49 protein-coding genes and 1 tRNA gene (2 of these 50 running past the window's edge) are annotated in these 57,671 nt (G+C 64.8%); 32 read left to right on the top strand and 18 right to left on the bottom strand.

What is annotated here, in order from left to right:
- The 3 genes from KF838_15390 to KF838_15380 form a co-directional block, all read left to right on the top strand.
- Positions 1 to 70: the 3' end of a transposase gene (locus tag KF838_15390; GenBank protein QYK48161.1), read on the top strand. The gene continues 779 nt to the left of window position 1, outside the view; 70 of the gene's 849 nt are visible here — the last part of the coding sequence; its start codon lies beyond the left edge, outside the window; its stop codon occupies positions 68 to 70.
- A 286-nt stretch (positions 71 to 356) separates the two neighbouring features.
- Positions 357 to 533, top strand: a complete 177-nt coding sequence (locus KF838_15385) for a hypothetical protein (protein QYK48160.1) — start codon at positions 357 to 359, stop codon at positions 531 to 533.
- 161 nt (positions 534 to 694) lie between these two features.
- Entirely contained in the window at positions 695 to 1,417 is a 723-nt protein-coding gene (locus KF838_15380) for a hypothetical protein (protein ID QYK48159.1), read from the top strand.
- A gap of 96 nt (positions 1,418 to 1,513) precedes the next feature.
- Here KF838_15380 and KF838_15375 read toward each other — a convergent pair whose 3' ends face one another.
- Complete coding sequence (locus KF838_15375) at positions 1,514 to 2,287, bottom strand: hypothetical protein (GenBank protein QYK48158.1); 774 nt, start codon at positions 2,285 to 2,287, stop codon at positions 1,514 to 1,516.
- 217 nt (positions 2,288 to 2,504) lie between these two features.
- Between KF838_15375 and KF838_15370 the strand changes: the two genes are divergently transcribed.
- From KF838_15370 to upp, 5 genes are all read left to right on the top strand, one after another.
- The gene (locus tag KF838_15370; GenBank protein ID QYK48157.1) at positions 2,505 to 2,855 is read left to right on the top strand and encodes a hypothetical protein; all 351 of its coding nucleotides are present in this window, start codon (positions 2,505 to 2,507) and stop codon (positions 2,853 to 2,855) included.
- A 63-nt stretch (positions 2,856 to 2,918) separates the two neighbouring features.
- Positions 2,919 to 3,431, top strand: a complete 513-nt coding sequence (locus KF838_15365; GenBank protein ID QYK48156.1) for an STAS domain-containing protein — start codon at positions 2,919 to 2,921, stop codon at positions 3,429 to 3,431.
- Between the two features lie 291 nt (positions 3,432 to 3,722).
- Positions 3,723 to 3,793 (top strand) — tRNA-Gln (locus tag KF838_15360).
- Between the two features lie 140 nt (positions 3,794 to 3,933).
- The gene (locus KF838_15355; protein QYK48155.1) at positions 3,934 to 4,374 is read left to right on the top strand and encodes a hypothetical protein; all 441 of its coding nucleotides are present in this window, start codon (positions 3,934 to 3,936) and stop codon (positions 4,372 to 4,374) included.
- Positions 4,375 to 4,444: 70 nt separating this feature from the next.
- Complete coding sequence (upp, locus tag KF838_15350) at positions 4,445 to 5,026, top strand: uracil phosphoribosyltransferase (protein ID QYK49845.1); 582 nt, start codon at positions 4,445 to 4,447, stop codon at positions 5,024 to 5,026.
- 24 nt (positions 5,027 to 5,050) lie between these two features.
- Here upp and KF838_15345 read toward each other — a convergent pair whose 3' ends face one another.
- Together KF838_15345 and KF838_15340 are read right to left on the bottom strand one after the other, a co-directional pair.
- Positions 5,051 to 6,196 carry a response regulator gene (locus KF838_15345; protein ID QYK48154.1) on the bottom strand — a complete coding sequence of 382 codons (1,146 nt, stop codon included), beginning with the start codon at positions 6,194 to 6,196 and terminating at the stop codon, positions 5,051 to 5,053.
- 93 nt (positions 6,197 to 6,289) lie between these two features.
- Positions 6,290 to 6,838, bottom strand: a complete 549-nt coding sequence (locus KF838_15340) for a hypothetical protein (protein QYK48153.1) — start codon at positions 6,836 to 6,838, stop codon at positions 6,290 to 6,292.
- A 257-nt stretch (positions 6,839 to 7,095) separates the two neighbouring features.
- On the opposite strand from KF838_15340, the gene KF838_15335 reads away from it, so the two are divergent.
- From KF838_15335 to KF838_15320, 4 genes are all read left to right on the top strand, one after another.
- A complete protein-coding gene (locus KF838_15335; protein QYK48152.1) occupies positions 7,096 to 7,929 on the top strand; it encodes a carbonic anhydrase in 834 nt (277 codons plus the stop codon).
- Positions 7,930 to 8,186: 257 nt separating this feature from the next.
- The gene (locus KF838_15330; protein QYK48151.1) at positions 8,187 to 9,254 is read left to right on the top strand and encodes a hypothetical protein; all 1,068 of its coding nucleotides are present in this window, start codon (positions 8,187 to 8,189) and stop codon (positions 9,252 to 9,254) included.
- 117 nt (positions 9,255 to 9,371) lie between these two features.
- Complete coding sequence (locus tag KF838_15325; GenBank protein ID QYK48150.1) at positions 9,372 to 10,505, top strand: PA0069 family radical SAM protein; 1,134 nt, start codon at positions 9,372 to 9,374, stop codon at positions 10,503 to 10,505.
- Positions 10,506 to 10,697: 192 nt separating this feature from the next.
- Complete coding sequence (locus KF838_15320) at positions 10,698 to 11,039, top strand: RNA-binding protein (GenBank protein ID QYK48149.1); 342 nt, start codon at positions 10,698 to 10,700, stop codon at positions 11,037 to 11,039.
- Between the two features lie 354 nt (positions 11,040 to 11,393).
- Here the strand turns inward: KF838_15320 and KF838_15315 are convergent, their stop codons facing one another.
- Complete coding sequence (locus tag KF838_15315) at positions 11,394 to 13,286, bottom strand: ABC-F family ATP-binding cassette domain-containing protein (protein QYK48148.1); 1,893 nt, start codon at positions 13,284 to 13,286, stop codon at positions 11,394 to 11,396.
- Positions 13,287 to 13,616: 330 nt separating this feature from the next.
- Here KF838_15315 and KF838_15310 point away from each other — a divergent pair, with 330 nt between their 5' ends.
- From KF838_15310 to KF838_15300, 3 genes are all read left to right on the top strand, one after another.
- Positions 13,617 to 14,222, top strand: a complete 606-nt coding sequence (locus KF838_15310; protein QYK48147.1) for a sigma-70 family RNA polymerase sigma factor — start codon at positions 13,617 to 13,619, stop codon at positions 14,220 to 14,222.
- Entirely contained in the window at positions 14,219 to 16,732 is a 2,514-nt protein-coding gene (locus KF838_15305) for a serine/threonine protein kinase (GenBank protein QYK48146.1), read from the top strand. The genes KF838_15310 and KF838_15305 overlap by 4 nt, the downstream gene beginning before the upstream one ends.
- Before the next feature lie 220 nt (positions 16,733 to 16,952).
- On the top strand, positions 16,953 to 17,966 hold the full coding sequence (locus tag KF838_15300; GenBank protein ID QYK48145.1) for a choice-of-anchor A family protein: 1,014 nt from the start codon (positions 16,953 to 16,955) through the stop codon (positions 17,964 to 17,966).
- Between the two features lie 133 nt (positions 17,967 to 18,099).
- Here KF838_15300 and KF838_15295 read toward each other — a convergent pair whose 3' ends face one another.
- Entirely contained in the window at positions 18,100 to 20,934 is a 2,835-nt protein-coding gene (locus KF838_15295) for an insulinase family protein (protein QYK48144.1), read from the bottom strand.
- A 162-nt stretch (positions 20,935 to 21,096) separates the two neighbouring features.
- Between KF838_15295 and KF838_15290 the strand changes: the two genes are divergently transcribed.
- From KF838_15290 to KF838_15280, 3 genes are all read left to right on the top strand, one after another.
- Complete coding sequence (locus KF838_15290; GenBank protein QYK48143.1) at positions 21,097 to 22,308, top strand: cellulase family glycosylhydrolase; 1,212 nt, start codon at positions 21,097 to 21,099, stop codon at positions 22,306 to 22,308.
- Between the two features lie 118 nt (positions 22,309 to 22,426).
- Entirely contained in the window at positions 22,427 to 23,482 is a 1,056-nt protein-coding gene (locus KF838_15285) for an NAD(P)-dependent alcohol dehydrogenase (GenBank protein ID QYK48142.1), read from the top strand.
- Between the two features lie 9 nt (positions 23,483 to 23,491).
- A complete protein-coding gene (locus KF838_15280) occupies positions 23,492 to 23,992 on the top strand; it encodes a GNAT family N-acetyltransferase (protein ID QYK48141.1) in 501 nt (166 codons plus the stop codon).
- A gap of 165 nt (positions 23,993 to 24,157) precedes the next feature.
- On the opposite strand, the gene KF838_15275 is transcribed toward KF838_15280, so the two are convergent.
- Entirely contained in the window at positions 24,158 to 24,799 is a 642-nt protein-coding gene (locus KF838_15275) for a hypothetical protein (protein QYK48140.1), read from the bottom strand.
- A gap of 230 nt (positions 24,800 to 25,029) precedes the next feature.
- Positions 25,030 to 25,587, bottom strand: coding sequence for a GNAT family N-acetyltransferase (locus KF838_15270; GenBank protein ID QYK48139.1), 558 nt, complete (start codon positions 25,585 to 25,587; stop codon positions 25,030 to 25,032).
- Between the two features lie 140 nt (positions 25,588 to 25,727).
- On the opposite strand from KF838_15270, the gene KF838_15265 reads away from it, so the two are divergent.
- Complete coding sequence (locus KF838_15265) at positions 25,728 to 26,768, top strand: aldo/keto reductase (protein ID QYK48138.1); 1,041 nt, start codon at positions 25,728 to 25,730, stop codon at positions 26,766 to 26,768.
- A 131-nt stretch (positions 26,769 to 26,899) separates the two neighbouring features.
- Here KF838_15265 and KF838_15260 read toward each other — a convergent pair whose 3' ends face one another.
- The 5 genes from KF838_15260 to KF838_15240 all read right to left on the bottom strand — a co-directional run bounded on the left by KF838_15260 (position 26,900) and on the right by KF838_15240 (position 34,051).
- A complete protein-coding gene (locus KF838_15260; protein QYK48137.1) occupies positions 26,900 to 27,514 on the bottom strand; it encodes a hypothetical protein in 615 nt (204 codons plus the stop codon).
- 226 nt (positions 27,515 to 27,740) lie between these two features.
- The gene (locus KF838_15255; GenBank protein QYK48136.1) at positions 27,741 to 29,261 is read right to left on the bottom strand and encodes an SAM-dependent DNA methyltransferase; all 1,521 of its coding nucleotides are present in this window, start codon (positions 29,259 to 29,261) and stop codon (positions 27,741 to 27,743) included.
- Between the two features lie 223 nt (positions 29,262 to 29,484).
- A complete protein-coding gene (locus KF838_15250) occupies positions 29,485 to 29,940 on the bottom strand; it encodes a hypothetical protein (protein ID QYK48135.1) in 456 nt (151 codons plus the stop codon).
- A gap of 30 nt (positions 29,941 to 29,970) precedes the next feature.
- Positions 29,971 to 31,845, bottom strand: a complete 1,875-nt coding sequence (locus tag KF838_15245; GenBank protein QYK48134.1) for a glutamine--tRNA ligase/YqeY domain fusion protein — start codon at positions 31,843 to 31,845, stop codon at positions 29,971 to 29,973.
- Between the two features lie 106 nt (positions 31,846 to 31,951).
- Positions 31,952 to 34,051, bottom strand: a complete 2,100-nt coding sequence (locus KF838_15240; protein QYK48133.1) for a cation-translocating P-type ATPase — start codon at positions 34,049 to 34,051, stop codon at positions 31,952 to 31,954.
- 288 nt (positions 34,052 to 34,339) lie between these two features.
- Here KF838_15240 and KF838_15235 point away from each other — a divergent pair, with 288 nt between their 5' ends.
- The 6 genes from KF838_15235 to KF838_15210 all read left to right on the top strand — a co-directional run bounded on the left by KF838_15235 (position 34,340) and on the right by KF838_15210 (position 39,966).
- Positions 34,340 to 34,783, top strand: a complete 444-nt coding sequence (locus KF838_15235; GenBank protein ID QYK48132.1) for a hypothetical protein — start codon at positions 34,340 to 34,342, stop codon at positions 34,781 to 34,783.
- A gap of 1 nt (position 34,784) precedes the next feature.
- Positions 34,785 to 35,030 (top strand): helix-turn-helix transcriptional regulator, encoded by a 246-nt coding sequence (locus KF838_15230; GenBank protein ID QYK48131.1) that lies wholly within the window; start codon positions 34,785 to 34,787, stop codon positions 35,028 to 35,030.
- A gap of 47 nt (positions 35,031 to 35,077) precedes the next feature.
- Entirely contained in the window at positions 35,078 to 36,157 is a 1,080-nt protein-coding gene (locus KF838_15225; protein ID QYK48130.1) for an NAD(P)H-dependent glycerol-3-phosphate dehydrogenase, read from the top strand.
- A 6-nt stretch (positions 36,158 to 36,163) separates the two neighbouring features.
- Complete coding sequence (locus KF838_15220; GenBank protein ID QYK48129.1) at positions 36,164 to 37,327, top strand: glycosyltransferase family 9 protein; 1,164 nt, start codon at positions 36,164 to 36,166, stop codon at positions 37,325 to 37,327.
- An 87-nt stretch (positions 37,328 to 37,414) separates the two neighbouring features.
- Positions 37,415 to 39,091 (top strand): Asp-tRNA(Asn)/Glu-tRNA(Gln) amidotransferase subunit GatB, encoded by a 1,677-nt coding sequence (gatB, locus tag KF838_15215; protein ID QYK48128.1) that lies wholly within the window; start codon positions 37,415 to 37,417, stop codon positions 39,089 to 39,091.
- Positions 39,092 to 39,393: 302 nt separating this feature from the next.
- The gene (locus KF838_15210) at positions 39,394 to 39,966 is read left to right on the top strand and encodes an NAD(P)H-dependent oxidoreductase (protein ID QYK48127.1); all 573 of its coding nucleotides are present in this window, start codon (positions 39,394 to 39,396) and stop codon (positions 39,964 to 39,966) included.
- Between the two features lie 216 nt (positions 39,967 to 40,182).
- Here KF838_15210 and KF838_15205 read toward each other — a convergent pair whose 3' ends face one another.
- Both KF838_15205 and KF838_15200 read right to left on the bottom strand, forming a co-directional pair.
- Positions 40,183 to 41,484, bottom strand: a complete 1,302-nt coding sequence (locus tag KF838_15205; protein QYK48126.1) for an RtcB family protein — start codon at positions 41,482 to 41,484, stop codon at positions 40,183 to 40,185.
- 30 nt (positions 41,485 to 41,514) lie between these two features.
- Complete coding sequence (locus KF838_15200; GenBank protein ID QYK48125.1) at positions 41,515 to 42,024, bottom strand: hypothetical protein; 510 nt, start codon at positions 42,022 to 42,024, stop codon at positions 41,515 to 41,517.
- A 115-nt stretch (positions 42,025 to 42,139) separates the two neighbouring features.
- Between KF838_15200 and KF838_15195 the strand changes: the two genes are divergently transcribed.
- On the top strand, positions 42,140 to 43,681 hold the full coding sequence (locus KF838_15195; protein QYK48124.1) for a SpoVR family protein: 1,542 nt from the start codon (positions 42,140 to 42,142) through the stop codon (positions 43,679 to 43,681).
- A gap of 457 nt (positions 43,682 to 44,138) precedes the next feature.
- Here the strand turns inward: KF838_15195 and KF838_15190 are convergent, their stop codons facing one another.
- From KF838_15190 to KF838_15180, 3 genes are all read right to left on the bottom strand, one after another.
- Positions 44,139 to 44,696, bottom strand: coding sequence for a transposase (locus tag KF838_15190; GenBank protein ID QYK48123.1), 558 nt, complete (start codon positions 44,694 to 44,696; stop codon positions 44,139 to 44,141).
- The gene (locus KF838_15185) at positions 44,683 to 45,567 is read right to left on the bottom strand and encodes a hypothetical protein (protein QYK48122.1); all 885 of its coding nucleotides are present in this window, start codon (positions 45,565 to 45,567) and stop codon (positions 44,683 to 44,685) included. Before KF838_15185 ends, KF838_15190 begins: the two co-directional genes overlap by 14 nt.
- Positions 45,568 to 46,018: 451 nt before the next feature.
- Positions 46,019 to 47,296 carry a hypothetical protein gene (locus KF838_15180; protein ID QYK48121.1) on the bottom strand — a complete coding sequence of 426 codons (1,278 nt, stop codon included), beginning with the start codon at positions 47,294 to 47,296 and terminating at the stop codon, positions 46,019 to 46,021.
- Positions 47,297 to 47,758: 462 nt separating this feature from the next.
- Between KF838_15180 and KF838_15175 the strand changes: the two genes are divergently transcribed.
- Both KF838_15175 and KF838_15170 read left to right on the top strand, forming a co-directional pair.
- On the top strand, positions 47,759 to 48,466 hold the full coding sequence (locus KF838_15175) for a response regulator (GenBank protein ID QYK48120.1): 708 nt from the start codon (positions 47,759 to 47,761) through the stop codon (positions 48,464 to 48,466).
- A 58-nt stretch (positions 48,467 to 48,524) separates the two neighbouring features.
- Positions 48,525 to 50,012, top strand: a complete 1,488-nt coding sequence (locus tag KF838_15170) for a hypothetical protein (protein ID QYK48119.1) — start codon at positions 48,525 to 48,527, stop codon at positions 50,010 to 50,012.
- Here KF838_15170 and KF838_15165 read toward each other — a convergent pair.
- The gene (locus KF838_15165; protein QYK48118.1) at positions 50,002 to 50,442 is read right to left on the bottom strand and encodes a hypothetical protein; all 441 of its coding nucleotides are present in this window, start codon (positions 50,440 to 50,442) and stop codon (positions 50,002 to 50,004) included. The genes KF838_15170 and KF838_15165 overlap by 11 nt on opposite strands.
- A gap of 176 nt (positions 50,443 to 50,618) precedes the next feature.
- Between KF838_15165 and KF838_15160 the strand changes: the two genes are divergently transcribed.
- The 4 genes from KF838_15160 to KF838_15145 form a co-directional block, all read left to right on the top strand.
- Positions 50,619 to 51,602 carry a PhoH family protein gene (locus KF838_15160; protein QYK48117.1) on the top strand — a complete coding sequence of 328 codons (984 nt, stop codon included), beginning with the start codon at positions 50,619 to 50,621 and terminating at the stop codon, positions 51,600 to 51,602.
- On the top strand, positions 51,599 to 54,031 hold the full coding sequence (locus KF838_15155; protein QYK48116.1) for an HDIG domain-containing protein: 2,433 nt from the start codon (positions 51,599 to 51,601) through the stop codon (positions 54,029 to 54,031). Before KF838_15160 ends, KF838_15155 begins: the two co-directional genes overlap by 4 nt.
- 328 nt (positions 54,032 to 54,359) lie before the next feature.
- Positions 54,360 to 57,317: a DNA translocase FtsK gene (locus KF838_15150; GenBank protein QYK48115.1), complete on the top strand. Its 2,958-nt coding sequence runs from the start codon at positions 54,360 to 54,362 to the stop codon at positions 57,315 to 57,317.
- 245 nt (positions 57,318 to 57,562) lie between these two features.
- Positions 57,563 to 57,671, top strand: the 5' end (the start) of a protein-coding gene (locus tag KF838_15145; GenBank protein ID QYK48114.1) for a hypothetical protein. The gene runs 3,635 nt beyond the window's last position; the window shows 109 of its 3,744 coding nt (coding positions 1-109); its start codon is at positions 57,563 to 57,565; its stop codon lies beyond the right edge, outside the window.

Raw genomic sequence — 57,671 nt, 5'->3', positions numbered from 1 at the left:
CGAGCGGGTCCGTCGATGGATCCAAGCCATCATCATCCTTGATCGACACACACAGGCAATGAAGCGATGACGCAAAAAGCTCGCAAGCCCGGGGTTCTTTGTTTCGCCGCCGCGGCTGCCCGATGCAAGCACTCGCCCCCGCCTCCCACCACCCCCCCACTCACTCCCCGAGCCACACTCCCACCCCAATCTTCATCCGAGAATCCGGTAATTCACTGGCACGACCGGGAATCGTGTGGCATGCTTCCATCAGAGGTTCGGGAGGGGTGAGGGCCTGTTGGCCTCCGGGGTGACTGTCTCCGGGGGCGGGTGGCTGCTGATGCTGCCGGGCTCTGATCCTTCACGATCCTCCGGCGATGCCGCGCGGCCGTGCTGTTCCGTGGGAAGATGGCGGGCTGCTGATGCGGGGAGTGTGTGCGATGGGTGAGGTGCCGGCGTTTGACTCGATGGGTTTCCGCCGCATCGTCGCGGAACTGAGGCGATCCGACGAGTTCAGCGGCAACCAGATCAGTCTCAACTGGAGGACGGGTTGAGATGGTGTCCTCCTTTCTGGTAGATGTCTTTGGTGGCACCGCTCTCCAGAGCGGTGTCTTCTCTCCAACACAACCTGGTCACACATGCGATCGATGTTGAGCCCGGGTCGCTCGCACGCGCCTACGGCTCAACGCCGCTCGGAGAAAGAAGGAGAAAGCCCATGAAGAGCATCATCCACCCGCGAGTCGTCGTCGCACTGCTCCCCGCAATGCTCGCCGCGCTCAACTTCGGAGGAACCGCCATGGCCGACATCACCAAGGTCTATGTGACACCGGAGTACGCTGAGGCCAACTTCGCCGACGGCACGCGCCAGCTCGGCATCTTCACGCCCGTGCTGACGGTGACGCCGCTGCCCGCGTCGGGCGGAGCCGGTGACGAGCAGCCGAATTCACTGGCGTTCTATGCGGAATACACATCGCCGGGCCTGCTTGAGTCCTCGATCAGCGGAAACAATCTGGACAGCTTCCCACCGCCGCCGATCGCGTCTCCCGGGATCTACCTTGATGGTGGACTGAAGATTGAGAATGTGATTCTGAGCGCATCCGGCAACTTCCGCATGCCCGGCTATGACGATGAGTTCGGCACTGTCAGCCCTGCGCAGATCGCTCATGGAACTTTCGGCGACTATCGGCTCGATCAATTCGGCAATGGTGAGTTCGCGTATGTGGCCTATTGCCGCTCGGACAGACGCCAGTTCGGGTATGTCCAGTACGCCTATATCGCGCCCGACAACTGGCGCTTGATCGGGTACGCGTATGGTGGCATCGACGAGCCGGTGACGGTCACGAACCTTGTGCCAGCCCCCGCGGCACTCGGTCTGCTGGGTGCCGGCGTGCTGATCGGCACACGCCGCCGCGAGCGAGAGTGCGCCGCTCGACGTTGAGTGTGCGAGAAACCACCGCCTGACACTCGGGTTTGCCCTTCAGACCCGACTGTTCGCTGCAACATCCGTCAGTATTGGGCCTTCAAGAGCACTTCTTCAAACGCTCGACGTGCCGGGTCTTTCGGCGGTTGTCGCGGACTTGGCGAGCGAGGTGTACGCGCCGAAGCCGAAGGGGACCGTCGTCTTGACGCCGGACTGGTCCTCGCGGGAGGACGCCGCGGCGATCTGGCGCATCAACTGCTCGGAGAGTGAGTGGAATGATCGGATCTCGTGGACGGGGAGTGTGTGGACCTCTCCTTGGGGTGTGCGGATCTGGAAGACGGAGCACTGGACATCTTCGGAGAGTGCGCGTTCGAGCGAAGTCTCTCCGACGCTGCACGCGAAGAGGGGGTAGACATCCGCGATGGCGATGCGGACGCCGAGTTGCGTGATGACGGCCATGCGTCCGTCGAACGGGGGAACGCCGGAGAGGTGGATCCCCTCTTCTTCGGCCTGGGCCTCGATGCGGTCTTCGGATGCTGAGATGCGGGCCTCATCGTCGGTCTCGTCGCCTTCGGCCTCTTCATCTTCCAACTCGTGGTCGGCCGCGCCGATGATGACGGATCGTGCGGCATCTGCGCCGAGCGGGCCTGTGATGGTCGCTCCGGATTGATCGACGGCGGTCTGGGCGCGGACGGCGGCTTCGTCCTTGGCGAGGCGGATCGCCTCGTCGTGCTGGAGTTTCATGACGGAGAGGGACATGAGGATGTCCCGGATCACGTTATTCCAGAAGAGCTCGCGGGCGTCGATGGCGCCGCGCATGCCTTCGAAGGCACGATGGGCCGCGTCGGATGTGGGCCTCTCTGAACCACCCTGTGCTGGTCGCTTCATGTTCTGATCGTATTCAAGGGGGCGTGCGGCCATGAGAGCCGGATCCGGACCTGGCTCGCAAACCCATGCCGGGTCGGTGTTTATCCCCAATGCGGACGTGCGGTTCTCGCCCCAGCCCGCACGATCGGCACGCCTTCCCACCCTTCCCACGCAGGAATGATCGCGACCCGAAGAGGCCCGCAAACCGTGCCGATGGACTCGACGCAGGAGACACCGCATGGCAACCGACGGGCAGGCGTTCAACAAGGTCAAGAGTCTTCTCAATCGGATGGACCGTTCGATCGAGGAGGCACGCGACAAGCGGCTGGGCAAGTCCCACACGGATGGGCCGCTGATCGGGGCCGGCCAGCCGGCTTCGAGCGTGGTTCATGCTCCGTCCTCTGCACATGAGCAGCGCGTCGGCTCGAGCGGCTCGACGCTGATCGGCGCCTCGCCGACGCCCCCGATGACGATCGCAACCCCGAGCCCCGCGGCATCGCCCGAGCCATCCAAGAGCGGTTATGGAAGAGCGAAGCCACTGGCTCGGCCGACATCGCCCGATAACAGCGCACGCCGCTGGGGGACGTGAGAACGCCGCGCTGCATGGCGGAGGAATGTTCCGGATGCGCGGTGATCCGAAGGAGGGGTCTACGTGCTTGGAAAGTTCCTGAGATCCAAGTCCAAGGCGCGCGACATGCACAACTCGCCTGTGCTGTCGGATGAGACGCTGCGCGCCCTGCGCAAGGCCGATGATCTCGGCCATCTTGCCCCGAACTGCGAGCTGGCTCGCTACGACACGCTCGGGCAGGCGCTGATCGCGATCGTGGTCATTCAGACGCTCTCCGGCCCTGATGCCGAACGCCTCGTTGAAGAGGTCGCGGCACGCTTCCGGGGCGATGTTGTCGGACCTGGTGGCACGCCCGCGGGCGCGTCACGCCCGAGGCATCTTGTGCTCGACCTCCAGAACGTGGAGTACATGGACTCGGGGGCCATCGGCTCGCTGGTCTCGCTGCTCACGCAACTGCACAAGTCAGGTGGACGAATCGCGCTCGTCAACACGCACCGAAACGTTCAGTTCCTTTTCAAACTGACGCAGCTCGATCGCCTCTTCCCGATCTGCACGGATGTGCTCAAGGCGATTGAACGCGTTGAGCGCGAGGGTTGAGCGGCAGAGAACGGGCAACTCGATAACAAACACGGACCCGCAAGCAGCGCGCGTAAGTCCAGCATGCACAATGCTCTTGGCTGCGGATGTGTGATCGGTGTAACGCCGCGCGGACCAGAACGGCAGGCGACGGGCACGGCTTTGAGCCATTCATGGTGCGAGAGGGCGACCGCAGTGGCCCGACGCTGGCTCTGTAGAGGGGGTTGCGGGGGCGGGTCGGAGAGGCCATGGGAGCCGGTTTGCCGCGAAGCGTGCGAGGCGTACACTTCACCGACGCGGCGTGCCGCGGATTGGGGATTGGTGTAACGGTAGCACGACTGACTCTGGCTCAGTTAGTCTAGGTTCGAATCCTAGATCCCCAGTTTCTGCCTGATTTCCTGCTGTCTCCCTTTGCTTGGAATGGTTCCACGATCGCTCGGTGCGGCTGGTGTTGCATGCTGTCTGCCCGGTACGGTCGAATCGGGGCGATGGACGCTCTATCATGTTGGCCCCGAGGTGCGACATGGCGAGCATCGTCTACATCCACTGGCACGAGGAAGAGGCGCTTCCCGCTGCGGAGGCGCTTCGGAAGAACGGGCACACGGTCCGTATCCACGCGGACTCGAAGGCGAAGCTGGACTTTGCCGCGATACCCGAGGCCCTGATCGTTTCGCTCGAGCGGCTTCCCTCCCACGGGCGGGAGATCGCCGACTATTTCGCGACGACGAAGAAGTTGATGAACGTCAAGCTCTTCTTCCTCGGCGGGAAGCAGGATGTGGTGGATCTCGCCTGCGATCGGGTGCCCGCGGCTCTGGCGTGTGCGTCGATTGAAGAGCTGATCGAGCACCTGGACGGAATCGAGCCCCCCGCACCGGTTATTCCGGCGAAGGTGAAGGGCCCGCTCTCTCGTGTGACGGCGGCGACGCGTGCGGCAAAGTCCGGACGGCCCAAAGCCGGCGGCTGAGACATCCCCCTTGTCTCCTGAGACCCACCCGAACCTCGTCGTCTTCGATCACCCGCTGATCCAGCACAAGATGGCGTATCTGCGTGATGTGTCGACGAGCCATCGGCCGTTCCGCGCGTTGCTCTACCAGATCGCGGGTCTGATGGTGTTCGAGGTCACGCGCTCATTCCCGACGAGTGTGGCGCGCGTGCAGACTCCTCTGGAGGTGATCGACGCGCGCAGGATCACGGCGAAGATCACGGTTGTGCCCGTGCTCCGCGCGGGGCTGTGCATGGCGGAGGGGATTCTGGAGATGATGCCCGAGGCGCGGGTCGGGCACCTGGGGCTGAGCCGCGATGAAGAGACGCTGCGCCCGGTTGTGTATCTTCGGAAACTCCCCCACGACCTGAACGCGGGTCCTGTGGTGCTTGTGGATCCGATGCTGGCAACGGGCGGGAGCGCGATCCAGGCGCTGACGATACTCAAAGAGGCGGGGGCGACGGACCTGCGGATGATCTGTCTCGTCGCGGCACCGGAGGGTGTCGCTCACCTCGCCAACGCCCACCCTGATGTTCGGATCTATTCGGCCGCGCTGGACCGGCAGCTCAATGAACGCGGGTTCATCCTGCCCGGGCTCGGCGATGCGGGCGACCGTATGTACGGGACGGTGTGAACTGGGCGGGCGACGCGGGGCGGGTTAGACCTCGATGCCGCGCCGTTCCATGATGGCTCTGAGCGAGTCGATGAGCACGCTTCCTGCGATGGGCTTTGTGAGATAGTCGTCGAATCCGGCGTCGATCCCTCGCTGGCGCGCCTCGGTCATGGCATCCGCACTGAGCGCGATGACCAGCCCCTCATACCCTGCGGCCCTGAGGTGCTTGACGGCTTCGATCCCGTCCATCTCGGGCATCTGCACGTCGAGGATCACGGCGTCGAACGCTCGGTGCCTGCGCCACGCGTCGAGGGCGCGCTCGAGCGCGGCCTGGCCGTCGGCGACGACCTCCACCACAGCGCCCGCCTTGGTCAGGTGGTGTCCGAAGAGTCTGCGATTGTCCGGCGCATCGTCCGCGAGAAGGAGGCGGCCGCTCAGCGTTGGCTTGCGCGGGATGGAGGGATCCGGCGTGCCGGAGTCGGTCATGCTGGGGCTGTCGGGCTCGACCAGCGAGGACATCGCGACATCACCCGGGTTGATCCGCAGGGTGAAGGTGCTGCCCTCGCCGGGCTTGCTCTCGACTTCGACGCCCCCGCCGAGCAGTTCGGCGATGCGCCTCGTGATCGAGAGCCCGAGCCCTGTGCCTCCGAAGCGTCGGGTCGTTGAATCGTCGGCCTGAACGAAGGGTGCGAAGAGTCGATCGACCTGCTCGCGGGTGAGTCCGATGCCGGTGTCTGTGACGCGCACGACAAGCTGTTGCTGAGCGTCGCGCTGCTCCATGCTGACGCGGACGGTGACGCCGCCCCGCTCGGTGAACTTCACGGCGTTCGAGACGAGGTTGATGATGGCTTGGCGAAGGCGGGTGGGATCCGTGGAGATGCGATCCGGGAGCGCGGTTTCCTGCACGTGCTCAACGGTGATGCCCCGCTCTCTGGCGCGGGGCTTGTAGAGACCCACCACGTCCATGATGCAGTCGAGGGGCGAGCACTCGACGCGCTCGACCGTCATCTTTCCGGCTTCGAGCTTCGAGAGGTCGAGGATGTCGTTGATGACGGCGACCAGGTGCTCGCCGTGTCGATTGATTGTGCGGACACACTCGGTCCGCTGCGCAGGGGACGCATCCGGAGATCCCAGGAGCTCCGCAAAGCCCAGGATCGCCGTCATGGGCGTCCGGATCTCGTGGCTGATCATCGCGAGGAAGCGGGTTTTCGCCTCGTTCGCGGCGATGGCCGTCTGCCGCGCCTGTTCGAGCTCGTGGGTCCGCTCGACGACTTGTCGTTCCAGCTATTTGTTCCGCTCTTCGATCGCCTCTGCGAGCTGTCGCTGGAGGCGCCGGGCGGAGAAGGAGACGCTCAGGTCCCCCAGATTCCTGATGAATCTCAGGCACCAGATGTTGAGGATCAGCAGGAAGGCCGCCAGCAGCCGGTATGCGGGCCAGACGAACATCAGGAGCGACATCGCGTAGCCGCAGATGGCGCACCAGAGGAAAATGTTCGCAAGATCCATGAGCTTGCGGTTGCGGTCGGCGGGCGCCTCGCTGAGGTATCCCTTCAGCCAGAAGATGAAGATGCGCAGATATGCAGCGATCACGCCCCCCGTGAGCAGCACGAGCGCGATGATCCACGGCCAGTCGGGGCGGCCCGAGGCGTTCTGGATGCACTCGATGCGCGGCATGTAGGTGCCGCCGTTTGTGAAGTAGTCGATGAAGGCGTTGCCTGTTGAGCGGCTTGTGCCGATGCCAGCAACGAAGCCGACCGCATCGGTGGTTGACGCGCCGCCGCCGCACGCATCGGAGTTGGTCAGTTCCACGATCTGCGGCGTGTCCAGCATCATCGCCTCCCGCAAGGAGCATCCCTCACGTCAGGGTCCGATCGGCGTTTGGGAGGCGCGTATTTGGTCAGGATGGATGTATGGTGCGCGGCCTGCGTGGAAACCCGCATCCGCCTTGAGCCCAATCGGCTTCGGACGCACGAATTCCATGCATAACCACGGGGGGACCAGCACCGACACCCCGGATGTGGTCGAACTCGGTGTTCCAGTGGATTCGAGCGTCTACTGGAAACCCACGGCCCTTATTCCTGGAGTATCCCATGCTGCGTCGCACGTTGCTTGCCCTGTCCGCGTTGAGCTGCCTTCACGCCAGTGCCTCGGCCGCACCTCCATCGTCTGAGTTGAAACAGACGCCGGCGGCTGCGCTCGAGATGCTGATGGCGGGGAATGTGAGATTCTCGAGCGGCCTGTGCGAGCATCGCCACGCCGACACGGAGCGGGCGAGAGAGACCGCCGGGTCGCAGAGCCCGTTTGCGATCGTGCTCTCGTGTGCCGACTCCCGGGTTCCCGTGGAGCTTGTCTTCGATCGCGGGATCGGGGACATCTTCACTGTTCGCGTCGCGGGTAACACGAGCGGCCCCTTCCAGGCGGGCTCGATCGAGTACGCCGTCGAGCATCTCGGCTCATCGCTCCTCGTGGTGCTGGGCCATTCTTCGTGCGGCGCTGTGAAGGCGGCGTCTGCCGGAGGCGATGCCCCCGGGAACATCGGCGCGATCCTCGCACCCATCGTTCCTGCCACAGAGGAGACGAAGCGGAACCACCCTGATGCCTCCGACGCGGACCTTGTCAGACTCGCGATTCGCGCGAACGTGATGCGTTCGATCTCGGACCTGCTTCGCTCGAGTCCGACGATCGCGCGTGGCGCAGAGAACGGCACGCTCCGGATCGTCGGTGCTGTCTACAACCTGGAGAGCGGCACGGTGGAATGGCTGGGTGGCCACCCGAATGAAACCGAGATCATCGCGAAGGCACGCGCCGGAACGACAGTCGCCGGTTCGTCGAAGCCGGATGCTGCAGGGTCGAAGTCCGCCGACACGCAGAGCAAGCCGTCGAGCAAGAGCGAGACTCACGCCCGCGCTGGCAACGGGCACTGATCGAGACCCGTCGGCACAGTTCTGGCCATAGGGCCAATCGTGGCCAGCGAGCGCCGGCGCGGCTTGATCTGCTCGCCATCGGCCAGATGTGCCGCCTGTTGATTGCAGCAGTGGCCAGACGTTCATGCTGGCCGCATGTAATATGCGTTTTTATTATCTGCGCGCGCTTGTCAGTAACTACGATGTCTCTAGATTTGGTGCATGGGCCGCGGCAGTCGCGGACCACTCGTGAGAGCATCAAAGACTGGAGCATCGATATGAAGCGTTCACACGGCATCGCAGGCATCGTCTCCGCGGCACTCCTCGCCTCGCTCGCCGGCACGTCCATGGCCCAGACCGTCACGGTCTCGGGCGGTGCCATGACGATCAACACCAGCGCGTTCGCGACCGACCAGCAGATGGAGATCGAGGTCGGCCCCGTTCCTGGCGAGGTCCGCCTCTCGGGCGTGATCGGCGCGCCGGCGACGCAGTACTTCGGCATCACATCGATCGACCTGACGGCCGGGCCCAGGAACGACTACGTCGAGTTCCGGATCTTCACGGGCGATGCTCCGGCGATCACCGCCAACACCGGCGCGGGCAACTCGGACGTCAAGGTCATCTACAACCTGGGCTCGAGCATCATGGACGCCAGCTCGTCCGTGTCTGTCACGGGCGGCACGGGCGAGGACAAGGTGCTCTTCGAGGTCGTCTCCTTCGCGCGGGCCTTCGCTGCCAACTGGGTCACCAATCAGGGCGCGGGGACGAACGAGACCGTCGCCAGCATCGACTCCCCCGAGGCGTCTCAGCTGATGTCCGTGTCGCTCTCATCGACCGGCACAGGCGGCAAGGACACGTACGACCTGAGCGTCAAGTCAAACGCCGCTTCCATCAACGTCAACGCGAGCCCGAACACTGGTGCGGGGAATGACTCCGCGATCATCGCGATCGACACGCTCGGAACCGGCACGCTCAATCTCGCGACGCTCGCCTCGCTCGGGGCGGGGATCGATGTCTTCGAACTCACCAACGTCTCGCGCGGCGGGCCGGCGAACTTCTCCGGCAGCGTCAACGGCGGAGCCGACGCCGACACGATCAAGTTCAGCAGCGAGAGCAACGGGCGCGTGCTCATGACCTTCAACGGCGCGCTCGGCAACGACACGGTCGACTTCTTTGCCAAGGGCTCCGTGACCGGCCGTCCCCGCCTGCTCGGCGCGGGTGGAGATGACTACCTGAAGCTCGTTGTCGACGGGCCGCGCCTCGCCACACCCTTCATCGACGGAGGGGCCGGGTATGACCGCGCCTTCGGATTCGGCACCATCGTGAACTGCGAAGAGGTCAACTGACACGACGCGCATCATCACGCCTTCATCTCTCCTGCACGGCTCACGCTCCGCGGCGTGGGCCGTGCTTCGTTTCCCCTGGCCTTGAAACCAAACGAAATCCGAATACAATCGCCCGTCGTGCATGGCAGTTCCCGCAATCCACGCGATACCGACGACCATCCCGATGGCATGGTTGCTCCGCATCACGCGCTCGGACGGGGCGCGACGATCAATCCGACGGGCCGCTACGAGCGTGTCACACTGACCATCGATGGCGACGCGCTGGATGCCGAACTCAGGGAGCGCGGGCAGGGCAAGCGGCTCTCAACGACGATCCGAGCCGACCGCGCCAAGACGATCATCAATCGCGTCGACTCGCCCGACATCCACTTCAACTGGACGATCAATCCGTATCGCGGGTGCGAGCACGGGTGCTTCTACTGCTACGCCAGACCCGGGCACGAGTACCTCGGGCTCTCACCCGGCATCGACTTTGAGTCCATCCTGTTCGCGAAGCATGACGCGGCGCGCCTGCTCAGGCGTGAGTTGTCAGACCCCAAGTGGAGACCCGAGACCATCGTCCTCTCGGGCGTGACGGACCCATACCAGCCGATCGAGCGTGATCTCGGGATCACGCGGGGTGTGCTCGAGGTGCTTGCCGAGTGCTGCCACCCGGTCTCGATCATCACCAAGAGTTCGCTGATTCTCAGGGATCTGGACCTGCTTCGTGAGCTGCACGCGACGGGTTCGGTGCACGTCGCGGTGAGTCTGACTACGCTGGACAACCGGCTGGCCTCGGTGATGGAGCCGCGTGCCTCAAGCCCGCGATCGAGACTCGACACGATCCGGACGATCGCCGGTCTCGGCATTCCTGTCACAGTGATGGTCGCCCCGATCATCCCGGCGATCAACGACCACGAGGTGGCCCAGATTCTCGAAGCCGCGGCGGAAGCCGGGGCCCACAACGCGGCGTACATCCTGCTGAGACTGCCCCATCAGAACAAGTCGATCTATACGGCATGGCTGCAGGCGCACTTTCCTGATCGTGCCGCGAAGGCCGAGTCGCTGTTGCGTCAGTGCCGCGACGGGGAGATGTCCAGCAGCGAGTTCGGTGAGCGCTTTGTCGGCACCGGTCCTGTCGCGGACCAGATCCGGCAGTCGTTCCGGCTCTTTGCGCGTCGGTACGGGCTCGACCGCCCGTCTCCACCTCACAATCAGGGTGCGTTCCGTCCCCCACAGATGGACGCCCAGGGGCAGATCTCGCTCTTCTGACCAAAATGGAGCCCGGAAGGCGGTCGCTGATAATCCTGTGGATTCTCTCGCCCCGAGCGGGGCATGGTTCCTATACTCCGACAATCGGCATCGGTCTCGCCCAACTCGTGGGCGAGGAGCCGGGGTCTCCGACGCTTCTCTTGCCCGAGTTCAAGCACCGGTCATCCACACTTTCGGGCAAGGTAGAAACGCATGAAGATCTATGTCGGCAATCTCTCTTTCAATACATCCGAGTCTCAGCTTCGTCAGCTTTTCGAGGCGCACGGCTCCGTGACCTCGGCGTCGCTCGTCATGGATCGCGAGACCGGCCGCCCGCGCGGTTTCGGCTTCGTCGAGATGAGCGATGACGATCAGGCCCGGGCCGCGATGAACGCCCTCAACGGCAGCAGCGTCGATGGCCGCGATCTCACCGTGAACGAGGCCAAGCCCCGCGAGGGTGGCGGCGGCGGTCGTGGTGGTTTCGGCGGTGGTGGCGGCGGACGGGGCGGCTTCGGCGGTGGTGGTGGCGGCGGCGGCGGTCGCGGCCGCTGGTGATCCAACCCGGACACTCGCATAGCACTCAACGAGCCGGGGCCTTTGCGGGCCCCGGCTCTGTTTCTTTGATCAGCAGACCATCATCTCGATCGGCGACGCGAAGAGCGATACCATCCACCCCTGGTATAGCGCACGCGAGCGGCACGCAGAACACGTGGTTCGGCCGGTGCCGACTCTTGAACGATCACGCTGGAGCAGTTCCAATGGCTGAGATGGTGAAGAAGAAGATCCGCTGGGCGACCAAGAAGCGCAAGGGCAGCAGCCGCAAGTGGAAGTCCAAGTACGTGCTCGTCAAGAAAGAGGGCGGCTCGAAGTAAGCGCTTCAGGCGGCCCCCGCGTCGCTCGATCACACGCTCAGGCCTGTTTCGATTCCAGCTCTTCCCATCGGGTGTAGAGAGCCGCGACGGCCTGCTGCGCCGCGCCCAGTTCGTCGCATGCCGCGGCCATCCGGGCGTGGTCGCTCGCGATCACCGGATCATTCACTGCCGCTTCCGCGCGTGACACCCGCGCCTCGGCTTGGCCGATCCGCTCTTCCATGGTGTCGTACTCGCGCTGCTCGTTGTAACTCAGTTTCTTGCGTGGACTCTGCGCCTGTCGGGACGACTGTGGCGCGTCCTCGGCGTTCTGCTGCGCCTGCGGCGACGACGATCGCGCCGGCTCGGGCGATGTGACCGAGGTTGCAGCCGCCTTGCGCTCGAGCGCGACGGCCTGATCGACGCTGGCGACGATCGCGTGTCCGCCGCGTCCGTCGAGCGCGAGGACCTCGGACGCCAGTCGATCGAGCATCGCGCGATCGTGGGTGACGAGCAGGAGCGCGCCGGGGAAGTCTTCGAGCGCTTCTTCGAGTGCTTCGAGTGTCGGAATATCAAGATCGTTCGTCGGCTCGTCGAGCACGAGCACGTCCGCAGGTTCGAGCATGATCCTCGCGATGTGGATGCGGGCGAGTTCGCCGCCGCTCAGCGTGCTGACCGGCTGGGCGAGCTGAGAGTCCTTGAACAGAAATCGCCTCGACCACGCGGTGATGTGCATCGCCTGGCCTCTGAAGCGAACCTGATCGCTCACAGGGCAGATGGCGTCGCGCAAGAGCGTTGTCGGCTCGAAGTCTCTGCGATGCTGGCTGAATACAACAACGCGAGGCGGGGGCTCCGCTCGCACGACGCTTCCGGCATCGGGCGCGAGTTCGCCGGTGAGCACGCGGATCAGTGTTGTCTTGCCGCTGCCGTTCGGGCCGAGCAGCCCGAGGCAATCACCCGCGCCGAGATCGACGTCGAGGTTCTGGAAGAGTCTGCGTCCGCCGAGCGACTTCGCGACGCCTCGGGCCGAGATCAGCTTGCGGGTCTTGCGATCCGTCGCGTTGAAGTCGACGCGTGCCGCCGCGCCAGCCGCCGCGGTGTTGCGCGACTTGATCTCCGCCAGCTCGTCGATCCGCTGATGGCTGGACTCGATCCTGCTCTTGGCCTTCGTGCGTCGCGCCTTGGCCCCGCGATGGAGCCACGCGAGATCCTGCCGGACCTGGTTGGCCATCGACCGCTCCGCCGCGGCCTGCCCCTCAAGAAACTCCTCCTTCCGACGGAGGAATGACGTGTAGTTTCCGTCCACGGAGAGCGTGCCGAGCGGGTACGCCGCGCTGAGCTCGACGACGCGTGTGGCGACGCGCTCGAGGAACGAGCGGTCATGCGTGACGAAGATCGACGCGAATCGCGCGCCGCTCGGTCCGGGAGAGAGCAGCAGATCTTCGAGCCACGCGATGCCCGCAAGGTCGAGGTGGTTCGTCGGCTCGTCGAGCAAGAGCAGATCGGGCTCGCCCGCCGCACGCGCCAGCCCGCGCGCGATCGAGAGCCGCTTCTTCCACCCACCGGAGAGGTCCATCGCCGCCGTGCCGGCATGGGCGGCATCGAATCCGACGCGATCGAGGATCGTCTCGGCCAGGATCTCGGCCTCGTGATGGTCCATCGCGGCGACATTCACGCCATGTTCCGCTGCATCAACAACCACGCGCATCGCGGTCCACCCATCGGGGAACACATCCTGCTGCGCGATCGTGACCGCCCGCAGCCCCTTGGCCCGGGTGATGGTGCCCTCATCCGGCTGATCCTCTCCCGCCAGGAGTTTCAGGAGGGTGCTCTTCCCCGCGCCGTTGGGGCCGATAAGTCCGACTCGATCACCGGATGCGACACTCATCGAAACGCCACGGAAGAGCGTTTGCAGGCCGTGGGTTCTTGAGATGTCGCGGGCGCTCAGAAGCACGTCATTGACTCCGGGCTGTGCGGCGCGGAAGAGCCGCCAGAACACGGAGCGTAGCCCGATTGATGATCGTGACCGGTCCCGAGCCGCGGCCCCTCAAGAGAGGAGGGATTCGCAGAGGGGTCCTCGGGGAAACACACGCGGCCCGGGTCCGATTCACACGGCACCGCACCCAGCGAGGGCCGCACAGCATCCGGCCCTCGTACAGGGTTGGCAAGAGCACAGCGTCCTCCTGCCAGAACCGGAGGTACACTGCTTTCGCACCCTAATATGCGGAGCCGAGCGGCGGATCCGCAGTCGATTCGCGAGCCCGGTGGGGAGAACGGAGCCGAGATGAGGGCCGAGCAACCCCAGCAGGGCACCGATGGCTCGCCGCCAGCGTCGAAGAAGAATGCAGTGACCGAGACGCTCTACGCGGAGCTGCGGAACGCCGCGGAACGAATGTTCGCGCGAGAGAGGCGCGACCACACCCTCCAACCGACAGCCCTGGTGAACGAGGCGTGCGTGCGCCTGATGGCCGGTGGGCTAGAAGGAATCCCTCAGACGCAACGCATCGCGATCGCGGCACGCGTCCTGAAGCAGGTGCTCATCGATCATGCCAGAGCCCACAACGCGGACAAGCGTGGCGGCGGGGCTCTGCATCTGGAGTTGAGTTCGGATATCGCAGCGGACCTCACCTCGAAGCCGCCCGCGCCAATCGAGTTCGAGAGGGTGCGTGCCGCGCTGGATCGCCTCCGCGACCTGAGCGAGAGACAGGCGGAGGTGGTGACGCTGCGAATCCTCGGCGGGATGACGATGGACCAGATCGCTTCGACGCTCGGTGTCTCCAAGCGCACCGTCGAAGCAGACTGGACGGTCGCCCGCGCGTGGCTGCGTCGCGAACTCGGCGGCGACGACGCCGGACCCGCGCGCTCGTCTCCGGGAGCGACTTCTCCATGAACGTTCGCGAGTTCCACCAGCGTGTCTCCGACGAGTTCGTCCGCATCCGCGCGCTAAGGCGCGAGGCACGCCCCGGCGAGCTCGACATGCTGGCACAAGAGAACAAAGCACTCGCCGACGAGGTTCGCTCGCTGCTTGCGCATGACGACACCTCGCACGCGTGCGGCACGGATGCGCCGACCGTCGATCCAGCGGATTCCGAGACCGTCGGCTCGTCCAACGGGGGCTCTCCTCGCCCCGCCGGGTTGCCCGAGAGCATCGGGCCTTATCGCATCCTCGACCGCATCGGCTCGGGTGGGAGCGGGCTCGTGCTCCTCGCCGAGCAGCACGAGCCGGTGCGGCGGCGCGTGGCGATCAAGATCGTGCCGCACGCGGCAATCAGCCAGGAGCTTGCGGCACGCTTTGAGTTCGAGCGTCGCGCCCTGGAGAAGACCGATCATCCGAACATCGCGCGGATCCTCGACGCGGGGCGAACCGCCGAGGGCCTGCCGTATCTTGTCATGGATTATGTCGAGGGTGTGGCGATCACCGAGCACTGCCGGAGACACGCCCTCGACCTTCGCGAGCGAATCGATCTGATGCTGGCGGTGGCCGACGCCGTTCAGCACGCGCACCAGCGAGGTGTGATCCATCGCGATCTCAAGCCGGCGAACATCCTCGTCGCGAGGTCGGGCGGGCGCAACACGCCGCGGGTGCTCGATTTCGGCATCGCCAAGCCGATCCCCGAGCTCTTCGGCGAATCAACGCCCCAGACACTCGGACTTCCGATCGGCACACCTGCGTACATGGCTCCTGAGCAGGCATCGGGAGGGCCCATCGACACGAGGGCCGATGTGTACGCATTGGGAGCGGTTCTGTATGAACTCGCCTGCGGCCGTCCACCGGTCCCGACGGGGGGCGCGATGCTCGATGTGCTTCGGCGGATCCAGGACGAGGTGCCGGAACCGGTCAGCCGCGTGAGAGCCCGCGATCAGGATCGCTTCGGCTCCGATCACCCGCCGCGGTGGCTGCTCGATGATCTCGACTGCGTGCTGGCGCGGTCGCTTGAGAAGAGCGCCGAGCGACGCTACGCGACGGTTTCCGACTTTGCGCAGGACCTGTCTCGCATTCTTCGATCCGAACCGATCGAAGCGAGACCGCCGACGATCAGATACCGAGCCGTTTCATTCGCCCGCCGACGCAAGGGCCTCGTGCTCTCACTCGGTGTGGCCTGCGCGGCGATCACACTCGGCTTTCTCGGTCTCTGGCTCGGATTTCTCGAGGCCGATCGCCAACGCACCGAAGCGGTCAGACAGACCGAGGCCCTCGCCGAGGTGAATCGGTTTCTCAACGACGACATCCTTGCTCAGGCCTCTCCGTTCAAGGAGGGCGCGAGCATCACGGTGCTCGAGTCGCTCGACAAGGCCGCGTCGAAGATCGACCAGCGTCTCGGCAGCCGCCCGGATATCGCCGCTGCGATCCACGCGACGCTCGGGATGTCGTACTCGGAACTCGACGCGCTCGACAAGGCGCGGGTCCACCTCGAGCGCTCGCTCGAACTCAGCGCGGCTATTCCGAACCACGACCGAAAGAACCTGCTGCGCAGCAGGATCGTCATCGCCTCTCTCGCGTGCAAGGCGCAGGACTTCAGGCGTTGCAGGGCGGATCTTGAGGAGTTGCTCCCCATCGCAGAGCGGGAGCTCGGACCGGATGACCCGTGGTTGTATCGCATGCTGAACGACCTCGGCGTCGCGTACGAGTCGCTGGACATGGGTCGCGAATCCGTCGCGGCATTGACGCGGTCATTGGAAGGGCGAAAGCGCCTCCTCGGCGAGACCGACGACTACGTCCTGGTGACCGCAGCGAACCTCGCGCTCGCATACGACCGGGTCGGGGACACCGAGCGTTCGCTGTCGATGCTGATCGAGGCCCTGGATATCGCCGAGGCGCTGCCGAGTGTGGCACCGATCATCCCGCTCGGGTTGAGCAACAATATCGGCGCGACGCTGCTCGACCTGAGGCGCGAGTCCGAGGCAGTGGTGTACCTGCGTCGCGCTGAGCGGCTCGCGACGATCCATCTTCCCGCCGAGAGCCACGGTGTGCTCTCGATCCGAGGAAACCTCGCGGGTCTTGAGAACAAGCTCGGCAACCACGACCGCGCGCTCGAGCTCTACCGCACGACATTCGACGCCCAGCAACGCGTGCTCGGCGCGGACACGCTCGACACCCACTCCAGCAGGTACGGCATCGCCAACTCCCTCTACCTCAGCGGGCAGCTCGAAGCAGCGGTCGCGGCGCACGCCGCCCTTCTCCCAGACTCGATCCGCGTTCACGGCGACACACACTGGTTCACTGCGCAGGTCAGACAATCGCTCGCGCTCGCACTCAAGGATGCAGGACGCCCGGAAGAGGCCCTGCCCCATGCGCGGCTCGCGTCCGAGCACCTCACGTTGCACTATGGACCCGATCACGAACGAACTCGTGTTGCGGTCAACCTGTATCTGGATCTCTCCGGCAGACCTCCGGAGTAGCCCGCCATCGCACGCGCATGGCCGGAGACCTCGTGATCGGACCTTCAACGTCCAATAAGTTCCGCTGCGATCAGGGCGATTCCATGGATGTCGCGCCTCTTTGCGGCGTATCGCTTGCTTCTCGCGTACTCAATTGGAACAGTCCCTTTCGTTCGTGATGCGTAGAGAGACCGCCTCACGAGGTCACATAGGTCCACTTTGAGTCGGGAGAGACAAGACAATGCGTTCCAATTCGTTCGTTCAAGCCGCCTCTGCCGCGGCCGTGTTGTTCGCCGGCGCCGGCATCGCCAACGCCGATCCCATCAACATCTGGGACTTCAACGTCTTCAGCCGCTCAACGATCGGCACCGCCGGCTCCGGCTACGGCTCTGACTTCCAGGGCTCCGCCGGCTCGGTGGGTTCAGCGTGGTTCAGCGGCTTCAGTCTCAAGGATGTGCCGAGCGCGTCCCCCTCGCTCGCCCGCGCGTACTACGGCGGCGGCAACTTCACCCTCTCCGGCGCGGTCACCAACCACGGCATCGAGGTCGCCGGCAACGTCGTCATGAACCACGCGTCGATCAACGGACCCGTCTTCGCGGGTGGCAATCTCTCCGGCCTGGGCGGCTCCCTCAACGGGCCCGTCTCCCTCGGAGGTATCAAGACCGTCGGCCCCGCCGTCACTGTCCTCGGCACGCTGAGCGAGAACGCACCCTACACCCCCACCATCAACGTCTTCGATGTCTCCGACCAGTTCCTGAGCATCTCGAACTACGCCGCATCTCTCGCGCCGAGCGCCACGGCGACCAACCTGTGGGGCGAGTTGCAGATCACAGCGTCCGGCCCGCTGACGGTTGTTGACATCGCCGCTGCGGACCTCGCGTCCGCATGGGGCATCAAGATCTCCGGCGCTGGCACGGTCGTCATCAACCTGCTCGGTGAAACCGTCTCCTTCGGCTCGAAGACCTGGACCTACGCCGATGGCGCGTCCGGCTCATCGACACTGCTGAACCTGAACGAGGCGACCACATTCAACCTATCGGGCGGTGACCACAAGGTCAGCATCCTCGCCCCGAACGCCGCGACGCACTTCTCCTCCGGCCTCGTGACCGGCAACCTGATCGTCGGCTCGCTGACGGGCGGCGGACAGGTGAACTGGAACCCGAGCGGCGGCTTCAACGGTGAGATTCCTGCGCCGGGCACGGCGGTGCTCGCCCTGGCCGGCATGGGGCTCATGGCAACCCGTCGCCGTCGCTGATCCCGCGAGACCGAACCCGCCGCGGCTGGAGCATCCAGAACTTCGTGTTGTGTGAGCGCACGAAAGACCAACGGCCCTCGCGTCATGCGGGGGCCGTTGCTTTCGGCATGGGTTTGCGGCTCTCGTCTCGGTCTTACTCCCTCGCCTTCACCACCTCGACCGGGCCGATCTTCTCAAGCGATTCTTTGATCTGCGATGCATCGCCGGTCACGACCACGACAAGCCGGGCCGGGTCGATCATCTCCTGCGCCAGTCTCGTGCAGTCCTCCGCGCTCGTCCCGGCCACGCCCCCGAGCATGCTCTTGAAGTAGTCACGACCAAGCCCGGACGACTCCATCAGCCAGAGATCCCCCGCAACGGCCTGCTGCGTCTCCCGCGCGCCCACGAACGAGCCCGTGATGTACGCCTTCGTGTCGTTCAGTTCCTTCTCGCTCGGCGCCTCGTACCGCAGCCGCTCGATCTCATCGAAGATCGTCTGCACCGTCTCGGCCGTTGAGGGTGTCTTCGTGAACGTGGATGCCGAGAACTCTCCGGCAAAGCGCGACGAGCTGAACCCGCCCCGCGCGCCATAGGTCAGGCCCTTCTTCACGCGGATCGTCTCGTTCAGACGCGCGTTGAACGCGCCGCCGAAGTAACCACTCGCGACGCGGCTCGTCGCGTATCTCGGATCGTGCCTCGTGAACCCGACACGCCCGATGCGGATCTCCGACTGCACCGAGCCCGGCCGATCGACGATCACGATCTTCATCGGGGCCGCCTCAGGAATCTCCGGGAGCGTGATCGCGGGCTTCTCGCCCTGCGCCCGCCAGTTGCCGAACGCCCCCGCAGCGAGCGCCTGGGCCCGATCCGGCGTCACGTCTCCCGCGAAGATCAGGACAGCCATATCGGGGCGAGCGAAGGTGCCCCACCATTCGGCAAGATCCGCTCGTGTCAGGGCGTTCACGTCCGACACCTCGCCGGTCGCGGTGCGTGCGTAGGGATGCGCCCCGTACAGCCGCTTCCGGAACTCGCGATCCGCGATGTACGCAGGGGTGTTGCTCGAAATATTGAGCCCGGTGATCATCTGCGTCCGGGCTTTGTCGAACTCATCCTCGGGGAATGTCGGGTTCATGACGACATCCGCCATGAGCATCATCGCGCGTTCGAGATGCTCGGGCATGCAGTCCGCGACCACGTTCGCGTTGTCGAGCCCCGCCGCGCCCGCGAGCGTGATGCCGTAGGTCTCAAGCTCCGACGCGATCTGGCTCTGCCCGCGTGTCTTCGTGCCCTTCGTCAGCATACCCGTCGCCATGCTGGCCGTGCCCGGCTTTGTCTCGGTCCACGCGCCGGCGTGCAGCCCGAGCTGCACCGACACATACGGCACCTCGTGATTCTCAACGATCAAGAGGCGCAGCCCGTTCTCGAGCGAACGCTCCGCATAGACGGGCGTCGGATCGAACGAGGGCAGCGGCGCAAGGGGCGGCTCAGCCGGGAACGTCTCCGGGCGCACGACGCCGGGCCTGCCGACGATCGGCTCTCCCACCTCGCGCTCGCCCGTGATCTCGGCCTCGTCTTCCTTCTTCATCTTGCTGAAGATCGCGCCGAGCAGGTTGCGGTTGATCTGCAGCGTGATCTGCTTGCCCGGATCCATGTACTCGTTCGCCACACGCCGAAGATCCTCACGCGTCACCGCGCGCACCGACCGGAGCCGATCGTTGACATTCGAGGCCCGCCCCTCCAACGCCGCAGCGGAGCCGAGCGCGGTCGCCTTGCTATCAACCGTCAGCGACTCGGCCACCATCCCCTTGAGCATCTGGTTGCGGGCCTTCTCCAGCTCATCCTCAGAGACCAGCTCCTCACGCACACGCGCGAGTTCCGCCTCGATGGCGTCTCGCACACGCTTCGGGTTCGCGCCGAACGGCGCCATCACCGCGCCGAACGCGATCAACCCGTCCTGCTCGAGCGACAGCGCGCCGCCCGCGGCGAAGACCGCGCTCTTCTGCTCGGTGACGAGCTTCTGATAGAGGCGCGACGACTCGCCGCCCCCCACGATCGTCGCCAGCATCTGGAGAGCCCATGAGTCCACGTGCCCCATCGGCACCGTCCGGTACGCGAGGCCGAGCACGGGCGCGGGCGCGTTCTCCTCGCGGATCACCACCGTCCTGGGCTGCGTCGGCAGGGGCTCCCTGTACGTCACCCGCGCGGGATCCTCACCCTTCGGGATCCATCCGAAGTAGTCCGCAGCCAGCCGCTGCGCACGCTCGTGCTCGATATCGCCGGCGATCACCAGCACCGCGTTGTTGGGAACGTAGTACCGATTCCAGAAGTCACGCAGTTCCTGCACTGTCGCGGCCCGCAGGTGCGGGATCTGCCCGATCGGCGACCACTTGTAAGGATGCTCACCAAAGAGCGCGGGGAGCGCCTGCTCAAGGGCTGTCCCGTAGGGCTGGTTCGTCCCCATGCGCCGCTCTTCTTCGACGACCTTGCGCTCCGTGTCGAACGAGTCCTGATCGATCTTGAGGAAGCTCATCCGCTCCGCCTCGAGATAGAGCGCGAGTTCCAACTGGTTGCTCGGCAGCGTCTGGTGGTACACGGTCTGATCGAACGAGGTGTACGCGTTGGCGTTGCCCCCGACCTTTCGCAGCAGATCGAAGTGAGACGTCGGTCCGAGGCGATCGGTGCCGCGGAACATCATGTGCTCGAACATGTGGGCGAAGCCCTGCCGCTCGGGGTTCTCGTCCTTCGAGCCGACGCGATACCAGACCTGCACCGACACGACGGGGCAGGAGCGGTCTTCGAGCGTGATCACGCGCAGCCCATTCCGGAGCACACGCTCTTCAAAGTCCATCATCCCGGGTTCGAGCACGCGGGCCGGCTCTTCCATCACGCCGGAGGCCGCGCCCGCCGAGCCGAGGGGTAGGCCCAGGCCAGCAACCGCCACAAAGCCCCAGACAATGCCGACCAGACCACGAGAACGAGAACGCGACATGATGGATACTCCCTGATCCGCGGCTGCATCGCCGGGGCGATCATGATACTCCGCCCACTCACCCGCACCCCCACCTCTCTGATACAGGCAGGACGAGAGATCGTTGAATGCTCACAGAATCCGATCCCACCTCTGCTATGACGCTGTGGTACGCTCCCACGCATGCATTCCGATCGTTCGTGCCACACCGCTGCCTACACGCTCGACCGCCGCACGTTCATCGCCTCTTCCATCGGCTCACTCGTCGGGGTTCACGCGCTTGCCCGAGGCGGGACCTCCGCCCATCGCATGGACTCCCCGGCGCGTCCGCCCGGCGCTCCCCCCGCTCGCCTCACCACCCTTGCGAGAGGCATCAATCTCTCGCACTGGGTCTGGTTCCCGCACGCGCAGGGCGAGGCCGCGCGGCGTGCCTTCATCACCGATGCCGACCTCGCCCAGCTCGTCGCGTCCGGCTTCACGCACGCGCGATTCCCCTTCGAGCCCGATTGGCTCTGGAACAGCGCCGAGCATCGACTGAACGACGCCTCACTCCGCGAGTATCTCGACGCGGTCCGGCGCTGCCACGGCGCGGGGCTTGCCATCATCATCGACGCCCACTGGAGCCGCACGCCCTGGATCAAGCCCGGCGAGCCGACTCACGAGGCCCGCATGGGTGAGCTCGAACGGATGTGGTCCTCGCTCGGCGCGGCGTGCCGCGATCTTGACCCCGAGCGAACGTTCCTAGAGATCGTCAACGAGCCGCACGACATCACGGTCGCCGCCTGGGCCGAGTCGCAGGCGAACATCGCCCGCGCGATCCGCGACGCCGCGCCCGACCACACCATCATCGCCACCGGCGCATCCTGGGGCTCGATCGACGGCCTGCTCGCGATTGAGCCCCTCGATGACCCGAACATCGTCTACTCCTTCCACTTCTACGAGCCGCACAACTTCACGCATCAGGGCGCAACATGGGGCTTCCCGCCGTGGAGGGGGATGAAGGACATCCCCTGGCCCGCCGGACGAGCCGAACTCGAGCGCATCTCCGAGCCGTTCCCCAAAGACTCGCGCGATGCGCTCCGGTGGTCCGCTCGCGACGGCACCTCCGACCCGTGGACGCCCGATCGCCTCGACGCGTGCATCGAGCGTGCCCACCAATGGGCTCTCACGCACAAGCGCCCGATCTACTGCGGCGAATTCGGAGCCCACAAGCCCACCGCCCCGCGCGATTCACGCCTCGCATGGACCCGCGCGCTCGCCGAATCGCTCAACAGACGCTCCATCGGCTGGGCGATGTGGGACTATGTCGGAGGGTTCGCCATCGCCGAGGGTGCCCCCGGTGCACGCACGCTCGACGCAGAGATGTGCGATGCGCTCGAGCTTCGACCACGCTGAACCGGCACCGACACCGAGTTGGGGGTGACGGCATCTCATACCCTGAGCCCTCCAACAATGCCCGTCCGGCTGAATGCCCCGATCCGCGCGCCTCACAACAGATCCAACGGAGCCCACCATGCCCGCCACCACCAAGTCCGCTGCCTACGCCGCCCAGTCCGCCACCAGCCCCCTCGCCCCCTTCACTATTGACCGTCGCGAACCCGGCCCCACCGATGTCGCCATGGAGATCATTTTCTGCGGCGTCTGCCACTCCGATCTGCACTGGGTCAAGAACGAATGGGGCACGGCGAACTACCCCGTCGTCCCCGGTCACGAGATCGTCGGTCGCGTGACGAAGGTCGGTTCAAACGTGAAGGGCTTCAAGCCCGGCGACATCGCCTCCGTCGGGTGTCTCGTCGATTCGTGCCGCACGTGCGAGTGCTGCAAGAAGAACCTCGAGCAGTTCTGCCAAAAGGGCGCAACCTTCACATACGGTGGTGAGGACAAGCACCTGGGCGGGTTCACGCACGGCGGCTATTCCAAGCACATCGTCGTCGATGAGAAGTTCACGCTGCACGTTCCGAAGAACCTCGACCCCGCCGCCGCCGCACCCCTCCTGTGCGCCGGCATCACGACCTATTCGCCCCTCCGTCAATGGGGCGCGGCGAAAGGAAAGAAGGTCGGCATCGTCGGTCTCGGCGGTCTGGGTCACATGGGCGTGAAGTTCGCGAAGGCCTTCGGTGCACACACCGTGCTCTTTACCACATCGCCCTCGAAGATCGAGGACGGCAAGCGTCTCGGCGCAGACGAGGTCATCATCTCGAAGGACGCGGCCGAGATGCAGAAGCACGCCGGCTCCTTCGACATCATCCTCGACACCGTCTCCGCCGACCATGACATCAACGCCCTGCTCGGCCAGCTCACGCTCGACGGCACGCTCGCACTCGTCGGCGTTCCTCCGGCACCTATGGCGATCGGCGCATTCGGGCTCATCATGCCCCGCAAGAAGATCGCCGGCTCCCTCATCGGCGGAATCGCCGAGACCCAGGAAATGCTCGACTTCTGCGGCACGCACAACATCGTCAGTGACATCGAGAAGATCCCGATGGACTACATCAACACCGCCTACGAGCGCATGCTCAAGAGCGATGTGCGGTACCGCTTCGTGATCGACATGGCGTCGTTGAAATAAGATGCGCGGATGAACACGGTCCGATCGTTGACGAGTCCCGACATCGAAGCTCTGGTTGCTCTACGCGCCGAGGCGCTGCTCGATTCGCCGTGGGCCTTCACAGGCAGCCCGGGTGAGCAGCGAGACGCCGACCTCGTTCGCGGCTCAATCAACCCGCCGCGAAGCTACGTCGTGGGCGCGTTCGATGACGCGGGTGCACTGGTCGCGTCTGCCGGCATCGTGCACGACCAGCGCGCCAAGCGTGCCCACGTCGCGCTCATCTGGGGTGTCTATGTCACGCCCCGCGCCCGAGGCCGCGGCACCGGCCGCACCGTCGTCTCCCGCGCCGTCGAGGTCGCCCGTGCGATGAACGGTGTCACGACGATCCAGCTCGCGTGCAGCGAGAACTCCACCGCCGCGGCCGCCCTCTACCGCTCCCTCGGCTTCGTCCACTGGGGCACCGAGCCCGACGCCATCCGCGTCGGGGGCAGATCCTACAACGAACTCCACATGAGTCTGCCGAATCCATAAGTCGCTCGCGAATCAGCCGCTCACCACGTCGCGACTCGGTTCGATTCGTCATGGCTTAATGGGGTGCGGGGCGGAGCCCCTGCGCCGTAGTGCTCGGATTGACACGGCGGAGAAGCATGGAGCGCGGGGAGCTTCGCGATCCTGACCCTGTGACGCCGAATTCGCTCACAAAGCCATCTTGTTCTGCCGCAACAACCGCATTGCAAAGTCGTACTCGCTTACCAGCCGGTCAATGCCATGCTCTGGCCAACAACGCTCTGATCGCAAACACGCCCCAAATGTGTCGCAGTGGACATTCTTTCCGTTGCGATGAACGGCGATGAGGAATGCCATCCACTTCTCCTGATCGCTCGGATGGCTTCCGAGATCACTTGCGTTTGACGAGCTGCAAAACAGCTTCAGCAAGCGTAGCTCTTCTGAGGAAAAATGGTCTGTGAGCGTTTCCTTCTCTGCGTCAATCGATGTCATTCCGCCGACGCCCTCGGTTGCGGGACAGGCAATCCGCTCATCGAACTCTCTGAGCAACTCTACATACTGGCTCTTTGAAATGTGGTCGCCCGTTTTGTCAGGGATGATGTTGACGACGACAAACAGATTTGCATCGCGCCTGCAGATGCGCAGAGTGCAAGGCACGTGACCGGTCGTCGCGTCTCGGTGAAAGTACAAGCTACCACTTTCCACGGGTTTGCCGTGCGTGTCTTTGTCTTGCCACTGCCATAGGGCACCGCACAGCACCCTCATCGCTGCTACCAACTCTTTCTCTTTGCCTGCGGGGAATCGGATGTTCATGTCGGGGTAGACCTGCATATGTCAGATGGTAATCGCCTCCGCCTCTCTCGGAGCGATCTGCTACTCCGTCAGGCCTTCCGCGGGTTCCACAACAATTAGAACCGGGTCGCTGCACCGGTAGCCATAGCCCTCGACGCCGACGGGTTCCAAAGAGCCGACCAAGACATCAGCAAACAGAGTTCGCAATTTGTCTTCTCCGTGCCCTCTTTGCCTCTGTGGTGAGTCCTCTTCTTGCCTCTGCCACTCCGTCACTGCTCCTCCCCCACCACCATCAGCGTCTCCTCAATCTCCTGCCCCCGCATGTTCGCGAAGAACATCTCGCGCCCGATCTCCCTGAACCCCGCGTTCTGGAGCACGCGGATCGACGCCACGTTGTCGCTCGCGGCTCGCGCGTACAGCGGGCGCCGCGGCACCTCCGCCACAAACTGCCGCACCGCCTCGCTCGCGATCCCCTTCCCCCGGTGCTCGCGCCCGAGCCAGTAGCCGATCTCCGGACCGGGAAAGATCGTGCACGGACGGGCGGGATCGGGCAGACGCTCGAAGCAGTTGATGCTGCCGACGACGACCTCCGCGCCATCCTCGCCCGCACCGCGCCCGCTCACCACGGGCCTCAGCACGATCGAACGCTTGATGATCTTGTCATTCGCCAGAATCCCATCCCAGCGTGCCATGAACTCGTCGCGGTCCAGGTGGTTTGTCCGCACGGAGCCGACCATGCGCATGCCCTCGGGATCGGTCTGGTGCTCGAAGAACCGGGGCACGTCCTCGCGCCGTGCTTCACGCAGCATGACTCGCATCTGATTCATCCGTGCAATCCCCGAATCGGATGTGCCCCCGGCCGGCCGCGTGACGTTGCGTGGCGTCCCGCATCATAACTTCCCCGCCCATACGCTGTTCCCCATTGCCCTCTGCCCAGTGTCCAATGCCCCCACCCCGGAGCCCCCCCATGGAATACCGCCGCCTCGGCTCTTCCGGCCTCAAGGTCCCCGTTCTCTCCTTCGGCACCGGCACCTTCGGTGGCGGCACCGAGTTCTTCAAGGCCTGGGGCTCCTCCGATGTCGCCGAGGCCACCCGCCTCGTCGACATCTGCCTCGAGGCCGGCGTCAACATGTTCGACACCGCCGACATCTACTCCCAGGGCCAGTCAGAGGAGATCCTCGGCGCTGCGCTCAAGGGTCGGCGTGACAAGACCATCATCTCCACCAAGGGCACCTTCCGCATGGGTGGCGAAGAGGCCGGGCCCAACAGCGTCGGCTCCTCACGCTTCCACCTCACCAACGCGGTCCACGCGAGTCTCAAGCGACTCGGCACCGACTACATCGATCTCTACCAGCTCCACGGCTTCGACGCCATGACCCCGATCGACGAGGTCCTCGGCACGCTCGACGATTTCGTCCGCGCCGGCAAGATCCGCTACATCGGCTGCTCGAACTTCAGCGGCTGGCACCTCATGAAATCCCTCGCCTACTCCGAGAAGCACGGCCTCGCCCGCTACGTCGCCCACCAGGCGTACTACTCCCTCATCGGGCGCGACTACGAGTGGGAGCTGATGCCTCTCGCCCTCGACCAGGGCGTCGGCTGCGTCGTCTGGAGCCCCCTCGGCTGGGGCCGCCTCACCGGCAAGATCCGCCGCGGCTCGCCCCTCCCCGCCGACAGCCGCCTCAACAGCAAGCTCGTCGTCGACAACGGCCCTCAGCCCGATCAGGAGTACCTCTACACAGTCGTCGATGCGCTCGAGTCTGTCGCGAAGGAAGTCGGCAAGACCGTGCCGCAGGTCGCCATCAACTGGCTCGTGCAGCGCCCGACCGTCGCGAACATCATCCTCGGCGCGCGGAACGAGAAGCAGCTCAAGGACAATCTCGGCTCGGTCGGCTGGAACCTGACGCCCGCGCAGGTAGCGACGCTCGACGCCGCGAGCGAGCGGATCCCCGCGTACCCCTACTGGCACCAGCGCGGCTTCCAGGAGCGGAACCCGAAGCCGGTGTGAACCAAGCAGCCACGCCTATCGAACCATCTCGACGACTCTCGCGAGTAGTCCACGAACAAAGAGTTCGAAAGAGAGTTCGAGACTTGGCGGCGTAGGAGGGAGCCGCGAAGTTTCTTTCGGTCGGCGAGAAATCACTCGTCCGATTCGGCTTCCGGCTCGGGTTCGTCTCCGACACGGGGTTGGTATTCATCAAACGTACGCCCAGCAAACGCGGGCGAGTCTTCCGCCCAGACGTGCCTGGCGGTCACGGATTTCAACTGCGGAGCCGCGAAGACGAACCGGAGGTCATATGCCCGGTAGAGACGCGGGAAGAACGACGCGATGGAGAGCGGCGAATCAAGACTTGGGAAGGTGGGCAGCACCAATCCTTGATCGGATCCTGTGGGTATGACGAGAGCAAGGCCCACCGCCTCATACTTCGTAGACTCTTCCCGAAGGTCCTCGCGCCCATCCAGCCGAGCAATCACATCGTGATACCGCACGATGGACTCCGTCGGCATGCCTTCGGGAGTCAGGCACACGTCATTCGCCGGGACGCGTTCGCCGGGCTTTGTCGCTCGTAGTATCTGCAGGAAGCCGTAGACGAGAGCCGGGTAGGAGATATGGAGATTCGTGCAATCGCCGATTGCTTCTTCCATGCGGTTCGTCAGATTGCGGAATGCTCCGAGCGTGCCTTTCATCGACACCGCCATGACCGGTCCGATGCCGGGCTTTGTCACCACCACGTCAACGGCCTTCGTCTTCAAACCTCCGAGGACCGTCCTCTCGCCGGAGCCGGCACTTGCGGGATCATGGATGAGTATGCGTCGTCCTTGTTGGAGGCGAACAGTGAACGGTGGTCGGGGCGTGATGTCTTCAGGGTTGAATCCGCCTTCTACCACCAGTCGGCACGCGACGTAGTGGTGGAGCGGGCGGATATGCGACTGCCCTTGATGGCCGGAAGTATTGAGAACAAACGCGCGGAGCGCCTCCCTAAACGTGATCCATTCGCAGTGTCGTTGCTCCGCCATAATGCCTCCAGTGCTTCAACTCTGCGATTCCATCCACGATGACCTCTGACTCATCTTGGGTGATCGCGTCGGGTTCCGTGAGAAGAACCCGCGATGCCTCACCCGGTTCGAGTTTGAGCATTCCGCCTCCGAGCGGGTGCCCTTCAAGTTCACAACTCAACGCGGTAAGGGGGGAACGCCACCGCCGGGCGAGCGTCTTTGCGCCGATTCTGTCAGTGAGGTGGACCGCGTGAACCGAGTTCGTACATACGCACCCCGCAGGGTTTCGCACAAGTGTTGGTCCCTCACCGCTCATGTACGACAGGAATCCATCGGGCACTTTGACGTCGGGGACTACGTACCACGGATCGCGGTTCCGACACTTGTAAGTGTCGCGAGCAGCGTGTGCTTCATCTGAATCGAGGTATCTTCTCACCTCTCGCGTGAGTTCGTCTTCACGCCGGATTCGGAGGAGGTACACGGGATCATCGGCTTCGATCCACTCCTGAACCCGCTTCTCGGTTATGTCTCCGGGGGCCAGAGAACGACCATTGCGCACAGCTGGGTGAAGCAGGCGGCGAGGGATACGGAGACTCTCCGCACGCGACGGGCGGAGATGGAAAAAATCATTCGCGCCGGTGACATATCCGATCCCCACCCTTGCCACACTTCCGAAGCGAAGAGAATCGGGCGCGATGACGTGCCGGCGATAGACCTCCCGAACTGCGGCGGAGGCTAGGAACGGTCGGATTCGCCCCGACCATGCTGCGAGTTCCTCGCGAGAGATTCGGAGCGACTCTCGCGGGGGTCTTGTCATGAACCGGAACCGATCCATGGCAGTGAGGTGCAGTTCGTCGGTTCGGCCTCCAAAGCCCTCTGCGCAGATAAGCCAACAATCTTCGGAGAGTTCAGGAAAAAGCTTGTCTCGGACGGCGACCACCTGAACTCGCTCGAAGTTTCCGAGCATGTATTCGAGCACGGGGAGGGAGTATGAGGCGTGCCCGACCTCTGCGGGGAGTACGAAAGCCATTCGTCCACCGGGCCGCAGCAGAGTGGCCGTAGCTACGAGGAACGGTGCCCACGATGAGGAGAGCGATGAAAAGTTTGCTCCGTGCCGCGCACAGAGCCGAAGGGCCGCGTCACGAACAGAGCCGGCGAACTTCTGATAACGGATGAATGGTGGGTTTCCCGCAGCGCAATCGAACCGCTCTCGCGTCTCACTCGCCCAAGCGAAAAAATCGCCTTGATGGATAAGGCTTCCCGGAGCCCGTTCGTGAATCAACTCGCATGCCTCTGCGTTCTGCTCTACTCCAACACTGTTCGGGTGAGCAACGAGGAATCGTCCGTCTCCGCATGAGGGGTCAAGCATCCGATCCGCCGGACTGCGCACCGCCCAACGAACGAGGGATCGAACGACCGCATCTGGCGTGTAAAAGGCCCCCCGATCCTTCTGTGTGAGGCGAAAGGAGTCCTCGAAGAGGAAGTTGTGATCCCTGACAGGCATTGCAGTAAGGATACCGCAGCCAATCAGATCGTGCCGAAGAGTAGCTGTACACGAGGATTGGCCCGCGACGACACCACAAGGGAACGATCGGTCCGGGGCAGGATGGCATCACCTCCGCGAGATCTCTCGCGCCGGATTCGCTAACCGCCCCAACGTGTCAGCCGCCGGCACCAGCGCGGCTTCCAGGAGCGGAACCCCAAGCCGGTGTGAGTGTGAGGCGGGGTCACCGATCCGTCTCTTTCCGCACCTCGCCGCCGATCACCATCGCGGCTCCGAACAGCATCAGATCCTTGATCAGGTACTGCCCCTCCAGCGTTGGCGCGAGCACCGACCCCCCGAAACAGACATCGTGCTTCAGCACCAACGCGAGCATGATCCCGGGCAGCCGGATGAGAAGCAGGAGGATCGCGACCCTGTTGAGAGGCCGCACGATAAGCGACAAGCCGATCGCCACCTCCCACCATCCGAGGGCGGGAACCCAGAACTCCGGCGAGCCGATCCAGATCGTGTGCGCGAGCAGCGACGAGCCGGTCTTCACGCCGAACTGCTTCAGCACGCCCAGCCAGACGAAGAACAACCCCAGCGTGATGCGATGGAACGGATGGCCAGCGTGCATCAGCGCGCGTGCGATCGCGCGGTCCGCGCTGTCGATCCGTTCGCGTCCCAGGAATCGCGCCATGCCAGAGCATACACCCCGACAGGCCCTCGCTCAGCCCTTCGCCTCTTTGCCCCAGCTGTCCTTCAGCGGCACCGTCCGGTTGAAGAGAAGCCCGCCCGAGGTGCCCCCCGAGTCCTTGTCCAGACAGAAATACCCGTGACGCTCGAACTGGAAACGCCGGATCCCATCTTCCCACTCGGGCTCATCATCGCCCACACGTCCGAGGGCTGGCTCCAGCACCGCGTTCAACACGGTCAGCGAGTTCGGGTTGAGGTCATCGACGAAGTTGCCCGTCCGCTTTCCCGGCTCCTCGGCCGAGAAGAGCCGATCGAACATCCGAACCTCCGCTCGCACCGAGTGCTCCGGCGATGCCGAAACCCAGTGGATCGTTCCCTTCACCTTCCGCACCGTGCCGTCCGGCCCGGGGGGCGGATTGTCCCCGCCCCGCGTCAGCGGGTCGTACGTGCAGTGGATCTCCTCGATCTTCCCCGCCGCATCCTTCTTCACCGCCGTACACCGCACCCAATATCCATACCGCAGGCGCACCTCCGCGCCGGGCGCGAGCCGGAAGAACTTCTTCGGCGGCTCTTCCATGAAGTCCTCACGCTCGATGAATAACTCGCGCGTGAACGGAATCTTGCGCGTCCCCTTCGATTCATCCTCCGGGTTGTTCACCGCGTCCATCCACTCGACGCGATCGCTCGCACCCCCATCGCCCCAGTTGGTAATGACCAGCTTCACCGGATCCAGCACGGCCATCCGACGCGGCGCGACCTTATTCAGATGCTCGCGGCACGCGTTCTCCAGGCGCAGCACATCGATCACGCTGTCGAACTTCGTGACGCCCACATCCTCCGTCAACGCCTGCAACGACTCGCGCGTGTATCCCCGGCGTCGGATCCCGCTCAGCGTCGGCATCCGCGGATCGTCCCACCCCGTCACCATCCCTTCCTCCACCATCCGGCGGAGGTTCCGCTTGCTCAGGATGATGTACGTGAACAGCAGCTTCGCGAACTCGATCTGCTGCGGATGATGGATCCTCTTCCCCCACGGACCACTGCCATCCTCCGTCCGCCCCTCGTTCACCGAGTTGATGAACCAGTCATACAGCGGCCTGTGATTCTCGAACTCCAGCGTGCAGATCGAGTGCGTGATCCCTTCCAGCGAGTCCTCGAACCCATGGGCCCAGTCGTACATCGGATAGATGCACCACTTTGTCCCCGTGTTGTGGTGCTCCTCATGCACAATCCGATACAGCACCGGATCGCGCAGGTTGAAGTTCGGGCTGCCCATGTCGATCCGCGCCCGCACGCTCATCGCGCCGTTCGGGTGCTTCCCCTCATTCATCTCCGCGATGAGTCGTTCGCTCTCCGAAGCGGGGCGATCCCGGAACGGACTCGTCCCCGGAGTCGTCGGCGTGCCGCGCCGCTTGCTCACCTCCTCCGGCGACAGCTCGCAGACATACGCCTTTCCCTTCCGGATCAATTCGATCGCGTAGGCATACATCGTGTCGAAGTAGTTTGATGCAAAGAACAGTCCGCCCCCGTAAGGCCCGGTCTTCGGATCAAAGTCCGCGCCCAGCCACCTCACATCGCGGATGATCGCATCGACAAACTCCTGCTCTTCCTTCGCCGGGTTGGTGTCGTCGAAGCGGAGATTGAACCTGCCGCCGAACTCCTTCGCGAGCCCGTAGTTCAGCAGGATCGACTTGGCATGACCGATGTGCAGATAGCCGTTGGGCTCCGGCGGAAACCGCGTGTGGACCCGCGGCTTGCCCAGCCGCGCCCGCGCCTGCTCCCCCACTGCTCCCGGCGCATCGGGATCCCCCGCGTCACGCTCGGTCCACACGCCCCACTTCCCAGAGGCGTTGTCCGCATCGATGATCTGCTGGATGAAATGGCGAGGGCGATCACTGGGTTCTGACATAGGTGAGAACGATATGCGTTCTCACCGCCGGATCCCGGTCAGACGCAAAGAGGCCCCCGACGCCGGGGGCCTCTCATGGATCAATCCAGACGCAACACAAAGCCGCTCAGGCCGGCTCGACGCGAGCGTTCGAGAGGCCGCGGATACTGGCCTCACGGCGCTTGGCCTGGGGCTCGTTCGCGGCTTCCGCAGCGAGAATGTTCTCTCCGAACCGGAAGAGCCGGAAGCTGTTGGCGATAACGAAGACGTCGCCCGCGAAGTGATACAGGCCCGCGCCCCACACCGCCAGGTTGCCCGTCGCCGCGAGCCCGAGCCCGATCAGCACGATGACCAGCGACGCCGCGATGTTCTGAGCAACGATCGCCCGGGTCTTCCGCGCCAGCTCGATCATGAAGGGGATGCGGTTGAGCTCGTCGGTCATGAGCGCGACGCCCGCCGAGTTCGCCGCGATGTCCGAGCCGCCCAGCCCCATCGCAACGCCGACATCGGCCGCGGCGAGCGACGGCCCGTCGTTGATGCCATCGCCGATCATCATGGTGCGGGCGCCCGCCCTGACCAGTTGCTGGATCTGCTCGTGCTTCTCTTCGGGAAGGCACTCGGCCTCGATGGCGTCCGCACCGACCGCAACGCCGACGCGCTTCGCAACGCTCAGGCGATCGCCCGTGAAGATGCAGACCTGCCGCACGCCCAGCTCGCGGAGACGCGCGATCACGCCACGGACATTCGGACGGACCTTGTCCTCAAGACCCACCGCGCCCATGTACTTTCCATTCAGCATGACGTGCACGCCCGTCATGCCCTCGATCCGCTGCTCGACCTGCTCCACCTCGGGCTTGATCGACGGATTCAATTCAACCAGCCACGACGCGCGGCCGACGTGGATCTCTCCCATGCCCGTCCGGGCCCGGGCTCCGCGGCCGTGCGTCTCGTGGTAATCCGTCGACCCGTCCACCTGCACACGCGCCGCCTTCGCCGTCGCGAGAATCGAGAGCGCCAACGGATGGTTCGAGTTCTGCTCACCGTTCGCCGCGGCCTTCAAGAGGTCCGCACCCTCAACACCCGGCGCGGGGGCCAAGCGCGAGACCGCGAACTTGCCGGTGGTGATCGTGCCCGTCTTGTCAAAGACGACCGCGTCCACGTTGCTCGCCGCCTCGAGATAGTGCGTCTGCTTGATGAGCACGCCCAGACGCGCCGCAGCAGCGAACGCCGCCACCATCGCCGAAGGGCTCGCCAGCAGCAGCGCCGACGGACAGGCAACAACGAGCACCGTCACCGCGGTCAACGCGGCGGTGTCCTTCGTTGCCTCGTCCTGGCTGTAGAGGAACCACACAATCGCAGCGACGCTCAGCGCGACAGGCACGAAGAAGCCCGCCACCTGCTCGATCAAAAGTTGCCTCGGGCTCTTGGATCGCTCGGCCTCGGCGATCAACTGCGTCACCTTGCCGATCGTCGTGTCTGCACCGACCTGCGTGACCGTGATATCAAGACCGCCCGTCAGGTTCGTCGTGCCGGCGTAGACCGGATCACCCGGCTGCACCTCGGCGGGCGCGGCCTCGCCCGTCAGCGAGGCCTGGTTGATCGTCGAGCGACCCGTGATGATGCGACCGTCCACCGGCAGGTTTTCGCCGGGACGCACCCGAACGGTCTGCCCGACCTTCACCTCCGCGATCGAAACCTCGCGCTCCACGCCCCCGTCCATCACCAGCCGCGCCGTGTCCGGCGTCAACTGCACCAGTTCCTCAATCGCCCGCCGCGCGCCCCACGCCGTCCGGCGCAAAATCTGATCCGCGACCAGCAGGATGAACGCCAGCCACCCCGCGACCTCGTATTTGTTCACGGCAAGAGCCGCAAGAATCGCGAGCGCCGCAAGCGTGGAAGATGATGGGCGACGCTGCGTGATCTCCGTCCACGCCGCACGCAGCAGCGGGATCGACAGCAGCACGGCACCGATCACGGCGGGAATCTCCGCGACGACGCCGTCGGTCACCGAGAGCATCTTGGCGACGCGCGTCGTCACCAGCAGCACCCCGCCGATCAGGTACAGAAAGATGTACCGCTCGATCTCGATCTCATGGTGCGCACAACATTCCACGCCGCTCTCGGAGACCTTCGTCCCCGCGGCCGTGATGCGGTCCGCGCCCTTGCGCTGACCGTGGTCGTGTGAATGCTCGTGCGAGTGGTCGTGGTCACCGTGGTTGTGGGCCATCGCGTCGATGCTCCCGAAGAGCCGCGGAAGGCGGCTCGTGTTGAAGGGGCGAATCTTAGCATCCAAACAAACGCCAATAGCCAGGCGCAGGGGATTCCCCCGCCCGGCTTCTCGCTGCTCGTGCCCGGCTCATACGACCCAGGACGGCGTTGTGTTCAACAGTCGGCCACGCGGCAAATCTCTTGTTCAATGTCAAGCATAGTTGACTCTAGGTCGCATGTCGTTTATATTTGACACTGTGTCAAACAAACGCGACCGATCGCACGAGAACCAGCCAGGAGACCCAACATGCTGCCGTCATATGAGGAACGAAGCGTCTGGATCACACTCGCCAGTCTCTGCGTCGTGTTCGCCGCGTACATGGCGATCTCCATCAGCATGATGTCCCGCGGCATCCTCCACTTCGGGCCTTACATCGCCGTCTTTATGTCAGCCACGATCCTGCTCGTCGTCCTCCTCATCGCCGGGCACATGGCAGCCCTCCTCCTCGGCAAGCCGGAGAAGACCGACGAGCGTGACCGCCAGATCGGCTGGCGTGCCGAGAGCAACGCTTCCTGGATCCTGGGCGCGGGCGTCTTCTGCGCTATCACAGCGATGTGCTTCAACATCGAGGCCGTCTGGATCGCCCACCTCTTGCTTGGCTCGCTCTTCGCAAGCGAGATCCTCAAGCTCGCTCTGCAACTGATCTACTACCGGCGTGGCTTCGGCGGCTCATCCCACGGGGGCACGTGACATGGGACGAGGCAGCGGCACCCCCACCACCTCCGTCCGAAACCACATCCGAGCCCTGCGGTTTGCCTCGGGCGAGATCACGCAACAACACCTCGCCGAGCGCGTCGGCGTCAGCCGGCAGACCCTGAACGCCATTGAGCAGGGCAAGTACGCCCCCTCGCTCGAGGTCGCGTTCCGCATCGCTCGCGTGCTCGGGAAGCGACTCGAAGAGGTCTTCGAGTACGCCGAGAACGTGCCCACCCCCTGACGCCATGCCTATCGCGCGGGAGGTGCCGTTCCGCGGTACCCTGATGTATGCCCACGCCGAAGCGACAGCAACGCCCCGCCAGTCGTCCGACAGGACCACGCGTGGTCGTTCTCGGCGTCGGACAGATGGGGCTCGTCTGCGCCTCCATGCTCGTCGCGGCCGGCGCGGGCAAGCCGGATCGCCCGGAAGTCCTGATCTGGGGACGCAACGCCGACGAGGTCGGCGAACTCGCCCAGACACGCCGCAGCTCCCGACTCCCCGGCTTCCTTCTCCCCGATGGGATCCGCATCTCGATCAAAGACAGCGACCTGAAGGACGCGGATCTCATCGTCTCGGCGATCCCTGTTCAATTCATGCGTGAGGGATGGGGCCGCCTCAAGCCGCACGTCCCGCGCGACACGCGTGTCGGTGTTGTCTCAGTCGCGAAGGGGATCGAGAACGAGACGCTGCTGCGCCCGAGCCAGATCCTCTCCGAACTCCTCGGCGACAACCCGGACGCGGCTCCCCGTCCGATCGGCGTCCTCACCGGCCCCACCATCGCCGCCGAACTGGCACGCTGCCTCCCCGCCACGATGATCGCCGCGAGCGACCATCCCCCGTTCGCCGAGCAGATCCAACGCATGTTCAGCTCCTCGTGGCTGCGCGTCTACACGAACAACGACATGCTCGGAGCAGAGATCGCCGGCGCGGTCAAGAACGTCATCGCCATCGCCGCGGGTGTGCTCGACGGGCTCAAGGGAGGGTACAACGCCAAGTCCGCCCTCCTCGCCCGCGGCCTCGCCGAGATCGCGCGGCTCGGAGCCGCCATGGGCGCCTCGCCCGAGACCTTCTTCGGCATCGCAGGCGTCGGCGACCTGGCCACCTCCTGCTTCAGCCCCGAGGGACGCAATCGCTCGCTCGGCGAGGCGCTCGGCAAGGGCCAGAAACTCGATGACTACCTGAAGAAAAGCCCCTACGTTGTCGAAGGCGTGCCGACGACGCGCTCGGTGATGGACCTCGCGCGGAAGTACCGCGTCGAGATGCCCATCACCGCCGCCGTCCACGCCGTCCTCTTCGAAGGACTCGACCCCTTGAGCGCGATCGGCCAGTTGATGAGCCGCGAACTCAAGGGCGAACGCGTCGGATAGCCCGCGATGAACGCGCACACAGAACCCGCCTCATCTGGCGATTCACGCTCGCAAAGCTCCGCCTTCATCTTCCATCGCGGCGCGCTCGGCGACTCCGTCCTCCTCTGGCCCCTCCTGCGCTCGCTGGTTGCAGCACACGGGCGCGTCGCGTTCGTCACCGACGCCTCCAAGGCCCGTCTCGCGGCACGCTTCAACCCCGGCGTCGAACCCGTCGATGCCGAGCAGCCGCGCTTCAACGCCATGTTCGCCCCGAGCCCGAACCCGGCTCGCGACTTCCGACCGGTGCACGCCTCCCGCGTTCTCTGCTTCCTCTTCGGCGAGCCGAGCGAATCTTCCCGCGCATGGGAACACAACGCCACGGCGATGTTCCCCGGTGCCGTGATCGACATGGTCTACGAGCGACCCGATGCGATCCTCGCGAGGCGCATGGCGCCGGATCATCTCTTTCATGCCGCGCTGACGAACAACGATGCAGCCACTCGATCGGCACCTTCCTCCGACACTACGGACCCGAGATCAACGCTTGCCGCATCCGACGCTGCGAACCAGCGAGCAACGAACACCGCTTCCGACGCTGCGGAGCAGCGAGCGATGGTTGCCAGACCCAAGGCGCACCCCGGAGGGGTCGCCGCAGGGTCTGGAAAGTCTGCCGCGCAGCGGCTTCCTTGGTGGAGCGGGGCGGACGCCCCCGACTCTTCTTCCTCTGCATCCTCGCGCACTACATTCGGCGACCGGTACGGTCCGACCATCATCCACGTCGGCGCCGGCTCACCCATGAAGCGATGGCCGCTCGAAATCTGGCGCGAGATCGACAGACAACTCGTCACCACACATGAACTGCTCTTCATCGCGGGCGAGGCAGAGGCCGATGTGATCGCGTCGTGCAAGTGGTCCCCGCAGACCTCCCAATGCGGCTGGGCTCTCATCAACTCCCTCGACGAACTCGCCTCCGAACTCGTGCATGCCCGCGCCTTCGTCGGCTTCGACACCGGACCCACACACCTCGCCGCGCAACTCGGCCTCCCCACTCTTGCCCTCTTCGGTCCCACCGACCCCAACCGCTGGTCACCCATCGGCCCCCTCGTGCTCGTCCTCGCCCCGGCGAAACCAACACCCGACATGTCCTGGCTCAGCCCCGATGTCGTCGCCCGCGCGATCGCTCAGGTGTGACGAGCGAACGGCTTCACGCTCCCAACGAGACTGTGTGGCCATTTGCAATCTGCTCTATGGCCATTTTGGTCTCCCCTACCATCCACCATGCCCGCCGCCCACGCCCCCCACGCCCCCCACGCCTACACCCCCGCCGACATCGAGCGCGTCACGCTCGTCCTCGGCATGGAGGTCCACGTCGAGCTCTCGACCCGCTCCAAGGTCTTCAGCCATGCGGCGAATCCAGCGGCCCGGAACAGCTCCGGCGAACGAGCATCCCCCAACACCCTCATCGAACCCGTCGTCCTCGCCCTCCCCGGCTCGCTCCCCATCCTCAACCGCGAGGCCGTTGAGATGTCGATGATGGTCGGCCAGGCCCTCGGCTGCACACTCGCCGAGCGCACCAAGTGGGACCGAAAGTCCTACTTCTACCCCGACCTCCCCAAGGCCTACCAGATCAGCCAGTACGACATGCCCCTCTGCTTCGACGGCGCGATCGACATCCCCAACTGCGACGAGCGCGGCGAGCCCGACCCGCTCAAGGGCTTTACACGCATCGGCATCATCCGCGCCCACCTCGAAGAAGACGCGGGCAAGCTCCTGCACGAGCTCCCGAGCGCAGACGCGCGGGGCGCCACCCGCATCGACCACTCCATCGTCGATCTCAACCGCGCCGGCGCTCCGCTCCTCGAGATCGTCACCCAGCCCGACTTCACCAGCTCCGATCAGGCCGTCGCCTTCGCCCGCCTCCTCCGCATGACCTGCCGCTTCCTCGGCGTTACCGAGGGGATCATGCAGAACGGTCACATGCGCTTCGAGCCCAACATCAACTGCATCATCTACCTGAAGAACGGGCGCACCGCCACCACGCCCATCACCGAGGTGAAGAACCTCAACTCCTTCCGATCCCTCAAGGGCGCGATCGAGCACGAGCTGCGCGAGCAGCCACGGCGCTGGCTTGAGGACGGCGTCGAGTTCGGGCCCGGCACCAAGTCCACGCGGGGCTGGAACGACGCTCGCAACGAGACCTTCCTCCAACGCTCCAAGGAAGACGCCCACGACTACCGCTACTTCCCCGACCCCGACCTCCCCGTTCTCACCATCGACGAACCCTGGCGCGAGCGCGTCCGCGCCTCCATCCCCGAACTCCCGATCTCGCGCCTGTGGCGCTGCCGCGAGAGGTTCGGCCTCGATGCCCGCGAGGCCCTCGCCCTCGTCGAGGAACGCTCCGTCGCCGAGTTCTACGACGCAGCCGTCACGCATGCTTCCGACGCGGGTGTCCCCGGCGATCGGGCCGGACGTCTCGTCGCCAACCTCCTGCTCCAGAACGGCGCCAAGCGTGTGAACGAACGCGCCAGCGAGCGAGGCGGCAACCGTGCCGAGACCTCCCCCGACGACACGGAATCGTCCAACCTGACCATCGCGGACCTCGGCATCTCCGCCGCCGCCGTCGGCGCCCTCGCCGCGCTCCGCGAGCGTGGCGCCATCAGCGCGAACGCACTCGATGAACTCTTCGGCCTCCTCTGCGAACCCACCCACGCCGGCGCCGATCCCGAAACCCTCGCCCTCGAGCGGAATCTCATCATCGTCCGCGACGACGCCGCGATGGAGAAGTGGTGTGCTCAGGTTCTCGCCGAGAACGCCCCCATCGTCGAGCAGATCAAATCCGGTAAACTCCAGGCCATCGGCCGCCTCGTCGGCAACGTCATGAAGCTCTCGGGCGGCACGGCCGACGCCGCCCAGGTCCGCGCGAAACTTCTCGACATGATCGGCGTCAAAGAGTAAACGAATCGACCGTGCCACTGGCTTTGCGCCACTGGCTGCTTGCCAGCCAGTGCTCTTCCTCACCACGATGTACGCACACCAACCAACCTCGCGCATGACCGTGCGTCTTCCTTCTCCCGCCCGCGAAGCGGGCGTGCGATGGTTGCCAGATGCAAGGCGCACCCCAACGGGGTCGCCGCAGCATCTGGTCAAGGTGCCGCGCAGCGGCTCTCCCGCGACCGAAGGTCGCATCCTTGGTGGAGCGGGGCGGACGCCCCCGACTCCGGTCTTTCCATTCCTCTTGAACACACACGAGGTCTGACATGTCCATCCGCATCCTCGCCTTCTCCGGCTCTCTCCGCACCGGCTCCTACAACCACCTGATGGTCCAGAACGCCGCCAACGGCGCGAAGGCCGCGGGCGCGGAGGTCACCATCATCCGTCTCGCCGACTTCAACCTGCCTTTGTTCGATGAAGACCTCGAAGCCAAAGGCACGCCCGACGGGGCCAAGCGCCTGAAGGAACTCATGAAGTCGCACCACGGACTTCTGATCGCCTCGCCGGAGTACAACTCCTCCGTCACCGCCGCCCTGAAGAACGCCATCGACTGGGCCTCGCGCCCCGCCCCCGGCGAGAAGCCCCTGGAGTGCTTCGCCTACAAGGTCGCGGGCATCATGGGCGCGTCCCCCGGCAATCTCGGCGGCCTGCGCGGCCTCGTCCACCTCCGCGCCATCCTCGGCAACATCCAGACCCTTGTCATCCCCGACCAGATCGCACTCATCAAGGCCCACGAGCAGTTCGACGACAAGGGCATCATCAAGGACGAGAAGCAGCGCGCCGCCGTCGAGAGCATCGGCAAGCGCGTCGCCGAGGTCGCACGCAAGCTCAATGGGTGAACAAAGAAGTAGGACTCACCACAGAGGCACAGAGGGCACAGAGAAAGACTCGGGGAATGAGAATCGAAAGGGGCTTCTTTGCTTGTGGGTCGCCGATCAACTGGCGGAGTGAATGTGTCGGGAACATCTGTTGTGAATTACTCCAGCTTCCCTGATTCCGCTTTCCTCTCTGTGTCCTCTGTGCCTCAGTGGTGAGTCCTGTCTTTGCCTTGGCTTTCAGTCTTCCGCCTTCTCCCCCTCCGGCGCCATCTTCACCAGCTTCGGATCAAACTGCGCCACAACCCGCACCAGATCCCGCTGCCGCGCCATCACCGTGTGGATGTCCTTGTAGACATCCGGCGCCTCATCCACGCCCGCGGACAGCACCGTGATCTCCAGCTCCCTCAGCTTCTTCTTCACGTTCCCCCACGCGATCGACTCCCGCGCCTTCGTGCGTGACATCACGCGTCCCGCCCCGTGGCTCGCCGAGTGCAAGGACGCATCGCTCCCCAATCCCATCACCACGAACCCCGGCTGCGCCATCGAACCCGGGATCACGCCCATCACGCCCGCCCCCGCCGGCGTCGCCCCCTTTCGGTGGACATAGACCTCTTCCGACTTCCCATTGATCGTGTGCGTCTCCTTCCACGCGAAGTTGTGGTGGTTCTCGACGTCCGCGATGACCTCCGCCCCGAGGTTCTTCGCGATCGCGTCGTGGATACACGCGTGATTCGCCGCGGCATACTCCCCCATCAGGTTCATCGCACCCCAATACGCCCGCCCCTCCTCCGTATCCATGTCCAGCCACGCCAGGAACCTCTGGTCCTTCGGCAGGTCCGGGCGCATTGACATCGCGAGCTTGGAGTAGTGATCGCACACCGCCGCGCCCGTGCCGCGCGACCCCGAGTGCGACAAGAGGGCAAGATATGTCCCGGGCGCGAGATCGAATCGCGCGTGCGAGCCCCCCTCGCTCGACTGGTTCACCGCGCTCGCCCCGTGCGGCGCATCCTCGCGCACCGTCAGCACCCCGAACTCGACGAAGTGATTGCCGCTGCCGCTGGTGCCGAGTTGGCCCCACGCCTTGTCCTTGTTCCGCGCTGTCACCGGTGAGACGTTCCAGTCCATGTCCAGCACCGGGTGCAGCTTCCGCTTCTTGAACGCCCCGCCGACGCCGAAGCACGTCTCCGTCTCGATCGCGTCCGTCAGGCGCTTGCGACCGTGCTCCGTCGCCAGCGTCGACGCGGGCAGATCGAGCACCGTCATCTTCATGCGGCAGGCGATGTCAACCCCCACGGCATACGGCACCACCGCGTTGCGAGTGGCCAGCACGCCCCCGATCGGCAGGCCGTATCCGACGTGCGCATCGGGCATGAGCGCGCCCGCCGCGGCAACCGGCAAGCCGCACGCCGCGTGCAGTTGATCGAATGCGGGCTTGTCGAAGTCCTCGCCGATCTCGCCCCACATGGAATACGCGCAGCGCGAGCCGTCGGCTGCGTGATGCCGTGCCGAACTGTGAGAATGCTGGCTCTCAGTGCTCATCCGGAGTTGTTCGCCTCCCGCACCAGTGAGTCAAATACCTTCGTGTGTGGACGGCAGACTCTCATCTACTTTCCGCGGCACATCGAGCTCCACGGAGCGATAGAAGTCGTAGACGCTCTCTTCCGGGCCGAGCTGGACGCGCTTGTAGGCCTTCGCGATGGGCGCTGAGTAGTTGTCGCTCCCGATTCGCACCACGGGGAACATGCCGAGCATGGGGCTTGGCGGGGCGGCCCACTCCGCCCCGAGGTGGCGGCGCATGACCTCGCCGACATAACAGCCGAAGCAGAAGATGGGATCGACCAGGTGCCGCACGCGCAGCCCGTCTTCGCGTAGCGTCAGGAGCAGCCGATCGACTTCCCTGAGACTCTCGGGCGTGTGGTCGAGGGTCACGCCCTCGATGCGCAAGGTCGCTTCCACGATCGCGTCCGCCATGCTTGGCAGGTTGTCGAGTTCCGGAACAGCCGGCACCTTGAACCGACGCCACTCCTGATGGCCGACCGGCATGCCGAGAAAGGCCAGCAGTTTCTTGGAGATACCCATCGCCACATGGTCCCGATTCTCCCGAAAGAACGCAAACCCCACGCTCATTCCCTCGATCTTCCGCTCCGTTTCTCGCGTATGGACCATAGGGAATCGAGCCGATAAGAGGGGGACCATGGCAGGAACGCCGCACACCGAACTGAGCCCCGAACTCCTCGCCCACATGCAGGCCATCAAGGCCAAGGCCAGCGAGTACGGGCTGGACTTCTTCGAGGTCGTTTACGAGGTTCTCGACTTCGAGACCATGAACCAGATCGCGGCCTTCGGCGGCTTCCCCGTCCGCTACCCGCACTGGCGCTGGGGGATGGAGTATGAGAAGCTCTCCAAGCGCGACGCCTACGGGCTCGGGCGCATCTACGAGATGGTCATCAACAACGACCCCTGCTACGCCTACCTCCAGGAATCCAACAGCGTCACCGATCAGAAGCTGGTGATGGCCCACGTCTACGGGCACTCCGACTTCTTCAAGAACAACCTTTGGTTCAGCAAGACCAACCGCAAGATGATGAACGAGATGGCCAACCACGCCACGCGTGTGCGCCGTCACATCGAACGCCAGGGACTCGAGACCGTCGAACGGTTCATCGATCACTGCCTTGCGCTTGAGCACCTGATCGATCCGCACTCGATGTTCATGGCCCGCGAAGAGCCGCACCGTGGGGCGGGCTCTGATGACGCGGGCGGCTTCGAGCCCCACAAGCTCCCCGCCAAGGGGTACATGGATCCCTTCATCAATCCCGAGCAGGAGATGCAGCGGCAGCGGGACGCGCACGCCGCGGAGCTGAAGTCGGGGAAGGGACGGATCCCCGAGCGGCCGACGCGTGACGTGCTGCTGTTTCTTCTGCGGCACGCGAGACTGGACGAGTGGCAGCAGGACATCCTCTCGATCATCCGCGACGAGGCGTACTACTACGCGCCGCAGGGCATGACGAAGATCATGAACGAGGGGTGGGCCACCTACTGGCACTCCAAGCTCATGACCCAGCACTTCCTCGAAGCCAAAGAGATCATCGACTACGCCGAGCAGCACTCGGGCGTGGTGCACATGCCGCCGGGCGGGTTCAACCCGTACAAGATCGGCGTGGAACTCTGGAAGGAGATCGAGCGGCGGTGGAACCGCGGCCAGCACGGCGCGGCGTGGGAGTCGCTGGATTCCATCGGCCAGAAAGAGGCGTTCGACGACAAGTCGATGAAGGGGCGGGAGAAGATCTTTGAGGTGCGCCGGATCTACAACGATGTGTCGTTCATCGATGAGTTCCTGACGCCGGAGTTTGTTGATCGCTACCAGATGTACCAGTTCAGGAAGGACCCGCAGACGGGCGAGGTGCGCATCGTGACGCGCGACTTTGACCGCATCAAGCAGACGCTGCTCTTCCAGATGACCAACATGGGGCAGCCGTTCCTGTATGTCGTCGATGGCAACTACATGAACCGGGGCGAGCTCTTCCTCTCGCACCAGTTCGTCGGGCTGGAGATTGATGCTTCGAAGGCGACGCAGGCGCTGAAGTCGCTCCGCGCCATATGGGGAAGGCCCGTGCACCTGATGATCCGCGTCAATGAGGACAACTGGCTGTACTCGGCGGTGGAGTTGCATGGGGAGCCGAAGCGGGAGAAAGTGGGCGAGGATCTGGCGAAGCCGGCGCATGGGTTGATGTGAGCGCGTGACAGCGGGCCCGGCTGAGCGGGCGGGTGGGCGGGCCAGATGGGCGGAATGGTGAGTGGTTGGTTTGTGGTTACGCCGCGGGTCGGTCGCGGGCGCGGGCGCGGTGTGAAGGGTCGTGCGCGGCGCGTGTGGAGCCCGCGGCGGCGCGGAGGGAGGGCGGGCTGGGCGCGACGACGGGTGAAACAGAGCCGCGGCGTGCACGATCGGGGGTGATTGTGTGGGAGTCGGGTGCTCGCGATAAGTTGGAAGAAGACCCCGAGCTCGCGCTCGGGGCTCCCTTTTGCGCGCGTTGATCGGCGCGTGTTTCGGGAGCCGCGGCGGGTGCAGAAGCGGGAGACGAGGTCCGCTCAGTCACGTTCGCGGTTCCACGATTCAGTTTGGCTGGCTGGGTTGGTGTGTCGGGCGCGTGGGAAGAGGAGCAAGAAGACCCCGAGCTCGCGAGCTTTTTGCGTCATCGCTTCATTGCCTGTGTGTGTCGATCAAGGATGATGATGGCTTGGATCCATCGACGGACCCGCTCGATGCCGCGCACGTGCGGCGGGATAAGCCCCACATGGTGGGTCATTTCCAGGCGTGCAAACACACGCTCGATCACGCGCCGGAGTGACAGCAGGCCCCTGCCGAAGCCCGTCATGCTCTGCTCCAGCATGTCGATGGCTCGACGGCGGTCCGGATGCGTTCCGGACCGCCGCACGCCGCGACCCACGCGGCAGTCCTTCCGCGGAACCACCAGTTGTCCGCCCTTGCACGCGCAGAGTTCATAGAGCTTCACGCTGTCGTAGTTCGAGTCGGCCAGCACATACCCGTTCAACTCCATGTCTCGCATCATCCGCTTGGCCATCACTGCTTCATGGCAGTGCATGGGCGTGAGACGCCAGGAGACGATCGAGCCCGCGAGATCGCAGATCGCATGGAGCTTGTAGCCGCGCAGTCCCCATGCGCCGAAGGTCGCGGTCCGGTCTCCGGAGTGCGAGGCGACGCGCAGGGCCTTGCCGTCAAGAGCCAGCACCAACGCTCCCGATGCAGAGACCAGATTCTCCGCCTCCGCCGCGGCAAGTAACGCCTGGACGCTGGTGGTTCTCAGCCGCCGGCTCATCCTGCTTGGCGAGGGCAATCGACCACGCCGCCACAACGGCCATGCATCGCGTCGGCACGCCCAGGAGGTGGGTCGTCGGTGCAAGACGGCCCAGAGAAAGGTCAGCACGATGTCCGCATCGGTGAAGGTGAAGCGACCGCCACGCGGGCTCCGATCCAGCTTCCGCACGCTCGCCGCCAACACCCTCCAACTCGCGTTGTCCATGCTCGGTCTCCTGTCTGGCAGCTCCACCAGTGGGACCGAGCATGGCATGAGCCATCAGATCGCGCAAGTCTCCACAATGGAAACACTTGGAACACATGGCGCAAAATGCTCTCGCGCTCGGGGCTCCCTTTTGCGCGCGTTGATCTGGAGCGGGTTTCGGTGCTAAAGCTCGCGATTCGCGGGCGATGGTGGTGGCGGTGCGGCGGATGAGTTCGGCGTGGCGGTGGAGGGTGCGCTGGTCGGACTCGGGGTCGCGGCCGGTGGGCTGCGGCGCGGGGCTCTCAAGGACGTCGAGGAGTTTGCGGAGTGAGATGGGACGCGCGGTCTGGCCGAGGAGGCGGGCGCGGATGGTGAGGAGCTGGTCGTAGGCGTCGATCTCGGCCTGGACCTCGGGCGTGTTGATGTAGTCGATGAGTGTGAGGAAGGGGATGTTGAGGTGTGCCGCGAGGCGGTCGAGGGGGAGGTTGGCCCTGAGCATGTCGAGGACGAGGAGGTGGGCCCAGCGCTGGCGCGGGGAAATGGGGTCGGCGGGGGTGGCGTGGTGGGGCGCGTCGTGTGTGAGGTCGGGTGAGGCGATCATGCCTGGAATGTACGACGCGGCCGCGTGGATGCAAGCGCGGGGTGGGTGCGTCACTGACAGACGTCTGTCAGTGTCTGTTGGAACAGATATTGGAAGTCGTTGGGAGAGAAGGGGATAGGGGAGGGAGGAAAAAAGTGACGGAGTGACGAAGTGACGCAGTGACAGAGTGGGGAAGGCATAAGGCAGGAGCCGCGGAGGCAGGAAGGGGCGGAGGGGGCAAAGGGGGCGGTCATCGAGCTGATGCACGATGAGTGCAAGACTTGCCTACGAACTGGCGTGTTGCCGGGCTCAGTCAGGCGATCGCTGAGCCGTCCACCGCGGCATGCAGGAAGCAAAAAGCAACCGGGCGGACCTTGCGGCCCGCCCGGTGTAGTCGCGTTTTCACACCCGGAGAACTGGCCTTGAGGGCCTGGGTGTGTGTTTCAGCCCTGGATCCCAAGTAGAGCCAGGATCAGAACAGGAGCTGGAACTGGGCCCGGATGCCCCACTGATCGTCATCGGAGGAGGGGAGGAGGTTGTAGCCGGTGCTGGGGGAAACGATGTCGGTCTCGTCAGTGCGATCGAGGTACCAGAGGACGTCAACCGTCAGCTTGGCGGCGTGGGACTCTTCGACGAAGTAGTGGTTCCAGCCGAAGGTGAGGGTCGTGAAGTCATCGTCGCCGGCAGCGTCGCTATCCGGGAAGAGCATGTCCCAGCGGGCGAAGAGCTCGTCCTTGTTGGTGACGAAGACGCCGCCCTGAACGACGAAGCCCCAGTCATCGCGATCGGAAGAGCTGGCGGGCTCGGTGTTGGTCCAGATGACCGCGCCGAAGAGGTTCCAGCCCTTGCCCTCGACGCTGACGTCGGCGGTGAGGCCGAAGAGCTCGGAGTCGATGGTGCCGCCGGTCTCGCCGCCGTCCTGCCAGTGGACCGCACCACCGAAGAGGAGGCCGACGTTCTCAGCGGAGCGCCACGAGGTGAAGTCCTTGAAGCGGCTCCAGGAACCGACGGTGTTGTACTCGATGCGTGCGGTGAGGGCGTAGTCGGCCTCAGCGCTGCTGGTGAAGTCGCTGTTGGCAGCGCGGTAGCCATCGGTGAAGGCGCCGATGATGCGGAAGTTGTCGTTGTGCCACTCAAGGGCGAGGCCCTGGGTGCGGTCGGCGTTGAAGGTCTCGTTCATGGTGGAACGATCAGCCGCGAGCTGGTACTTGCTGGAGACCATCTCCTCGCGGTTGAAGGGGACCTTGAACTGACCCCAGGACATGGTCAGGTTCTCGTTGAAGTCGTAAGCGACCCAGGCGTCCTCGAGGACGAAGTTGCCGCCGCCGCTGCTGAAGGACTCCTCACCGACCTCGGTGGTCTTGTCGCCGGCGTTGAAGGCACCGACAACCATGAAGTGGAGGTTGGGGTTGAGGACGTTGCCGGTGAACTCGAGCTTGGTGCGGCGAGTCTGGAAGCCGTGGGTGAACTCGTCGTTCTGATCGGGAGCGGAGTCACGATCGCGGAAGTTCATGTTGTAGCGGAACTGGACCTGTCCGCCGACGTTGAGGCGGAAGTTGTCGCCGTCCGCCATGTAGAAGCCCTTGCCATCGTGGCCGGCGTCAGCGCCAGCGGCGAGGAGCGAGGTGCGATTGGCGGCGTCGGCCTTCATGTTGGCCAGCTCAGCGCGAGACTGGTCAAGGGTGGGGTCCTGAGCGCTGGCGATGGTCGCCAGGCCCGCCACGAGAAACAGTGCAGTCGTCTTCTTCATGCTTAACTCCTTCGAAGGGTGGGCTGCATGTTAGCAGCCGCAAGTTCCAATGCTAGTCCTGACTACGCTTTTCAAACTGCGGGTTTGACGCCGCGTGTCCCGCCGATTGGTGCGCCCCACGAGGAGGCATCGCCGGGTTGGTCCACAGGGTCCATCGGTCCGAACGTCCGAGAGTTCAACACAATCTCGGAGAAATATGCTAGTACTTACTCTCTTTGCTGTCCAGTCGCAGGATGTGCGCTCAGACCCCCGACAGCAGGCCCCAGCCCCCCTATTCTGGCGCAAGTGCTTGCCAGGACAGAGGAAAGGGATTTTTACCGGGTGAGTGCGATGCTCGCCACACTTCGCGCAATCCAAACGGGAAAGGGCTGGCAGAGGCCGGGGGGGTGCGTCTACGCTCTTCACAATCGAATCGGTTTTTGATCGAATGACCGTAATCCATTGCGAATAGGCGGTTTACACATGCCTGCCGCGGCCCACATCCTGGTCGTCGATGACGAGAGCGATCTTGTTGATCTGGTGTCATACAACTTGAAGAAAAGTGGTTATGAGACCTCTATCGCCACTGACGGGAGGCAGGCGTTGCAGCAGGTCGCCAAGGTGCATCCGGATCTTGTGATCCTGGATGTGATGATGCCGGGGCTGTCTGGAACTGAGGTGCTGACGCGCTTGCGTTCGGAGGCGGCGACGGCAAAGTTGCCTGTGATCATGCTGACGGCCAAGAGCGAGGAGGTCGATCAGGTCGTCGGCCTGACCGTGGGCGCGGATGATTATGTGACCAAGCCGTTCTCGGTGAAGGTGCTGATGGCGAGGGTCGAGTCGCTGCTTCGTCGGTCGAGGGGACCGACGCAGGATCGACAGACGCTGGAGATCCAGGGCGTTCAGTTGGATCTTGGGACGCATGAGGCCACGGTCGACGGCGAGCCGGTGAAACTGACCGTGACGGAGTTTCGCCTGTTGGTCTCGCTGCTGCAGGCGAACGGTCGCGTGTTGAGCCGCTCGGCGTTGATGGCGCGAGCGATGGGGCCGGGGATCACGGTCACGGAGCGGACCATCGACGTGCATGTGACGGCGATCCGGAAGAAGCTTGGGCGCTGGTCGCACCTCGTGAAGACGGTGCGGGGCGTCGGGTACCGCATCGCGGACGAGCCGGACGAGGGGGATGAGTGAGCGAGGGCGGCGGGTCTGGTTCGCGTTGTGCGGGTGATGGTGCGACAATCGGCATGCCATGAGTGCGGATCGTGAGAGGAACCAGAGTTCGGCCGCGGTCGCCCGCGCGAGATTCGTCGCCATTGCGATGGCCGCGCTGTTGGTGTGCGTTGGGATCGGCCTCTCTGTCGGGTTGGCGAGCTGGGTTGCGGCTCCGCTGCTGATCCTGCTGGGCGTGGTCGGGACGGTCGCGCTGCTGCGTGCGAACGATCTCTTAAGTGCCGAGCGCGAGTGGGCGCGGCGCGAGTTGGTGCGTGAGGTGTGGGAGCGAGTGGGCGACTCGCCAGTCGCTGGGCCTGAGACGACGAGTGAGTTGGCGGAGCGTATTGATCGATCGGGTCAAGGGATCCGCGAGAGGCGGGACGCGCTCGAGGCGCTCGTGGTCGAGATTGATGTGGCGATCATCGGGCTCGACCCTTCGGGGGTCGCGTGGATCGCGAACGACGCGGCGCACGCGTTGTTCGGTCCTTCGCTCGAGGGACGCCACGTCGAAGAGATCTTCACGCAGCCGGTCGTGGTTGCGCTGGCATCTGGGGCGCGGCGCGGCTCAGCGCGTCAGGCGCGCGTGCGTCTGGCCCGCCCGGGCGGCGCACTGATTCTGGATGTCTCGGCGATGCCTCTCGGGAGCCGGGCGGATCGGGAGGAGGGCTTGGCCCCGGGTGTGGTGCCGGCGATTGAGGAGGACGGGGTGCGACGGCCGCGCCGCTGCGCGGTTGCGATGACCTTTCGGGATGTGACGGAACTGGCGACGGCGGTGCAGTTGAAGACGGACTTCGTGGCGAACGCGTCGCACGAGTTGCGCACGCCGCTGGCGGCTATTCGGGCGTCTGTCGAGACGATCCAGGACGCGGCGGACGATGACCCTGAGGCGAGGGCGAGGTTTCTGCGGACGATCGCGGGCGCGACGACGCGGCTTGAGGATCTCTGCCGCGATCTGATGGATCTCTCGAAAGTAGAGACGATCGAGACTTCGGTTGAGCGTGTGCCGGTGTCGATGGACGCGGTGGCGGACGAGCTCTCAGGGCACTTCGAGTCTGCGTGCGCTGAGAGGAAGCTGACGCTGAGCTTTGAGATCGATCCGAGCACGCGCGTGATTCGGACGGATCAGCGGCTGTTCGGGCTGATTCTGCGGAATCTGATCGAGAACTCGACGAAATTCGCGTATGCCGGATCGACGGTGCGCGTGCGTCTGACGCCGGGAGCGCAGCAGAGCGACCTGACGGAGCGAGCGGATCTGGTCGTCGAAGTGATCGACCTGGGCATCGGCATCCCGATCGGGCTGCAGGCGCGGATCTTCGAGCGGTTCTTTCAGGCGGATCCCGCGCGAGCGGGGAACGGGAAGCGCGGCACCGGGCTGGGTCTGGCGATCGTGAAGCACGCGGTGCGTGCGCTGGGTGGGCGGATCTCGGTGGACTCGGTGTGGAAGCAGGGAACGACGATGCGCGTCGAGCTGCCGGATGCGGTTGAGACAGGGTCGGCGGGCAGCGATGCCCGGCTTACCACGTGATGCGGTAGACGCCGCGGCCCCGGAGTTGCTCCATCCGCTTGGCGGCGGATTCGAGGATGAGGCGTTCGGTCTCTGGGTCGCCGAAGCGACCGATGCGGCACGTCATGTGGACAGGGATCGGCCCGCCTTCGGTCTGGGCAGACCCGACCCTGACGATGAGTTCGCCGGGTTCGTCACGGGCGTTACGGAGTTCCCAGACGCGTGAGCCATCGGGCCTGTTCTCGACGGCGACGGGGGCAATCCCGGCACGTGCGAGTGCGGCATCGATGGAGACGTTGATGTCGTCGGCATCGCTGAGGCCGCTATCCTGGGCCGAGCTGCCTTCTTTGCGGTCGATGGTGGCGGGGACGCCCTCGCACCCCCCCATCGCCCCGGTGATGCCACCTATATACAGAGCGGCAAGCAGTGCGAGGGGCTTACGGGGTGTCATGGGTTGGCTCTGCGGCGGCGGGCCGATGGGGTGTGATGATGTCCCTTGTACAGGTGTCATGTGGCTTGAACGGTCTTTGATCGGTCTCGATCGAACCGATCTCTCCATACACTGGTTCATTGGGTCAGGATCATTGAGTCTGGTCCGGGGCAGCCGGACACCGGAGCAATCGACACTTGGAACTCACGATACACGTTCCTGCTGGTCCTGAGCGTGTGGGCCTGCTTGGGTCTGCGGAGCGGAACCTGAAGATGCTGCGCGAGACACTCGGGGTCAGTGTTACGGCACGTGACGATACCATCCGAGTGAGCGGAGATCACGCGGCGGTTTCTGTGGCCAGGGCGGTGATCGACCGGATCGGGCGGGCTTCGCGTCAGGGTGAGCCCCTGTCGCGCGAGCAGGTGCTGGACCTGATCGCGACGGAGTCGGGGCGAAGGGACTCGGAGAACGGATCGGGGTTCCGGCTTTCGGCGTATGCGGGCGGTCGCCAGATCACCGCGAGGTCGGAGAACCAGCGGGTCTATATCGATGCGATCAACAGCAACGACCTCGTGATCGCGACCGGGCCGGCGGGGACGGGCAAGACGTATCTCGCGGTAGCGGCGGCGGTGCATCTGCTGCGGACGGAGCAGGTGCGGAAGGTTGTGCTTGCAAGACCGGCGGTCGAGGCGGGCGAGAAGCTCGGATTCCTGCCGGGGGACATCGAGGCGAAGGTGAACCCGTATCTGCGGCCGCTGCTTGATGCGCTGCACGACATGATGGAGTATGCGCAGATTCGTCGCTTCATGGAGAGCGATGTGGTGGAGCTTGTGCCTCTGGCGTTCATGCGAGGCAGAACGCTGAACAACGCGGCGATCATCCTGGATGAGGCGCAGAACACGACCCGCGGGCAGATGCAGATGTTCCTGACGCGGATGGGCCACGGCTCAAAGATGATCATCACGGGGGACACGACGCAGATCGATCTGCCGGACCCGCGTGAGTCGGGGCTGATCGATGCGGTCCGTCGGCTTCGCCGGGTGCAGGGGATCGGGCTTGTGAATCTGACGCGTGAGGATGTGGTGCGGCACCCATTGGTGCAGAAGATCGTGGACGCGTATGCAGCGGAAGCCGAGGGGCGCGCGGATGGCGGCGTGCCGGGGGGGGCGGGCGGCGCATGAGCGGACTGCCTTCAAAGTCGCTGGCGAAGGGAACGCGGCGCTCGGCGCGGCCGCGGCGGGTGTCGCGGTTGCGCGGGCGTTCCATGCGGGAACGAATCGGGACGATGCTGCAATCGCCTCGTCTTGGGTGGGGCGCGGCGATCACGCTGCTGTTTGTGGCGGCGTGCTGGTCCCTGACGGTGTGGACGCGGGCACACCCGCTGGTCGCATCCGGGCGGGTGATGAATTGGACGCACGTGTCTCGGGTCGAGTTCAAGGTGGAGGACCCGGAGACGACGCGCCGGAAACGCGATGAGGCGAGGGAGCGCACGCCGCGGGTGTATGTTGCGGATGATGTGCTGTTCGAGGAACTGACGAAGTCTCTGACGAACCTGCCGGCGACGCTGGCGGGGGTTGAGTCGCTGGATGGTGTGGACGCGTCGATCCGGACGGCTTTCGGGCTTACGCCCGAGATGCTGGCGGCGATCCGCGCGATCACGCCGGAGACCACGCCGACCTGGTCGGATCGGGTGCTGCGTCTGGTGGAGTCGCTGAAGCGGCGTCCGATTCTTGACAAGTCGACGTACCAGAAGGAGTCGCAGGAGGGTCTGCACGCGACGATCCTGCTCAGGGTCGGATCGCGTCTGGTGCAGGACGTGAATCGGCGCGCGGTGCTGAACCTGGAGGACCCGGTTCACTTCTCAGAAGATGTGCGCGCGATGGCGACGCAGGCGGGTCTCTCGGGCGTGCTCGCCGATCTTGTGATGAACCGCGTGAGGTCGTTGGGAAGGCCGACGTACTCGCTCGACACGGGCGCGACGGCGGCGGCTCAGGCGATCGCGGCGGAGTCGGTCGAGCAGGAGGTGCGGACGATCGCGGCGGGTCAGATTCTCTTCCGGCGCGGCGAGGTGCTGACGCAAGCGCAGCTCGATCTGGTTCGGGCCGAGGCGGAGGCGTGGAAGGAACTCGCGGAGCCGTGGCGTCTGCGGGTTCGGAACATCAGTCTGCTGGGCGCGGTGTCGGCGATCGGGCTGGCGATGGCCGGGTACGCGGTACTCTTCTGCCCTGCGGTGAGGCGGAATCCGCTGCGGATGGCGGCGCTCGCGGCACTGGCGGTCGGGATGCTGGCGTTGGCGTGCGTGGGGACCGTGTCGGATCCGCGTCTGTTCGGATTGACGGTCACTGCGCCGACGGTGTTCTTCGCGGTGATTGTGGTGATCGCGTATGACCAGCGGGTCGCGCTGGCGTTCGGCGTGCTGCACGGGATCCTGGTGTGCATCGCGCTCAACCAGCCGATCGGCGTGATGGCGCTGATCATCGTGGGCGTCGGGGTGATGGTGTGGAGGTTGAAAGAGATCCGGCATCGCAACTCGCTGGTGGCGACGGCGGTGCTCGACGCGGCGGCGATGGCCGTGGGGATGGTGGTGGTGAGTCTGATCGATCGGCCGATCACGGAGACGACGCTGGTGCACGCGGGGTTCGACGCGGGATGGGCCGCGGTGGGCGGGCTTGCCGTCGGCTTTGTCTCGCTCGGGCTCTTGCCGACGATCGAGCGTCTCTTTGACATCACGACGGGGATGACGCTGATCGAGTTGCGCGACCCGAAGCAGCCGCTGCTTCGCGAGTTGCAGCAGCGCGCGCCGGGGACGTACAACCACTCGCTGAACGTGGCGACGATCGCTGAAGCGGCGGCGGACGCGATCGGCGCGGATGGGCTGCTGACATACGTCGGCGCGCTCTACCACGATATCGGAAAGATCAACAAGCCGGAGTACTTCGTCGAGAACCAGTTCGGCGGTCCGAACAAGCACGACAAACTGAGCCCGGCGATGTCGCTGCTTGTGATTGTCGGGCACGTGAAGGACGGGATGGAGATGGCCCGTGAGTACGGGCTTCCCCGGAAGTTGATGCACTTCATCGAGGCCCACCACGGCACGACGCTTGTGGAGTATTTCTTCAATCGCGCGAAGAAGCAGGCGGAGCGTCCCGGCTCGGACGACAAGGACTCGCCGAGCGAGTTCGAGTATCGGTACCCGGGCCCGCGGCCCCGGACGAAAGAGGTCGCGATCCTGATGGTCGCGGATGCTGTGGAGAGTGCGACGCGGACGCTGGTGGAGCCGACGCCGAGCCGCATCGACGCGCTGGTGCGTGCGATCGCGACCAAGCGATTGACGGACGGGCAGTTCGATGAGTGTGACCTGACGCTGCGTGAGTTGCAGTTGATCGTGGAATCGGTTTCGAAGACGCTGGCGTCGATCTATCACGGACGCATCAGTTACGCGAGCACCGAGCAGATCGCCCGAAACATGGGAACGCACACGACCACGAGCGAGACACGGAACGTTGCACCGGGCACGGCGTCGGGAACAACGCTGGGGACGGCTTCGGGCGGGGGAGGCGGCGCGGAACGCGGAACTTCGCGCGGCACGGATCTGCCTCAGAGCGGTTGAGCGGGCGGGGCCCACGTTCATTTCCGTTTGCGTTATCCAACGCCGCCTTCGGGTTCGGAGATCGGCGGACGCGGGGGGCGGATGCTGCGTCCGATGCTGGTCAGTGACGCGTTCACCAGGGCACTCTCGACGCCGGGCACGAAGCCCTGAACTGGTCGCCGGATCGTCATTCGGTGTTGTATCGCCGCTGCCAGTGTCAGGTCTTTGAGAGGGACATGCCTCCGGGTGGTGCCCCTCCAAAGAGAGTCTGCGGCGGGTGGCGCGAGAGATCGAGGTGGACGCGCGAAGATTGCCGCTTTCTGGCCATGTTGACCGATACCTGTTTGGTATGTCTGGACACACCAAGAAGAAGAACGGGAAGACTCCGCGCGCACAGAGGGCCTCGAAGGGGGACGCCGATTCGTCGCCGCTCGGCAGGCGTGTCGCGTGGCTTGTGGGGATCACGGCGTGGGCGTTCATTGCGCTGGCCGCGGTCTCGTTCGATCCTGCGGACCCTCCGTCACACGCGGTGTGGCCTCAGAACGACCCGGTCGCGAATCTGTGCGGTCCGGTGGGGGCGATGGCCTCGTACCACCTTTTCAAGTTGATGGGTTGGGGGGCGTGGCTGCTGATCGGGTTCAGCGGGTTGGCGATGGTGATGCCGATGCTGGGGCGGGCGGTGACGCACATGATGGTGCGAGCCGCGGGAGTCGTGATTATCGCCTGCTCGGTGAGCGGGATCGTTGCGTTGGTCGCGCCGCGGCTGGGGCCGATCGAGGGTCTTGCGGGCGGAACGATCGGGGCGGTCGTCGCGGAGGAGTTGTTCGCGCGGTTCAAGCAGCTGGGCAGCATGCTGTGGCTGCTGCTGTTCATGGTGATCGGATTGATCGTGGTGTTTGATCGCTGGGTGCTGGCGATTCCCGCGTTGGTGTTCGAGTCGCTGCGTCCGGCGGCGAAGCGGACGGCGGAGGTCGCGGGCGCGACGGCGGTGGGCGTGGGAGAGACGACGGTTCGCGTCGGCGCGAAGGCATCGGGGGGGATCCTGGCGGCGATCGTTGCGCTGTTCAGGAAGCAGCGCGGGACGCGCATCCGCGAGCACGATCTGGATGATGAGCCGGTGGCCCAGCGGGGCGGGGCCCGCGCGAACGGGCGAGCGAAGGGGACCAAGGCGATCATCGCTGGCGCGGCGGCACCGATCGATGAGGATGCGGGCGGGCTCGGCGGCACACAGCCGATCGAGATCGAGCCCAAGAAGCGCAAGCAGCGCGTCGAGAGGGACGAGGAGGAGCAGAGCGGCCCGAGGCCGACGCTGGAGGCCGGGAAGCTCGTGCCCGTGGATGACGATCGGGATGAGGAGGACGACGAGGATGCGCCGGGCGCTCCGCAGGTGTATTCAGAGGACGAGCTGCGCGAGAAGATCGCGAAGCTGCCGGTGCGCTTCGGGCGTGATACGCGCAAGGTCGCGACCGAGGATGACCTGCGTGACCTGCAGGGCGTCTCTGAGATGGAGGGGTACCAGTTCCCCGGGCTCGACCTGCTCGAGGCCCCGGAGGAGAACTTCTCGCAGGTGCTCGAGGAGATGGTGCGGGAGCAGGCCCAGGCGCTGGAGGGCGCGCTCCGCCAGTACAAGATCGACGGCGAGGTGGTGGGGATCGAGTCCGGCCCGGTGATCACGCTGTACGACGTGCGGCTTGCGCCCGGGACGAAGGTCGCGCAGTTGAATGCGATCGATTCGGACATCGCCCGCTCGCTGAAAGCCGTGAACATCCGTATCGTGCCGAACCAGGCGGGGCGGGACACGGTGGGCATCGAGGTGCCGAACCCGACGAAGGAGCGCGTGCGGCTGAAGGAGTTGATGAGCAACTCCGAGGCGTTCGCGAAGATGAAGCTGCCGATGTTCCTGGGGAAGGACGCGGCGGGAGATCCGCTGATCGCGGACCTGACGCAGATGCCTCACATGCTGATCGCGGGAACCACGGGTTCCGGCAAGTCGGTGTGCATGAACACGATCATCATGAGCTTCCTCTATACGAAGAAGCCCAACGAGCTCAAGCTCGTCCTCGTCGATCCGAAGATGGTGGAGATGAGCCAGTTCAAAGACATTCCGCACCTGATGTGCCCGGTGGTGACGGAGATGGCGAAGGCGGCGGCGATCCTTGAGTGGGCGTGCAAGAAGATGGACGAGCGGTACGAGCTGCTGGCGGAGGCGGGCTGCCGCGACATCGCGTCGTACAACGAGTTGGAGTGGGAGGATCTGAAGGCGGCGTTGAACCCTGCGTCACCCGAGGAGGAGGCGCGCATCCCGCGTCGCCTGCCCTACATGGTGTTCATCATCGACGAGCTGGCCGACCTGATGATGACGAACAAGGAGGTCGAGGGTTCGATCATCCGCATCGCGCAGAAGGCCCGCGCGGTCGGGATTCACCTGATCCTGGCGACGCAGCGGCCGCAGGCGAACGTGGTGACGGGACTGATCAAGTCGAACATGCCGTGCCGCATCTCGTTCAAGGTGGCGAGCGGGATGGACTCGCGGATCGTGCTCGATCAGAAGGGGGGCGAGTTGCTGCTGGGTCAGGGCGACATGCTGTACCTGTCGCCACGGACGAGCAAGCTGGTGCGTTCGCAGGGGACGCTGGTCGACGACAAGGAGATCCGGCGGGTCGTCCGGTTCATGCGCGACATCGCGGGGCCGACCTTCGAGCGCCAGCTCATGCAGATTCGTTCGGGCGGCACGGACGAGGAGCGGCTCATCGAGAGCGAGAACAACTCGTCGGCATCGCTCGCGGCGGCGCAGGAAGACCCGATGTTCGACCGCGCGGTGGAGATCGTGCTGGAGTCCGGACGCGGATCGGTGTCGCTCTTGCAGCGACGGCTCGCGATCGGGTACACACGCTCGAGCCGCCTGATTGATCTGATGGGCATCGCGGGGATCATCTCCGACCACAAGGGATCGGTGGCGCGGGACGTGCTCATCACGATCGAGCAGTGGGAGGCGATGAAGCGTCTGGCGGCGGAAGACGAGAAGCGTGAGCAGAGCGCGGGGACGCTCTTTGCGGGCGAGAACGAGGGAGATGGCTCAGGCAGGAGCGTTGCGCCGGCTTCGGAGGAGGCACCGTGGGAAGACGACGAGCAATCGGAGACTTCCTTTGATGATGAGACCGATGAGAACGAGGACGAGTCGGATGATGAAGGCAATGTCGCCGAGATGACCGAGGAGATCGACGAAGAGGGCGAGGAGGGGGACGATGAGCCGCCGGACCCTCGGGTGATCCGTCCGGACCAGCGTCGGAACCAGGGCGCGGCCTGAGCGGCGGGCAGGAATGTCATTGGATGCTCAGGGGCTTCCCGATTCGGGGAAGCCCCTTTCAGTTTGTCGTCGGAGGATACGAGTGGGTGAACCTTGATCCCGATCCGTTCGGTAAGATGATGGGGTCTGGGTTCGGCGAGATTTCGGATCGTTGGAGATTCAATGATCTCAACCTTCTCCACCGTCGAATGTTTGATAGGGGTCGGGTGGGGTTGAACGGTTCGCAGGCCATGAGAGGAACAGGGATGGGAACGGACGCCCGCGGCATCGCGAGTCAGATCGAGCGCGGGCTGAGGCGTCTGCGCACGACGGCCCGCTTCATGCTGATCGGGCGTGGCGTGGCGATCGTGCTCG

The sequence above is a fragment of the Phycisphaeraceae bacterium genome (assembly GCA_019454185.1).
Taxonomy (GTDB): Bacteria; Planctomycetota; Phycisphaerae; order Phycisphaerales; family UBA1924; genus JAHBWV01.
Note: the sequence above shows the minus strand (reverse complement) of the source record. Positions and strands in the feature narration are given on the sequence as shown.

Bases quoted from the DNA above. Each gene is read 5' to 3' on its own strand.
- KF838_15355 (QYK48155.1), top strand. From the start codon at position 3,934: ATGGCGAGCATCGTCTACATCCACTGGCACGAGGAAGAGGCGCTTCCC.
- KF838_15370 (QYK48157.1), top strand. From the start codon at position 2,505: ATGGCAACCGACGGGCAGGCGTTCAACAAGGTCAAGAGTCTTCTCAAT.
- KF838_15295 (QYK48144.1), bottom strand. From the start codon at position 20,934: ATGTCGCGTTCTCGTTCTCGTGGTCTGGTCGGCATTGTCTGGGGCTTT.
- KF838_15375 (QYK48158.1), bottom strand. From the start codon at position 2,287: ATGAAGCGACCAGCACAGGGTGGTTCAGAGAGGCCCACATCCGACGCG.
- gatB (QYK48128.1), top strand. From the start codon at position 37,415: ATGCCCGCCGCCCACGCCCCCCACGCCCCCCACGCCTACACCCCCGCC.
- KF838_15255 (QYK48136.1), bottom strand. From the start codon at position 29,261: ATGCCTGTCAGGGATCACAACTTCCTCTTCGAGGACTCCTTTCGCCTC.
- KF838_15330 (QYK48151.1), top strand. From the start codon at position 8,187: ATGAAGCGTTCACACGGCATCGCAGGCATCGTCTCCGCGGCACTCCTC.
- KF838_15170 (QYK48119.1), top strand. From the start codon at position 48,525: ATGAGTGCGGATCGTGAGAGGAACCAGAGTTCGGCCGCGGTCGCCCGC.
- KF838_15245 (QYK48134.1), bottom strand. From the start codon at position 31,845: ATGTCAGAACCCAGTGATCGCCCTCGCCATTTCATCCAGCAGATCATC.
- KF838_15335 (QYK48152.1), top strand. From the start codon at position 7,096: ATGCTGCGTCGCACGTTGCTTGCCCTGTCCGCGTTGAGCTGCCTTCAC.
- KF838_15150 (QYK48115.1), top strand. From the start codon at position 54,360: ATGTCTGGACACACCAAGAAGAAGAACGGGAAGACTCCGCGCGCACAG.
- KF838_15210 (QYK48127.1), top strand. From the start codon at position 39,394: ATGTCCATCCGCATCCTCGCCTTCTCCGGCTCTCTCCGCACCGGCTCC.
- KF838_15220 (QYK48129.1), top strand. From the start codon at position 36,164: ATGAACGCGCACACAGAACCCGCCTCATCTGGCGATTCACGCTCGCAA.
- KF838_15270 (QYK48139.1), bottom strand. From the start codon at position 25,587: ATGAATCAGATGCGAGTCATGCTGCGTGAAGCACGGCGCGAGGACGTG.
- KF838_15235 (QYK48132.1), top strand. From the start codon at position 34,340: ATGCTGCCGTCATATGAGGAACGAAGCGTCTGGATCACACTCGCCAGT.
- KF838_15240 (QYK48133.1), bottom strand. From the start codon at position 34,051: ATGGCCCACAACCACGGTGACCACGACCACTCGCACGAGCATTCACAC.
- KF838_15185 (QYK48122.1), bottom strand. From the start codon at position 45,567: ATGATCGCCTCACCCGACCTCACACACGACGCGCCCCACCACGCCACC.
- KF838_15340 (QYK48153.1), bottom strand. From the start codon at position 6,838: ATGATGCTGGACACGCCGCAGATCGTGGAACTGACCAACTCCGATGCG.
- KF838_15290 (QYK48143.1), top strand. From the start codon at position 21,097: ATGCATTCCGATCGTTCGTGCCACACCGCTGCCTACACGCTCGACCGC.
- KF838_15380 (QYK48159.1), top strand. From the start codon at position 695: ATGAAGAGCATCATCCACCCGCGAGTCGTCGTCGCACTGCTCCCCGCA.
- KF838_15250 (QYK48135.1), bottom strand. From the start codon at position 29,940: ATGGCGCGATTCCTGGGACGCGAACGGATCGACAGCGCGGACCGCGCG.
- KF838_15275 (QYK48140.1), bottom strand. From the start codon at position 24,799: ATGCAGGTCTACCCCGACATGAACATCCGATTCCCCGCAGGCAAAGAG.
- KF838_15265 (QYK48138.1), top strand. From the start codon at position 25,728: ATGGAATACCGCCGCCTCGGCTCTTCCGGCCTCAAGGTCCCCGTTCTC.
- KF838_15300 (QYK48145.1), top strand. From the start codon at position 16,953: ATGCGTTCCAATTCGTTCGTTCAAGCCGCCTCTGCCGCGGCCGTGTTG.
- KF838_15280 (QYK48141.1), top strand. From the start codon at position 23,492: ATGAACACGGTCCGATCGTTGACGAGTCCCGACATCGAAGCTCTGGTT.
- KF838_15200 (QYK48125.1), bottom strand. From the start codon at position 42,024: ATGGGTATCTCCAAGAAACTGCTGGCCTTTCTCGGCATGCCGGTCGGC.
- KF838_15205 (QYK48126.1), bottom strand. From the start codon at position 41,484: ATGAGCACTGAGAGCCAGCATTCTCACAGTTCGGCACGGCATCACGCA.
- KF838_15285 (QYK48142.1), top strand. From the start codon at position 22,427: ATGCCCGCCACCACCAAGTCCGCTGCCTACGCCGCCCAGTCCGCCACC.
- KF838_15345 (QYK48154.1), bottom strand. From the start codon at position 6,196: ATGATCAGCCACGAGATCCGGACGCCCATGACGGCGATCCTGGGCTTT.
- KF838_15305 (QYK48146.1), top strand. From the start codon at position 14,219: ATGAACGTTCGCGAGTTCCACCAGCGTGTCTCCGACGAGTTCGTCCGC.
- KF838_15385 (QYK48160.1), top strand. From the start codon at position 357: ATGCCGCGCGGCCGTGCTGTTCCGTGGGAAGATGGCGGGCTGCTGATG.
- KF838_15320 (QYK48149.1), top strand. From the start codon at position 10,698: ATGAAGATCTATGTCGGCAATCTCTCTTTCAATACATCCGAGTCTCAG.
- KF838_15155 (QYK48116.1), top strand. From the start codon at position 51,599: ATGAGCGGACTGCCTTCAAAGTCGCTGGCGAAGGGAACGCGGCGCTCG.
- upp (QYK49845.1), top strand. From the start codon at position 4,445: ATGGCGTATCTGCGTGATGTGTCGACGAGCCATCGGCCGTTCCGCGCG.
- KF838_15195 (QYK48124.1), top strand. From the start codon at position 42,140: ATGGCAGGAACGCCGCACACCGAACTGAGCCCCGAACTCCTCGCCCAC.
- KF838_15310 (QYK48147.1), top strand. From the start codon at position 13,617: ATGAGGGCCGAGCAACCCCAGCAGGGCACCGATGGCTCGCCGCCAGCG.
- KF838_15225 (QYK48130.1), top strand. From the start codon at position 35,078: ATGCCCACGCCGAAGCGACAGCAACGCCCCGCCAGTCGTCCGACAGGA.
- KF838_15175 (QYK48120.1), top strand. From the start codon at position 47,759: ATGCCTGCCGCGGCCCACATCCTGGTCGTCGATGACGAGAGCGATCTT.
- KF838_15165 (QYK48118.1), bottom strand. From the start codon at position 50,442: ATGACACCCCGTAAGCCCCTCGCACTGCTTGCCGCTCTGTATATAGGT.
- KF838_15230 (QYK48131.1), top strand. From the start codon at position 34,785: ATGGGACGAGGCAGCGGCACCCCCACCACCTCCGTCCGAAACCACATC.
- KF838_15180 (QYK48121.1), bottom strand. From the start codon at position 47,296: ATGAAGAAGACGACTGCACTGTTTCTCGTGGCGGGCCTGGCGACCATC.